Raw genomic sequence first — 57,671 nt, forward strand, 5'->3', positions numbered from 1 at the left:
ATTGCTTCTACAATTACTTCTAATGCTTCACGGTTAGAACCTAAGTTAGGAGCGAAACCACCTTCGTCACCTACAGCTGTGTTTAAGCCTTTAGCAGATAAAACAGATTTTAACGCGTGGAATACTTCAGCACCCATACGGATTGCTTCTTTAAATGTAGGAGCTCCTACAGGTAAGATCATGAATTCTTGGAAGTCAACGTTGTTATCAGCATGAGAACCACCGTTGATGATGTTCATCATTGGAGTTGGTAATTGCTTAGCGTTGAATCCACCAAGGTAACGGTATAATGGAAGACCTACGAAATCAGCTGCTGCGTGAGCTACTGCCATAGATACACCAAGAATAGCGTTGGCACCTAATTTACCTTTGTTTTCAGTACCGTCTAACTCGATCATAAGGCGGTCGATACCGATTTGATCAGTTACGTCCATACCTACTAATTCAGGAGCGATAATTTCGTTTACGTTTTCTACTGCTTTTAATACACCTTTACCTAGGTAGCGAGATTTGTCACCATCGCGTAATTCTACTGCTTCGTATTCACCAGTAGAAGCACCACTTGGTACTAAAGCGCGTCCGAAAGCGCCTGATTCAGTATATACTTCAACTTCAACTGTTGGGTTACCGCGAGAATCTAATACTTCGCGTGCATAAATGTCAAGAATTGCTGGCATTTTAAAACTCTCCTTTATAATTAATTATTTAATTAATGTTTTACCTGTCATTTCTTTTGGCTGTGCTACGTCTAGAAGAGTAAGCATCGTAGGAGCTAGATCTCCTAGAATACCGTCTTCACGAAGCTCTAAGCCTTGTTTGGTTACGATTACTGGAACAGGATTCGTTGTATGAGCCGTCATTGGATTACCTTCAAGCGTAATCACTTCATCAGCATTACCATGGTCTGCTGTGATGATTGCTGTACCGCCTTTAGCTAAAATTGCATCTACAATTTTGCCTAAGCACTCATCTACTGTTTCAATCGCTTTTACAGTTGGTTCTAACATACCTGAATGGCCTACCATATCAGGATTTGCAAAGTTTAATAAAATAGCGTCTTGCTTATCGCCTTCGATTTCTGCAAGCAACGCGTCCGTCACTTCATAAGCACTCATCTCAGGTTTCAAGTCATATGTTGCTACTTTTGGTGAATCGATTAAGATACGTGTTTCACCAGGAAACTCTGCTTCACGTCCACCGCTCATAAAGAACGTTACGTGAGGATATTTTTCTGTCTCGGCAATACGAAGCTGCTTTAAGTTATTTTGAGATAATACTTCACCAAGCGTGTTATCCAAGTTAATTGGCTTAAAGGCTACATATCCGTCAACTGTTTCGCTGAAGTGAGTTAAACATACAAAATGTAAGTGTTTTGGATGTTTTTCACCGCGATCAAATGAACGGAAATCTTCGTTTGCGAACGTATTTGAAATTTGAATTGCGCGATCCGGACGGAAGTTGTAGAAAATAACTGCATCTTCGTCTTGAATTGTCGCAACTGGCGATCCGTCTTCTTTTGTAATAACAGAAGGTAAAACGAATTCGTCATAGATTCCATTGTCATACGAATCTTTTACGCACTCTTCAGCGCTTGTATATGATGGACCTTCGCCGTACACCATTGCGCGATATGATTTCTCTACGCGCTCCCAGCGTTTGTCGCGGTCCATTGAGTAGTAACGTCCTGAAAGTGTTGCAATTTCACCAACGCCGTACTCTTCAATTTTTTCATTAAGTTCTTTTAAATACGTTTCAGCAGATTGAGGTGCTACGTCACGACCATCTAAGAAGCCATGAATGTAGACTTTTTCTAAGCCTTCACTCTTAGCTAGACGCAATAATGCATATAGATGTTCGATATGACTGTGTACACCGCCATCAGATAAAAGCCCGAAAAGATGAAGGTTTGTACCCTTTTCTTTTGCGTGCTTTACAGCTGCTAGAAGCGTTTCGTTTTGTTCAAACTCGCCTTCACGAATTGCTACGTTTACACGAGTTAAGCTTTGGTACACAATTCGGCCTGCGCCGATGTTTAAGTGACCTACTTCAGAGTTACCCATTTGGCCTTCTGGTAAGCCTACAGCTTCTCCAGACGCCTGAAGTGTAGCATGAGGATACTCGTTCCAGAAACGGTCGAAGTTTGGTTTTTTTGCATGTGTTACCGCATTACCTTTATCTTCATCGCGTAATGCAAAACCATCTAAGATGATTAATGCTACTGGCTTTTTACTCATTACTTACCAGCCTCCAAAAGCTGTAAGAAAGAATCTGCTTCTAAGCTTGCTCCACCTACTAAAGCTCCGTCAATGTCTGATTGAGACATATATTCTTTAATATTAGCAGGTTTTACGCTACCTCCGTATTGAATACGTACAGCATCTGCAACATCTTGAGAGAATTGTTCTGCAACAACGCTACGGATGTATGCACAAACTTCGTTTGCACCTTCAGCAGTTGAAGATTTACCTGTACCGATTGCCCAGATTGGCTCATATGCGATAACCGTTTGTTTTACTTGCTCATCAGTTAGACCAGCTAATGCTTTTTGTACTTGATTAGCTACAACTGTTTTTGTTTGATCTTCTTCGTACTCTTCGTTTGTTTCACCGCAGCAAACGATTGGTGTTAAACCGTGTTTGAATGCAGCAATTGTTTTTTGGTTTACTGTTTCGTCCGTTTCAGCAAACATTTCACGACGCTCAGAGTGTCCTAAAATGACATAGTTCACACCTAAGTCTGCTAAAGCAACAGGGCTCACTTCTCCAGTGAACGCACCGTTTTCTTCAAAGTGCATGTTTTGTGCACCAATTTTTAAGTCTGTGCCTTTAGTCGCTTCTACTAAACGATCTAAAAATAGTGCAGGTGCACATACTACTGATTCTACGCTTTCAGGAGATGGTACTGCTCCTTTTACTTCTTCAACAAAGCTAGTTGCTTCAGAAAGTACTTTGTTCATTTTCCAGTTTCCTGCAATAATTGGTTTACGCATGTATAACACCGTCCTTTGTTTATTGTGGGTTTTCCCTTCACGCGTTGGATGTCCATGAGGGTGCTGTTAAAAGTGATTCGGTCCCTTTTATCTCTTGGTCATCCATCTTCGCTGCTTGATAATTTTTTATATTATCAGTCGTCAGGTCGGTCCTCCGTCTTACTGAAACATAAACTTACTTATCGTTTAATGCAACTACGCCTGGAAGTTCTTTACCTTCCATAAACTCTAGTGACGCACCGCCACCTGTAGAAATATGGCTCATTTTATCAGCTAAGTTGAATTTTTCAACAGCTGCTGCAGAGTCTCCTCCGCCGATTACTGAATATGTGTCAGTTGCTTCTGCTAAAGCTTCTGCTACTGCTTTTGTTCCGTTAGCAAATGCATCTAACTCAAATACACCCATTGGTCCATTCCAAATAACTAACTTAGAGTTTTTGATTACGTCAGCATAGATTTCACGCGTTTTCGGTCCTGCGTCTAAGCCTTCCCAATCACTTGGAATATCTTCAATTGATACAACTTGAATATTAGCATCATTTGAGAAGTCATCTGCTACTACCACGTCCACTGGCATGTAGAAGTTTACTCCGTTTTTCTTAGCTTTTTCCATGAAAGATTTTGCAAGTTCAATCTTGTCTTCTTCAAGAAGTGATTTACCTACTTCATGGCCTAGTGCCTTAATAAATGTGTAAGAAAGTCCTCCACCGATGATTAAGTTATCTACTTTATCAAGCAAGTGGTCAATTACACCGATTTTGTCTTTAACTTTTGCTCCACCAACGATTGCAGTAAATGGACGTTCTGGGTTTGATAATGCTTTTGAAAGCACATCAAGCTCTTTTTCCATTAAGAAACCTGCTACTGCTGGAATATGTTGTGCAATTCCTTCTGTTGAAGCATGCGCACGGTGAGCTGCACCGAATGCATCGTTTACGTACACGTCTGCTAATTCAGCAAATGCTTTTGCTAATTCAGGATCGTTTTTCTCTTCACCTGGGTAAAAACGTACGTTTTCAAGTACTAAAACATCGCCTTCGCTCATACCGTCGATTGTTTTCTTTACTTCTTCGCCAAAAGCTTCGTCAGCTTTTGCAACGTCTTTACCAAGAAGAGCTTGTAAACGTTCTGCAACAGCATTTAGACGTAACTCTTCAACAACTTCGCCTTTTGGACGTCCAAGATGGCTAGCTAAAATTACTTTTGCACCTTGTTCTACTAAATATTGAATAGTAGGAATAGCTGCACGAATACGAGTTTCGTCTGTTACTTTTCCGTCTTTCATTGGTACGTTAAAGTCTACGCGACAAAATACTCGCTTTCCTTTTACATCGATGTCTTTCAACGTTTTTTTGTTCATCGTTAAAAGGCCTCCTTAAGTATTTATGGTACTAAGCAAGTAGGCTTCTATGTAATCATCAATCCACAAACCACCGTACATTTCATTTTATATATTGGCGCCTTTCTATATAAAGTGAAACTCCAGTTAGCTGCTTATGATGCTTTTTCATGTAGAAGCCAATACATAAATCAAGGAAGAGGGGGTATGCCCCTCTCTTCCTTAGCAAGTCTTATTATAGTCGTTCTATTTTCAGATATCCAATAAAAAAGGAAAGTCTAGTCGATTTCTGTCTTATTGAATCAAATAGAAGCGAATTTTAAGTTATTCTTATAGTCCTTTAGCAGCGATGTATTGAGCAAGGTCTACTACACGGTTAGAATATCCGCTCTCGTTATCGTACCAAGAGATAACTTTAACCATGTTACCTTCCATTACCATTGTAGATAATGCATCGATTGTAGAAGAGTTGATGTTACCATTGTAGTCACCAGATACTAGTGGCTCTTCGCTGTAACCAAGGATGCCTTTAAGATCGCCTTCAGCAGCTTCTTTAAGAGCGTTGTTTACATCTTCAACAGTTACTTCTTTGTCAAGTTCAGCAACTAAGTCTACTAAAGAAACGTTTGGAGTTGGAACACGCATAGCTCCACCGTTTAATTTACCTTTTAATTCAGGTAATACTAGAGATACAGCTTTAGCAGCACCAGTTGAAGTTGGGATGATGTTTTCAGCAGCTGCACGAGCACGACGGTAATCTTTATGTGGTAAGTCTAAGATTTGTTGGTCGTTTGTGTAAGAGTGAACTGTTGTCATCATTCCGCGTTTAAGACCGAACTTGTCATTTAACACTTTAGCAAATGGCGCTAAGCAGTTAGTTGTACAAGAAGCGTTTGAAATTACGTTGTGGTTAGCCGCATCGTATTTGTCTTCGTTAACACCCATTACGATTGTGATATCTTCGTCAGATGCTGGAGCAGAGATGATTACTTTTTTAGCTCCTGCTTCTAAGTGTTTCGCAGCGTCAGCGCGTTTTGTGAAGAATCCAGTAGATTCAACAACGATTTCTACGCCTTGTTTGCCCCAAGATAATTGAGCTGGGTCACGTTCAGCAGAGATTTCGATTGTTTTACCGTTTACTACTAAGTTGCTACCATCTACTACTACTTCTGCATCTAATTTTCCGTGTACAGAATCATATTTTAAAAGGTGAGCAAGCATGTTAGCATCTGTTAAGTCGTTGATTGCTACTACTTCAACGTTATCATTTTTTAAAGCTGCGCGGAATACATTACGGCCGATACGACCAAATCCGTTAATACCAATTTTTACTGCCATGGGTATTTCCTCCTTGAATGTAAAAAGTATTTTTTATATGAGGGATTAATTAAAATCCCTTACTAACTCTTTTGCGGCGCCTTCATCTGTAATGAGAATCGAATCATGCGCTTGTTGCATAAACGCTTTAATTGCCTTTGCTTTTGATGAACCTCCTGCAACAGCAATAACACATTTATTGTTCTTTAAATCATCGAGTTGTATGCCAACTGTTTTAACTTTATGAACAACTTCGCCTTGATGATTAAAATAGTATCCAAATGCCTCACCTACAGCATGTCCATTTTTCACTTTTTCTAAGTCAGCCTGTGGTGTTTTACGGCGTTCTGCCATTGTCATAGCGTCTCCTATTCCGTGAACAACCATACCAGCGGACTTGATTAAATGAAGCATGTCTTTAATAGATGGCTCACCGATAATGGATCGGTATGCTTCATCACTAAGCTGATCTGGAACATGAAGCAAGCGATAGTGACTCATGGACTTTTCAGCCATCTTAGCACAAATCGTGTTTGCTTGGTTTTGTACATTTTCACCTAGCCCTCCGCGAGCAGGTACAAAAAGTATATCAGGGTGTTTTGAATCAGGTGTCATCATTTCGGCAACGGCGGCAAGCGTTGTACCACCTGTAACAGCAACGGTATTTTTTTCACCAACAAGGCGCTCCTTGATACACGAAACAGATGCTCGACCCATTTCATTTTTGACCCAAGGAGACTGATCACTATCTCCAGATACAACAACAACTTCTGATAAAGAAAACGCCTCTTTTAATGTTGTTTCCAATAATCGAAGTCCTGAAACTTCCTTCATTACTTCTTCTAATTCAGCTAGAAGTAGTTCTCCCTCGTTTGTAAGCGTCATCCCACTAGGGTAAATGTCAATCAAATCTTGTTCTTTTAAGAATGTTACTTCGCTTCGTAACACACGTTCTGTTAGCCCAAGGCTTACAGCTAAGTTTCTGCGGCCAATCGGCTGCATTAAACGTATGTATTGCAAGATTTGATAGCGCTTTTGCATAACTGAGAGAAGTTCAGGTAATAATTTTCGTTGTACTTCTATTAAAGAACGCATGTTAAAATCCCCTTAAGGCATAAACTCGCTGGACATATTTTGTCCCGTATAGACATATTATGTCCCACCTTGCGCAAAAAAAATTCACCCTGCTACAAAATCTATTCTAACAGGAGTGAATCCTTTATTCAACTCATGTGTTGCCTATTTTTAAAAGTAAGCGTTTTCTTAATGGAATACCTGTTATTTTTCCATATTCCACTTCTTCTCCATCCATTTCTACTACAGGAATCGCAAGGTGATACTTTTCCAGCCACTCATCGTTTTTGTAAATATCTCGTTCAATAAGCTGCAAGGGAAACTCAGACTGCATCTCTGCAAGCAGCTTCTTTGCATCATCGCATAAATGACAGCCATTTTTGGTATACAGTACGACTTCCACATTCTCACTCCTTTACTGCGTCACAAAAAGTTTTCGTTGACTGGATGGTAGAACGTTTAATTGGTCTCGATATTTGGCTACCGTTCTTCTTGAAATAGTAACGTTATAATTGCTTTGCAAGACGTTAGCCAACTGCTGATCTGAAAGCGGACGCTGTTTGTTTTCTTCTGCTACTAGCTTTTTAAGCAGTTCTTTTACGTGAGTTGTAGAAGTCGCTTCGTTGTTGCCCAGTTGAATACTAGTTGAGAAAAAAGATTTCATTGAAAAGGTGCCAAAAGGCGTTTGAATATATTTGTGCCGAGTAGCACGGCTAATCGTTGATTCATGCACAGACGTTTGTTCCGCTACTTCCTTCATTGTTAACGGCTTCAAATACGAAGGACCCTTTTTAAAAAATGCTTCTTGTTCAACGAGTAAGGTATTCATTAATGCGTTTAATGTATCTTTGCGTGTGTGTAAACTTTTCATAATCCATTGGAATTCACGATATTTCTCTTGCAAATAAGAAAACATTTCTTGGTTCTGCCTATTTTTCAGCTGAAGTTTGTATTGTTCATTCACTGAAAGTCGAGGTTCCAAATCCTCATTTGCATAAGCAACGACATTTCCATCTTCAATTTTCACAATAAAATCCGGTACAATGAATCGTTCATTGGACTTCATATAAAACGATCCAGGACGAGGATTTAATTTCTTAATCTGTTCATGTAATTGTTGAAGAGCTTCAAGTGAGATTTGACATAACTTTGAGATTTTCATCCATTTTTTATACGCAAATTCCTCAAAGTGATGTGTCAAAATTTGCTCTATTTTTTCTGTCCATTGATTATTCCTTTTTAATTGAAGCATTAAGCACTCTTGTAAACTTCTTGCCCCTACTCCTGCCGGGTCCATCTGCTGCACAAGCTGGAGAGCCTTTTCAACCTGCTCTTGACCTTGGCCAAGCTGGTTAGCAAGTATGATTAACTCATCGTGCAAATAGCCAGCATCATCCAGACTATGAATGACAAACTCAACGGCTGCCTGCTCACATTCATCTAATTTTAACAATGCGGATTGATTCATTAAATGTTCGTACAGCGTTTCTTTAGGAGCTGGTATACTGCTCATATAATCTGTTGAATCAGAAGTTGCATGATTTTTTTGATTGTGAGATGTATAGACGGGCAGCTCTGAAAAATCTATAAGCGGATTTTGAAGCGCCTGCTCATGTAAAAACGCTACAATATCCATCGATGAATATTGTAAAAGAGAAATAGCTTGTGATAATTCTTTTGACATCGTCAGCTTTAACGACTGCTGCTGAAATAATCCAATCTCCATTATTTCTCCCCTCCCCTTCATCTATTTTACTATAAAAACGCTTTCAAAGAGCATGTAACTATTTTTTATATGTAATTTTTTCATCAAAAAATCTCCGTCAACCTTTGTTAACGAAGCAGTTCATCCTATTTTTAATTACTAACCATCAAAAAAGTAATAGAGTTATGCACCTTTATAACTTTTCATTATAATTCGCACCAACCACATGATCCGAGTAATAATCCGACATGACGTTTTCTTCGTCATGTCGAATTTTCTGCATGTGTATAATATATAGAAAAATTACTTATTGAATGGTTTGTGCCATTTGCATAAACTTGTCCAAGTTTTCTTCGTCATTTTTCGTGAAGATGGTTAGCTTCATTGGTTTCTTTCCTTTAACCAACACAGCGTTTACCGTATGATCGCCAGATGTGGCTTCATACCAAACAGAATCTTTGAAGATTCCAGTCTCTTCAAGATTCTTTTTCTCTGCTGCATTTTTATTAACTGCTGTTGCCGTTTGTTTAACAGATTGAGCAGCGTCGTCCATCGATGCTTTTGATGAAAGCATTTCGATACGCATAAATTGAGAATCATCTGAAGTTAATACTAACGCATCTTTTCCTGGTTCTTCACCCGTTAGTTTATAACCGTCCATTACTTGAATAGAATAATCTTGTTCTGGGCTTTTTGTTAGTTTTGTTTCTGAAGAAGACGTTGACTGTTCATCATCCGCTGTTTCGCTAGTTGATGATTGACTTCCTGAAGGTTTGGCTGAGACCTCGGAAGAATCCGCATCTTTTTTCGAATCTTCTTTTGCAGCGCCTGATGTTTGATCAGATTTAGAAGCTGTGTCCTGCTGAACATTTTCTGCTTGATCATTAGACTTCGGCTGAGCAGAATCTTCGTTCGTCCCGCATGCAGACAGCAATAGTGCTACCGATGCACTGACAATGAAAAGTTTGTTCATATATTTCATATTTATTCCTCCTCCGTGTTTCTTTTCCTTATATACTGTTTTATAGTATTCTGACAAATTCCGCAACCGGTACAATGGAATTAATTTCTTGCTTCCTTACGCGTATAAAGGTTTATAGGAGGAAAATAAATATTATTTTTTGAGAAGATGAGCCTTTTTACTCAAAATAAAAAACGTTGCGTAAAACGCAACGTTTTAAGACGCCCTCGACAGGATTCGAACCCACCCTAAGAGAACCGGAATCTCTTGTGCTATCCACTACACTACGAGGGCATATTTGTCACAACTTCCATTATAGGAGAGAAAACTTCTCTTTTCAATAGAATACTACGTTTATTTTTTTTAGAAGGGGGAAAAATTTTAATAATGTCAAAGAGGAATACATAGTCTTTTAAGCGAATATGTGTAGTAGAGGTTCTTTTGTTTGACCTTTATTGACCATACGTGTATTATAGGTACATAACAAATTATTCTTGTTAAGGAGGAATTTAATATGAACTTAATTCCTACAGTTATTGAACAAACAAACCGTGGTGAACGTGCTTATGACATTTATTCACGTTTATTAAAAGACCGCATTATTATTTTAGGTAGTGCTATTGACGATAATGTAGCTAACTCAATCGTTTCTCAGCTTCTATTCTTAGCTGCTGAAGACCCAGAAAAAGATATCTCACTTTATATCAACAGTCCAGGTGGCTCTATTACAGCTGGAATGGCTATCTACGATACGATGCAATTCATTAAGCCAAAAGTTTCTACAATTTGTATCGGTATGGCTGCATCAATGGGTGCTTTCTTACTGGCTGCTGGTGAAAAGGGCAAACGTTTTGCTCTTCCAAACAGCGAAGTAATGATTCATCAACCTCTTGGTGGTGCTCAAGGACAAGCTACTGAAATCGAAATTGCGGCAAAACGTATTCTATTCTTACGCGAAAAACTAAATTCAATTTTAGCTGAGCGTACAGGTCAACCGTTAGAAGTGCTACAACGTGATACAGATCGTGATAATTTCATGACTGCTGAACGCGCTTTAGAATACGGTCTAATTGACAAAGTATTAGAAAACGACCCTAAATAAGAAAAAAGCCTTTCCCACTTTGGGAAAGGCTTTTTTATGCATCGTTCTCTACGTAAGCTACTAACGCATCCATTGCTTCTTTTTCATCTACCCCTTCAACAATGAGCGTAATAAGAGACCCATTATTAATCGCTAAGCTCATTAACCCCATGATACTTTTAGCGTTGACTACTTTCTCATCTTTCTTCAAGTACACATCAGATGTAAAACGAGTTGCTTCTTGCACAAATAGTGCCGCAACACGAGCCTGTAATCCCGTTTTTAATTTTACTTCTACTTGTTTTTCCATGATAAAATCCTCCCCCTTGCAATTCCCCTTATGTGACTGGCTGACCGGCGCGAAGCTTGTCTGCTATTTGGTCAATTTTACGCAACCGATGGTTAATGCCCGATTTGCTAATTTGACCTCCAGATACCATCTCACCAAGCTCCTTTAACGTAACGTCTTGGTATTCCACACGCAAACGAGCAATTTCTCTTAGCTTTTCTGGTAAGATGTCTAATCCAGCTGTTTCATCAATATAACGAATGTTTTCCACTTGACGAATAGCCGCTCCGATCGTTTTATTTAAGTTAGCTGTTTCACAATTAACTAAGCGATTAACGGAATTTCGCATATCTCGGACGATTCTTACATCCTCAAACCGTAACAGAGCGTTATGGGCTCCAATGATATTTAGAAACTCCGTAATTTTTTCAGCTTCTTTCAAATAGTTAATATAGCCTTTTTTCCGTTCTAATGTTTTACTATTCAATTGAAATTCGTTCATTAAATTGCATAAAGCTTCGTTGTGCTCTTCATACAATGAAAAGATTTCAAGATGGTACGATGATGTCTCTGGGTTATTAATAGAACCGCCGGCTAAAAATGCGCCTCTTAAGTAGGATCGCTTACAGCATTTTTTTTGTACTAGCTCTGCTGAAATACGATGTGTAAACGTGAATCCTTCTTCTACAATTTTTAAGTCTTCCAAAAGCATTCTCGTTTTCTCTACTAATCGAACAATATACACATTGTTTTTTTTCAACCGCATTTTCTTACGCACAAGCAGTTCTACTGAAACATCATAATTTTTCTTAAGCAGGACATAAATGCGCCGAGCAATCGCTGCGTTTTCTGTTTGAACATCAACCGTGAATTTTTTATTCGAAAAAGAAAGTGAACCATTCATTCGAATTAATGCAGAAAGCTCTGCTTTTGCACAGCAATCTTTGACTTCTAAATTCGTTAACTCTTTTTTTGTTTCTGATGCAAATGACATAACTTCACCTCCAATCTACATACGGAAATAGTGTTAAACACCCGTATTCGTTTTACCTTGCAGCGATGTCAGCATAGAATACACAAGCTTTGCTACTTTTTTTGTATCATGCCTAATTACGCTGCCGTCATACTGAATAATTTGATCTTCAATCACTTCTAACCCTAATTTTAGCAATACTTCACGATCATATTCTACAGGCTGAGCCTGCTCTACTTGGTATTTCTTTTTCAAAGGTGCTGGAATAGGTGCATTATTGACGATAATCGCATCTAAAAATGCACAAGGCATATGATTGTAAAGCGCTTTAATATGATCACTTGCCTTAAAGCCCAATGTCTCACCCGGCTGCGTCATCACGTTGCATACGTACACTTTCTTTGCTTTTGTCGAACAAAGCTCGTTACAAATATCCTGCACCAGTAAATTCGGCAAAATACTTGTATAAAGACTTCCGGGCCCCAACACAATTAAATCAGCTCGTCGAATCGCTTTTATTGTCTCGACAAGCGGTTTCACATCGGCGGGCGATAAAAATACTTTATTAATTTTTTTATTAACTTCTGGAATTTTAGATTCACCTGTTACGATGGATCCATCTTGCATCTCCGCATGCAGCACAACACTTTGATTAGCTGCTGGAAGTACTTTCCCTCTGACGTTTAGTACTTTGCTCATTTCTCGTATAGCATGCACAAAATCGCCAGTAATAGACGTCATAGCTGCAAGCAACAAATTGCCAAGAGAATGGCCTGTAAGCTCATTTCCTGTATCAAATCGATGCTGAAAAAGCTCTTCAACTAGTGGCTCTACATCAGATAAAGCAACTAGCACATTTCGAATATCACCAGGAGCAGGGATTTCAAGTTCATCGCGCAATCGGCCAGAACTTCCCCCGTCGTCTGCTACGGTTACGATGGCTGTAAGATCAAGAGGGTATTCCTTCAACCCTCTTAACAGCACTGGTAAACCCGTTCCTCCCCCAATGACGACAACTTTTGGAAGCTGTTCACTGCTCATCTATGATTTTCCTTTCTCCTCTCAATGTCACGATGAGAAATATGAGTTTTGTATTCATTCTGGAAATGGTGACCTAAATATTCAGCTAATGTGACGGAGCGATGCTGTCCGCCTGTGCATCCTATAGCAATGACCAGCTGGCTTTTACCTTCTCGCTTGTACTGTGGAAGCATAAACGAAAGTAAGTCTACTACTTTTTCAATGAACTTTTGAGTTTCCGTCCATTTTAATACGTAAGAAGAAACCTCTTCTTCAAGCCCTGTTTTAGGACGCATATGGTCAATGTAGTGAGGGTTTGGCAAAAAGCGCACATCAAAGACTAAATCAGCGTCAATAGGTACACCATATTTAAAACCAAACGACATCACATTAACAGTAAAAACCTGTGAAGCGTGCGACGAAAACTGAGTTAAAATCTTTTCTCTAAGCTCTCTTGGTTTTAACTCTGACGTCTCATAAATAAGCTGAGCTCTTCCCTTTAACTCCTCAAGAAGCTCACGTTCCATACCAATTCCTTCTAAAGGTAAACCCGAAGGAGCTAGCGGATGTGAACGTCTCGTTTCTTTATAGCGCGTCACCAATACAGAATCTTTTGCATCTAAAAATAAAATTTGTGGCGTGACCCACGTTGTTTCACTCATGTTATCTAATGCTTCAAACAGGCTTTCAAAAAACTCTCTGCCTCGCAAGTCCATAACAAGAGCAACTTTATTCATTTTATTCCCTGACTCTTTCATGAGTTCTAAAAATTTCGGTAGCAATGTAGGGGGTAAATTATCTACACAAAAGAACCCTAAATCTTCAAAACTCTGAATTGCTACTGTTTTTCCTGCACCTGACATTCCAGTAATAATCACTAATTGAATATCGCTTACAGACCCAGTACTCATTTTCCATCCCCCTCAATCTATGCATACATGTCTATTTATCATTAACAAGGATCAATTCGATAAGATAATAACTCGAAATCCGTTGTATACGTAAAGTTGCCATAAATAACACCCGACCCTTTTGCTACATAATCGATAATGTGATGATCTCCCGGTGCCATCGGCAATTCACTTACTTCACTCAAATTATGCCAACCGAGTTTGCCTTCTTCTGATTCTAGCACATTTGTCCCATCAAAATCTGTAGCAAAAAAAGTAAACATCATCCATTCAGATGAAATTTGATCGTTTTCTTTCATCGTAAAAGTAAAGATACCTTTTACAGTGGGATTTTTCAAATAAATTCCCGTTTCTTCACGAAATTCTCTCACAACAGAGTCTTTTACAGATTCTCCTTGCTCCATTTTCCCACCCGGGGCCACCCACCAGTTTCTTCGTGGCTTTTGAAGCAACAATACTTTATCGTCTTTCATTAATACACAATTTGTGACCCTTTGCATGTTTTCCACCTCATCATATGTATACTGACATTTTCTTTTATTATACTACGAAACAAACTTCTCTCACAACGGAGATGAACTAACTATTACTAAATTTTCTGAAAATAATCTATTGCTGTTATATACGGAAATTCAATCTGTTATAGTCACAAAAAAGAGGCATAGGAACACGTCCTATGCCCGACATACATATATTTTATAAAAGGGGGTCAATTACTATCTATATAGTACCCCATCAATGTTTCACAGGTGTTACAGAACAGTTAAAACCGAATTACGTTTTGTAAAAGATTGATTTCAGCCTTATTGCTGAATAGCTTTTAACTTTTCTTTTAACTCTTCTACATAGTGCTGAGCCGCTTGAGCAGCAATGCTGCCATCACCTGTAGCTGTTACAATTTGACGAAGAGCCTTTTCACGAACGTCTCCAGCTGCGAACACACCTGGTACTTTTGTTTCCATTTGCTCGTTCGTTTCAATATATCCTTCTTTATTCGTGATGTTTAGGCTTTCGAATGGTTTTGTTAGTGGAACCATTCCAACATAAATGAATACGCCGTCCGCACCGAACTCGCGCTCTTCACCTGTTTTTGTGTCTACTAACGTTACGCTGCCTACTTTACCGTCTTTTTCATTTACTTCTTTGACCGTTGTATTCCAAATAAAATCAACTTTTTCGTTGTCAAATGCACGCTGCTGTAGGATTTTCTGCGCGCGAAGCTCATCGCGTCGGTGAATAATTGTTACTTTTGTTGCGAAGCGTGTTAAATATACGCCTTCTTCAACCGCAGAGTCTCCACCGCCTACAACGACTAGCTCTTTACCTTTAAAAAATGCGCCGTCACATACAGCACAATAAGATACGCCGCGGCCGCCTAGTTCTTTTTCTCCTGGCGCGCCTAATTTTTTATATTCTGCACCAGTAGCAACGATTACTGAACGTGTTTTATATTCTTTGCTGCCTGCACGAACTGTCTTGTATTCTTCTCCGTCGATGATTTCTTTAATATCACCGTACGCATATTCCGCACCGAATTTTTTTGCATGCTCAAACATTTTGTTAGAAAGGTCAGGGCCAAGGATATGATCATAACCTGGATAGTTTTCTACATCTTCTGTATTAGCCATTTGACCGCCTGGAATTCCGCGTTCAATCATTAGTGTTGATAAATCTGCACGAGATGTATATACAGCAGCAGTCATACCTGCTGGACCTGCCCCAATAATAATGACATCATAAATTTTTTCTTCTGTCATTGCTTTACACTCCTTTTAGGAAATTCCTTCGTAGTTGATTCCAAATTTATGGATAATTATTTCGTTACCACTATCCTAATATGTTCTTCCTATTACCGTCTATTTTTTTGCTCAATTTAATAACGTATTCACAATTTTACTGTACTTTCTAACTGTTGCAACGGAAATGGAATATTGTTTTGCCGCATCGGCTTGAGTAATAGCCTGCCTTTTTTCTTTCGCCCATATATATGTGACGGCTGCGGCCCATGCATTTACGTTCACATGCTGAAAATCATAGGATTGTTTATATACCTGTACATATACATAAAACCAAAAGCTTAAAAGATCCTGGGTATCACTTTCATTCTGCGATTCCATCTCCAGTTCAATAACATCTGCCACCTCAAAAATCACATGTTGTTTATCCTGCCATACATACGTATATACTTCATCCAAAAGTGTACTCATATGTATGGACGACTTGATTTCTTCTAAAAGAAGCAGACGCTGCTGTTCAGGAAGCTTTTTTGCCATATACAAGCTGTAAAGCTGATCGTGAACATTTTTTGTTGCACACTTCTTTTTCGCTGTAACATCCACTTTCGATTGAAAAACCTTCGCAGCTTTTTGACTGATGCGCCAAGGCTCCTCTCCTTCTTTATCAGGAACGTCTTCCAATGCCAGCTTCCACATTTCTTTAGCGAACGCTTCACGTCCGGTATAGTAAGAGGCATATGAGAGCCAATAATGAAATGAGTTGTCTCCTTGAAATCCTTGTGTATAAAGCTTTTTTAACCATCTGTATGATAGTTTGTATTGACCAATCAATGCAAATGTTGCTCCAAGCTTATAGCGGTGTTCAAATGACATTGGATAAACGCGGCTAAGCCCGTCTGTAAGCTCCTCAACTTCTTTATGCTTATGGCAATAATAATAGAAAATCAGCTGATTGCATAACGCATGAAGATTTCCAGGGTTTTTCTCCAATACTTCATTCAGCAAATCCATTGCCTCATCAATTTTATTTAAATAAAAATAAGCTAACGCTAAATTATTATATGCAGACCAGAATTCTGGATACTCATCAATTATTTCAGTTAACAAATCCACTGCTTCTTCAAAATTCGTTGCTTCAAGCAGTCGTTTTGCTTGTTCTTGTTTTATAATCAGCATGTCGCCTAGCTGATTTTTAGGCTCTTCATCTTCTTCATCCACATCAATTGATAGTAAATCTAACAGATCTGTAGCCGATCGAAAGAGGTCACCATTTGGAAAATGCTCAATGTAATACATCGCGTATTTTTTTGATTCTTCAAACAGTCCAAGATGCGCATAGCTGTTGGCTATATAGTAGTAACAGCTTCCTAATTTATCGTCCATATGATGAATCACATGGAGAAAAAGCTCGTTGGCATCTTGATAATCTCCCTGCTCCGTTAAAGCTACTCCAACGTTTGTAAGAAGCTGTGGATTACGGGCATTCTCTTTGTTTGCACGCGTTAAATACTTGAGCGCTTTATCCGACTCCTCTTCTTCAAACGCCTGCAGCGCTTTTTCGAAATAGAAGTCACCCGTTTGCGAAAATGGAATTACTTGTGCCATTTTTTGAATTACTTTTGAGTGTTTTTCCATTAAGCCCTCCAAATAAGTTGATAATTTCGACGTTCGTAGTATATCACATTTGCCAAGAAGTTTAATACCTCTATTCAAAAAAGGAGCCTGTAAGCAGTCGTTTCTTGACACAAATAAGAGAAGGTTTTGCCTCTTTTATCTAAAATGAGACAACTCCTTCTCTCCTTTCACTATGTAGCTATTAGCTAGAGTGACGCTCTTTTAATACTGATAGGACATCGTCTAAAGGCAGCTTTTGCTCACGAAGTAAAACAAGTACGTGGTACAATAAATCCGCAACTTCCCACTTCAGCTCATCATGGTCACGATTTTTTGCTGCAATAATCACTTCACCAGCTTCTTCTCCTACTTTTTTGAGGATTTTATCTACGCCTTTATCGAATAAGTACGTCGTATAAGCTCCTTCTGGCATTTCAGCTTCACGCTTAGCGATTACTTCTTCTAGCTCATTAATAATAGCAAACCGATTATCGTTTTGTTTATTTTCGCCAAGAATTGTTTCATTAAAGCAGCTGTAAGCGCCCGTATGACAAGCAGGACCTTGAGGCTCCACTTTTACAACAAGAGAATCGGCATCACAGTCATATGCCATGCTCACAATTTTTTGTGTGTTTCCAGAGGTTGCGCCCTTGTGCCACAACTCTTGTCGAGAACGGCTGTAAAACCATGTTTCACGTGTATCAATTGATTTTTGAAGTGATTCTTCGTTCATATAAGCCAATGTTAAAACTTCTTTGCTCACAGCATCTTGTACAATAGCTGGCACAAGTCCATCACTGTTGAATTTAATGTTTTCAATCGTCATCGAATGCTCACTCCTTGTTGTTTTGCATAGCTTTTAATTTCTTTTACAGATGTTTCTTTATAGTGAAAGATCGAAGCCGCCAAAGCCGCGTCAGCTTCCCCTTTTTCAAACGCATCGACAAAATCTTGACCATTTCCTGCGCCGCCAGAAGCAATAACAGGAACGCTCACCGCTTGGCTGACTGCTTTGGTTAATGCTAAATCAAACCCTGACTTTTCACCGTCTTTATCCATACTCGTTAACAAGATCTCACCCGCACCGCGCTTCACTGCTTCTCTTGCCCAGTCGATTACTTCCCAGTTCGTTGCGTTGCGGCCTCCGTGTGTATAGACTCGCCATGATTGTAAGCTTTCATCGTACTTAGCATCGATGGCTACTACAATACACTGAGCTCCAAAAAAATCGGACCCTTCTGTAATCAGTGTTGGATTGAGTACGGCCGCTGTATTTAATGACACTTTGTCTGCACCAGCACGAAGCATTCTTTTCATATCTTCTAATGCATTAATTCCTCCGCCCACCGTAAAAGGAATCGCTAGCTGAGATGCTACTTCTTCTACAACATGTACCATCGTTTTGCGTCCTTCATGAGAAGCAGAAATGTCTAAAAAGACTAATTCGTCTGCGCCTTCTTCATCGTAAAATTTCGCCAACTCTACAGGATCTCCTGCATCTCGAAGTTCCACAAACTGAACTCCTTTTACCACACGGCCGTCCTTTACATCTAAACAAGGAATGATTCGTTTTGTAATCATTACGCTTTCACCTCTTGAAGTGCTTCAGCTACTGTAAACTTATTTGTATAAAGTGCTTTCCCTACAATCGCACCAATAACGCCGTCAGCTTCATATTTCTTTAGTGCATCTAGATCAGCAAGTTTACTAACTCCCCCTGATGCAATCACACCTTTTCCAGTAGCCTTAGCCATTTCAACAATTCCTTCCACATTAGGACCAGACAGCATACCATCAGTAGAAATATCCGTGAAAATAAATGTTTCCGCACCAGCATTAGCCAATTCTTTTCCTAGTTCTGTCGCTTTGATTGTAGATGTTTCCACCCAGCCTTCCGTTGCAACATAGCCATCACGTGCATCAATACCAATAGCAATACGCGCACCATATTCCTTCAGCATTTTTTTCACAAATTCAGGATTAGAAATAGCTGCACTTCCTAAAATAACGCGGTCAATTCCGTTTTCTAAATAGTAAGCAACGTCAGCTTCTGAGCGAATGCCTCCTCCAATTTGCACACGTACATCTAATTTCTTTTTCACGCCTAGCACAAATTCATCATTCACACGCTTGGCCGCTTTTGCACCGTCCAGATCAACCATGTGAATCCACTGAGCGCCTTCACTTGCGAATTGTGTGGCCATATCTACCGGAGAATCTCCGTACACTGTTTCTTTTGTGTAATCTCCTTGAAGCAAACGGACGCACTTTCCTCCGCGCATATCAATGGCTGGATATATTTCAAATTTGCTCATACGATGGGCTCCTTTTCTCTAAGAAGTTTGCATAATTTTGCAGCATTTGCATTCCGATTGCACTGCTTTTTTCAGGGTGGAATTGAGTGCCAAATACGTGTTCTTTTCCAACAACTGCTGGAACTTCAACATCGTAAGGACTTGTTGCTAAAAGCACGTCTTGATCATTTGTTTTTACGTAATAAGAGTGAACAAAGTACACGTGACCTTCACTGATTCCATCAAGCAGAGCAGACTGCTGATGAAAATCTAAAGAGTTCCAGCCCATATGCGGAACTTTATATGTCTGTCCTTCGGCAGTAATGCCGGGAATACGCTCCACTCTCCCTTTTAACAGTTCCAGTCCTTTTGTTACGCCGTTCTCATCGCTTTCCTCAAATAAAAGCTGCATACCTAAACAAATTCCAAGCAAAGGCATTCCTTTTGCTACTTCCTCTTTAATAAAGTCCGTCAGCTTTGTTTGATTCAGCTGTTCCATCGCATCTTTGAATGCTCCAACTCCAGGAAGAATCAGCCCTTTTGCCTTTCTTAGTTCTGCAGGATCTGCGGAGATAATATAGTCATAGTTTAATCGTTCAAGAGCTTTACTTACGCTGTATAAGTTGCCCATCCCATAGTCGATAATGCCAATCATTTACAACATCCCTTTCGTCGAAGGCACACCTTTGACACGCGGATCAATCGTTGTCGCTTCGTCCAAAGCACGTGCTAATGCCTTAAATACCGCTTCAATAATGTGGTGTGTATTTTTACCGTAGTGTACAATTACATGTACATTCATGCGAGATTCTAATGCAAATTTCCATAAAAATTCATACACAAGCTCTGTATCAAATGTACCGACGCGCGACGCGGGAATGTCACCTTTAAATTCAAAATGAGGACGATTGCTTAAATCCACTACGACTTGAGCCAAAGCGTCATCCATTGGTACAAAAGCATTTCCATAGCGTTTAATTCCTTTTTTATCACCGAGCGCTTCTTTGAACGTTTGACCAAGGCAAATACCGATATCTTCCGTTGTATGGTGATCATCAATCTCCGTGTCTCCATCTGCTTTTACATCAAGGTTAAACTGTCCGTGTTTTGTAAATAAATCGAGCATATGATTTAAAAAAGGAACGCCTGTATCAATGTTCGCTTTTCCTTCTCCATCGATTCCAATGGCTAATGCAATATCCGTTTCGTTTGTTGTACGTTTAATACTTGACTCTCTCATTGTGAAACTCCTTTCAACTGTGCATGTAATAAGTAAAGAAAAGAACATTTCTACTCTTTTCTTTTAATCTCCACCTTATTTTTTAAAGCGTTCTTCAACCGCCCTTGCATGAGCTTCTAGCCCTTCTAAACGAGCAAACGCTGCGATTTTCGAGACATTTTTCTGCAGAGCTTGTTGGCTGTATGAAATGATACTAGACTTTTTCACAAATGAATCAACTGATAAAGGACTTGAGAATTTTGCTGTCCCATTTGTTGGAAGAACATGGTTTGGTCCCGCGAAATAATCGCCAACAGGTTCTGAGCTGTATCTTCCTAGAAAAATAGCACCGGCATGACGAATGGAACCTAAAAGTTCAAGCGGACTTTCAGTCATAATTTCTAAATGCTCAGGAGCTAATTGATTAACAGCTTCAATCGCTTCTTCTAATGACCCAGTCACATAAATAGCGCCATGGTTATCAATAGAAGGTTTTGCAATTTCTTTACGAGGTAAAGATTCCACTTGTCTTTCCACTTCTTCTTTAACAGCTTCGGCTAATTTCATAGAAGGTGTAACTAAAATGCTTGAAGCTAATTTGTCATGTTCTGCTTGAGACAATAAATCAGCGGCCACTTCGTTCGGCTTGGCCGTATCATCTGCTAGTACGACAATTTCACTAGGTCCAGCAATTGAGTCAATGTCTACTAAGCCATATACTTCTCTTTTCGCTAATGCAACAAAGATATTACCTGGCCCTACAATTTTATCGACGGATTGAATTGTTTCTGTTCCATAGGCAAGTGCTCCTACTGCCTGAGCTCCCCCTACTTTATAAATCTCTTTGACCCCAAGCTCACTCGCTGCTACCACTACTCCAGCAGGAAGCGCGCCGTCTTTTCCTGGAGGTGAAACCATCACGATACGTTTTACACCTGCCACTTGAGCAGGAATGACATTCATTAAAACGGAAGAAGGATAAGCCGCAAGGCCTCCCGGTACATAAACACCTACTGCATCTAAAGGCGTTACTTTCTGCCCTAAAATGGTGCCGTCTTCTTTTGTTGTCATCCAAGACTGCTCGACCATTCTTTCGTGGTAATCACGAATGTTGTCAGCAGCTTCACGAATGGTTGACAGCATATCTGCATCAACCAGCTCATAAGCACGCTTCTTTTCTTGTTCTGTCACAAGCAAAGAAGAAAGCTCAACGCCGTCAAATTGGGCTGTATACCGTTTTAAAGCTTCGTCTTTTTGCTCTTGCACCTGCTTTAAAATATTTACGACAATTTCTCTTTGAGCACTTGTCCCTTGATCAATCGTACGCTTTAAGCTCACTTGTTCTGTTACACGTGTAATTTTCAATGTATGTCACCTCTTTTATACAGGTTGAACCACTTGGGCTAAACGATTCACTAAATCATCAATTCGTTCGTCTTTTAAACGATAGCTCACAGGGTTCACAATCAAACGCGATGTAATATCTTCAATGTGCTCCAATTCAACAAGTCCGTTCTCTTTTAGTGTTTGTCCCGTTGATACAATATCAACAATCCGATCAGCCAGGCCGATTAAAGGCGCTAATTCAATCGAACCATTCAATTTTATAATTTCTACTTGCTCTCCTTGCTCCCTGAAATAAGTAGATGCTACATTTGGATATTTAGTTGCCACTTTTTGAGCAATTTCTGATTTTTTAGCATTAGGCAAACCGGCAACGGCCAGATGACATTTACTAATATTTAAATCCAACAGCTCATAGACATCTCGTTCTTCTTCTAACATTACGTCTTTACCTGCAATACCAAGATCCGCTACTCCGTATTCTACATAAGTAGTAACATCCATTGGTTTTGCTAAAATAAAGCGCATGTTCTCTTCAGGAATATCTACAATCAGCTTGCGCGAATCGTCAAATTCTGGCGGCAATTGAAAGTCTGCTTGACGCAAAAGTTCAGCTGCTTCTTCAAAAATACGTCCTTTTGGCATTGCAATTGTTAATAGTTCACTCATTATTGTCCCCCCTTGCCTCGTTTTCCAATTAGAAACGTGACTTCTTCAAACTGTGCAGTAAATACATCAACATCATCAACGCCTGCAATTTCCTGAGTCACTACCCGGTATCCTTGCTTGCGCTGTTCAGCAGCTAAAGCTAATGCCTCATCCAAACGCTCCTGGCTATATAATATGCCGTATACTGCTGAAGGCTCATATACTTCTTCGCCCAGCGCTTCAATTAAGCGGTCCAGCTGAATTCCAAATCCTGTAGCTGGTGTTTTAGACGCAAATTTTTCAAGAAGCTGGTCATAACGTCCTCCATTACCGATATGGAAACCAACGTTTTCAGCAAAGACTTCAAATAAAATACCTGTGTAATAGCTCATATGACTGACTAAGTTAAAATCAATTTTAATTTCATCCGTTACACCGTATGCATCAAGCATATTCCATAGCTTTTTCAAATCGCCGGCTGCTTTTTTACCAGCTTCGTTTTCAACTAGTTCAACCGCTTCTTCAATCTTCTTTTCATCTCCGCGCAGGTTAAGCAGCTGAAGGAGACGCTGTTTATCAATAGAAGATAGATTCAAATCTTTTACATGATTACGATAGCCCACGTAATTTTTCTCATATAAAAAGCGGCGAAGCACGTTAGCACGTTCTTCATTTCCGACAATTTCTAAAAAAAGCGAATTAACAAACCCGATGTGGCCAATTGCCACTTTAAATGATTTAAGTCCCGCTCTTTTTAATGCGCCGATCATGAGAGCAATCACTTCAGCATCGCTGCTCATCGTAGCGTCTCCAATTAGCTCAACGCCTATTTGTTCAAACTCCGCCGGGCGGCCGCCCTCACGCTGCTGAGCTCGGAATACATTTGCTTCATAAGCTAAGCGCAAAGGAGAATTATTTAAAAGTTTTGAAGCGGCCACACGTGCAAATGGTGTTGTTACATCCGGTCGCAGCACAAGCGTATGCCCTTCTTTATCTAAAAGTTTAAACAATTGTTGATCTAAAATAGCTGATGCGCTTCCTACCGTCTCGTAGTATTCCACAGTAGGCGTTGCCATATATTGATAGCCCCAGCTGCCGATTTCATCTGCCAGCTGATTGCGAACTTGTTTTTTTCTTTCAAAAAGAGCTGGCAGGGTATCCCTCATTCCAAGAGGTTTTTCAAACATAAATAACTTTGACATTCCGACACGTCCTTTAAGCTTGATTTTATCTATTAAGGAACCATTGATAGGTTGATTTTACTTTATTACGCTAATATATTAGCGTAATAACAAATTAAAGTTATTGATAGTTTACACCCGATAAAGTCAGCCGTCAACCGCCAGCTGTTCAAATTTACAAAAAAAACCACAGCTTAGTTCTTGCTAAGTTGTGGCTTTAGGTTCTGCTTCCCTGCGCTTTTCCATTTCTTCTTTTGTATAGATGACACGCATAGGGTTACCTCCAACAAAGAAACCGGGTGCTACATCTTTATGAACCACCGTTCCAGCCGCTACAACCGCTTCGTTGCCGATTGTTACGCCTGGAAGGATGGTGCTATTTGCTCCAATCATCACTTCATCCCCAATGATGACATCTCCAAGACGATATTCCGTTATCAGATATTCATGAGCGAGAATAGTTGTATTGTATCCGATAACCGTATTGCGTCCTACTTGTATTTTTTCAGGAAACATAATATCGAGCATCACCATAAGGGCAAAGGATGTTTGAGGTCCTACTTTCATCCCTAAGCACGCTTTGTACAGCCAGTTTTTCATCGAAAGAAAAGGCGTATAGCGAGCGCATTGAATGATTAGGAAGTTGCGCACTACTTTCCAAAAAGGCACGGTCTTATAGACATGCCAAAGGGAATTAGCTCCTTTAACCGGATAGCGCGTCGTTTTTCTCACTGACGTTCTCCTTTTAATATATCAATTAAATCCGTCATATTTTCTAAAATAATATCAGGATTATAAGAAGCGATATGATCTCTTCCTTTTGCACTCCAAGCAACTCCAGCTGTTTTCGTATAAGCTCTTTGGCCAGAAACGATGTCATGATGGTTATCTCCCACCATCAGCGCTTCTTCAGGTTTAGCATTAAGCAGCTTCAGTGCTTTTTCTACTGGCTCAGGATGCGGCTTTGCATTTGTCACGTCTTCAATTGCGACAATCGTATCAAAGAACTGATCTAACTTTGTTAACTTAAGCCCCATCATGACCGTATTTCTTTGCTTTGTTGTGACAATACCTAATTTATAATCCTGCTCGTGCAGCCATTTAACTGTTTCAAGTACGCCTTCAAATTCTTTAACAAGCAAATCGTGATTGGCTAGATTATGCGTGCGATACATCTCAATCATTTCGTTTACTTTCGTTTTATCCATTTCTACAAACGTGTCGTATAAAGGAGGTCCCATAAACTGTAAAATATCTTCACGAGTATATTGTTCAGGATAATAGTGATTAAGCGTATGAGTAAAAGAGGCAATAATTAATTCATTTGTATCAATTAGCGTACCGTCTAAATCAAACAAAACCGTATTAATCGTCATTATTCATTTCCTTCCCTTGCGTCAAATCAAGTTTGTGTAAACCTTGTAGCTTTTCTTCATTTACGCCTTAGATTGTTCTTCTTCATTCTCTAAGTATTTCTGTTTACTCATTCCCGTCACGCGGCGGATAATAATTAAAATAATGGCTATTACAATCAGTGCAAGTGAAACAACTTGAGCGATTCTGAGTGTATGCGTCAGCATTAAGCTATCCGTGCGAAGCCCTTCTACAAAGAAGCGTCCAACTGAGTACCAGATTAAATAAGATAAGAAAATTTCTCCTTTTCGCAGACTGGTGCGGCGAAGTACCATCAACAGGATAAATCCAGCAAAATCCCATAATGATTCGTATAAAAACGTAGGATGATAATATGTACCGTTAATATACATTTGGTTAATAATGAAATTTGGAAGGTGTAACCCTTCTAAAAAAGCACGGGTAACCGGCCCCCCATGTGCCTCTTGATTCATAAAGTTGCCCCAGCGCCCAATGGCTTGGCCAAGGATTAAACTAGGCGCAGCAATATCAGCCAACTTCCAAAATGAAATCTTTTTTACTTTCGAATACACAATGGCAGTTAATACGCCTCCGATTAAGCCTCCATGAATGGCAATCCCACCTTGCCAAACCTGAGGTATTTCATTTAAATGCTTTGAATAGTATCCCCATTCAAAGGATACATAATAAATTCGCGCACAAATAATAGCTATTGGCACAGCAAATAAGATAAGATCAACAAATGTATCTTTTGATAAGCCTCTTCTTACGCTTTCTCTTGTCGCAATATAAAGACCTAATAGAACACCTGCACCGATAATTACGCCGTACCAGTAGACCGTTAGAGGGCCAATTTCAAGGAAAACGCGATCTAACGGCTGAATAGTTGCTTCCACAAGTTAACACCCTTTCTTATAAATCTTCACGATCTCCTTCTTCAATTACATCTGTTAGGCGTGCAGAAAATTGTTCTGCTGCGTTAATACCCATACGCTTTAAGCGGAAGTTCATTGCTGCCACTTCAATGATAACAGCTAAGTTTCGTCCCGGACGTACTGGCAATGTAATTTTTGTAACGTCTGTATCAATGATTTTCATTTTATCTTCTTCTAAACCAAGGCGATCATAATGTTTCTGCTGATCCCATGTCTCTAACTGAATAACAAGTGAAATTCGCTTATAGCTTCGTACAGCTCCTGCGCCGAATAGCGTCATCACATTGATGATCCCTAGTCCTCGAATTTCAAGCAAATGCTCGATTAAACCAGGCGCATTTCCTACAAGCGTGTCTTGGTCTTCTTGACGGATTTCCACACAGTCATCGGCTACTAGGCGATGTCCCCTCTTAACAAGCTCTAGAGCTGTTTCACTTTTACCAACGCCGCTTTTTCCCATGATTAATACACCAATTCCGTATATATCAACTAATACGCCGTGCAGGGCAGTAGTAGGTGCTAGCCGGCTTTCAAGAAAATTCGTTAAATGGCTGGAAAGTCGCGTTGTTTTAAAGCTTGAACGCAGCACAGGAACTGACTCACGCTCTGAAGCTTCAATAAGTTCTTTCGGTACATCCATTTCACGCGAAACGATGATAGCCGGCGTGATATCTGTACACATCTTTTCCATTCGAACTTTTTTTTGTTCATCATCTAACTGTTTAAAAAATGATAGTTCTGTTTTACCTAACAGCTGGATACGTTCCGCTGGGTAATATGTAAAATAACCTGCCATTTCAATACCTGGACGTGAAATATCACTCGTTGAAATAGGACGGTCGATTCCTTCTTCTCCGCTAATAAGCTCTAATTTAAATTTCTCAATGATGTCTTTTGTACGTACTTTAACCACCGTGCATCCTCCTTTTATGAACAGTCATATACCTGTTCATGTCTACAGTATATCCAACTCTCGCTTTTATGTCGCGTTTGGTTCTACTAGCCACTTTATTTTATCATTAATACGGAAAGAAAAGAAAAAAAGATGGCATAGGCTGCATCGCCTTACCATCTTTTTTAGAAAATTAAATATTGCAAGAAAGTTATCTTCTATTTTGAAGCGGTTCAACAATCACTCGTTGAATAAGCGCATTTAAAAGCGACATGATTACCGAGGCTAAAAGCGCTGTACCAAACCCGTCAATATTAAAAGAATCTCCCATAACACTTTGTGTAATCATCAGCGTAATGGCATTAATAACGAATAAGAATAGGCCAAGCGTAAGAAATGTCACCGGCAGGGTAAGTAAAATTAAAATCGGCTTAACAAACACATTCAAAATCGATAGAATCAAGCTCGCGATAATAGCTGCACTGACTGATTCCAAGTGAAAGGTGTCAATATAACCTGCGATTACGATTAATACGAGGGCATTGATTAAAATACTAATGATTCCACGCAATAACATTTTTAGAAATCTCCTTCTTCATTTGGAACTAAAAACACAAAAATCATATATAAAATGACCGGGGTACCTACTGTAAAAAATAAACTGATGATAAACAATACGCGCAGTAGTGAAGCATCTATTCCGATATACTGAGAAATACCGCCGATAACACCCGCAAGCTTGCGATTTGTTCGCGAACGATACAACTTTCGCACGTTAATCATCTCCTTTGCTTTTTTACTAAACCAAGCGTTTTCTATTTTATAACAATTGAGCCCGTTTTGGATTCAGCTAACAATTTATAGCCTTTAGGCGAAGCGATATTGGCTTTGAAACGAAGTTGTTTCATCACCGTTTCTTTTTTCTCATCTACTATTTCCATCTCAGGAAGTGTACATGTAAAATTCCCAAAGTTAGATTTCAAATCTCCATCAACGGAGAGGTGGGGCGGCGTATAGAGCGTAATGCTCCCCGTAGTCGTTTTGAAAAATGCTTTTTCAATGCGCTCTCCTTTTAAATACGTATCAATATCTCCGTTAAATGTTTGAACGTCAATTTTCTTTGTGTCCCCATCAAATTTAACCGTTCCATTGATTGTTTCAAGCTCACATTTTGAAGCGAGTATTCGAGAAAGTTCCATATGCCCATTTGATGTCTCCATTTCAAGAGAATGGCTATTCACATCGTAAAAGCGGATGGTACCATTAGCTGTTTTGGCTTTCAGGTCTCGTACGCTTAGTCTTTCCCCATCGATTGAACCATTAAACATACGGAGCTTGACGCGTTCATATTCCATTTCTGGAATATAAATAATCGCCTTCACCTTCATTTGTTTTTGCTGAATTGCAAAGCGCAATTTGCCATTTTCAATGGAAAATGCCGTATGCTGCAAGAAAGTGCGGCGCGCTTCATCCGAATTCTCTACTTTGTAGATAGCAGCTTCACATTCTATTCGTACTTCTGTACTTCCCCAAGGGCGGAGTTGGACGCTTCCATTTGCTAAATCTACGTCAATCTCTTGAATATATGCTTCTGATTGTTGAAAGATGTGCTGAACGTCAATCGAAGGCCCAAAGTTAAAATCTAAATCTCCTTCTTTTACTTTTTTTACCGTTTGATCTACAAATGTAAATAATTTTTCCTTTAAAGAGCTTTGAGATGATTTAGAAGCGTACGTTTTTTTCTGTTTTCCTCCTACATAAGGGGATAGCTCAGCTTTATCAGGCGTAGCATAGGAAGAATCATTAGCTGAGTCTTTTTCCAGTGAATTTAGCAAAGTTAAAGCCTCATCCACGCTAAGTTTCCCTTCTTCTACCATCTGTAAAATTTGTTTGCGCTTTTCACTCATACGTTCCATCTCCTCTTTACGTTTTAGTCATTTAACTTTCTATCTGCTTAATATTTGTATCCCTTTTACAATATTCCATACAAACACAACAACATTAACTAAAGAAACAACAACTAAAGCTACAATTAAAAGAATAAATACCGTTCCACTAGAGCCAGTAAGAGCAGGAAGCAAGAAAAATAAGAATAAGATCGCTGTAGCGATAGGTAATAAATGTGACAAAAATGCAGTTTTTGCATGTTTCTTTACTTCTATGTTATGAACAACAAAATAAATAATAATAGGTAATAAAAATGGTGCAAAGAAAACGCTAAAATAATTTAAGGAAGATAGTATGCGATTTCCTTCCATAATAATCAGCTCCTTATATCATGTATTACGGTTTAATGAGTTAAAAAGTTTCATTCTTTATAAAAAAGACACCAATGCTGGTGTCTTTTAACGAGTTAATGCCTCTGCTTTTTCAACTTTTTTCTCCATACGCTTACGGTCACGTTCTAAAATTGGCTTCAAATAATGACCCGTATAGGATTCTTTTACTTTTGACACTTCTTCTGGCGTACCCGCAGCCACAATTTGTCCGCCTTTATCTCCACCTTCAGGCCCTAAATCAAGCAGGTAATCAGCAGCTTTGATGACGTCTAAATTATGTTCGATCACTAGAACCGTATCTCCATTTTCAACTAAACGCTGGAGCACTTTTAATAATCGTGCAATATCATCGACATGAAGACCGGTAGTCGGTTCGTCTAAAATGTACAGCGTTCTTCCTGTTGAGCGGCGGTGAAGCTCTGAAGCTAACTTTACACGCTGTGCCTCTCCACCAGATAAAGTAGTAGCCGGCTGTCCAAGCGTGATATAGCCAAGTCCTACATCGTAAATTGTCTGCAGCTTGCGCTTAATCTTTGGAATGTTTTCAAAGAAGTGAAGCGCGTCTTCAACGGTCATATCCAATACATCTGAAATGTTTTGATCTTTGTATTTCACTTCTAAAGTTTCACGGTTGTATCGTTTGCCGTGGCAGACTTCACAAGGGACGTATACATCTGGCAAGAAATGCATTTCAATTTTAATAATACCGTCTCCTCGACAAGCTTCACAGCGGCCGCCTTTCACGTTAAAGCTAAAACGACCTTTTTTATATCCACGCACTTTTGCTTCGTTTGTTTGGGCAAATACATCTCGGATGTCATCGAATACACCTGTATACGTTGCAGGGTTCGAACGAGGCGTACGGCCTATGGGAGACTGATCAATATCAATGACTTTATCTAAGTGTTCAATGCCTTTGATTTCTTTATGTTCTCCTGCTTTACTTTTTGCTTTATGCAGCTTTTGCGCCAATGATTTATGAAGGATATCATTTACCAGCGTACTCTTACCTGATCCAGATACACCTGTAACAGCCGTGAACATACCTAACGGAAGCTTTGCTTTTACATTTTTTAAATTGTTTTCTTTTGCTCCTATAATTTCAATCATTCGATCTTTATCTATTGACCGTCTTTCCGCTGGAAGAGGAATAAACTTCTCTCCTGATAGATATTGACCCGTTAAAGAGTTTTCATCCTCCATCACTTCCTGAGGCGTACCTTGAGAAACAACAGCACCCCCGTGTACGCCAGCTCCTGGTCCGATATCAATTAAATAATCAGCTGCCATCATCGTATCTTCGTCATGTTCTACAACAATCAAGGTATTTCCAATATCGCGCATATCTTGCATCGTGCGAATTAAGCGATCATTGTCACGTTGATGAAGACCGATAGAAGGTTCATCTAAAATATAAAGAACCCCCGTCAAACGAGAACCAATTTGAGTAGCTAAACGAATCCGCTGTGCTTCTCCTCCTGAGAGAGTTCCAGCAGAGCGGTTTAATGTTAAGTAATCAAGTCCCACGTTAATGAGAAAGCTTAGACGCTCACGAATTTCACGCAGTATCATATCCGCAATCTTCATGTCTTTTTCAGATAGGCTGAGACTTTCAAAAAAATCATATGCTTCTTTTACCGAGAAGCGGGTTGTATCTCCTATATGCTTTTCGTCAATAAGCACCGCTAAGCTTTCACGTTTTAAGCGATTTCCTTTACATTTTGGACAAGCTTGCTGAGCCATGTACTTTTCCATTTGCTCACGGATATAATCTGAACTTGTTTCATGATAACGGCGCTCTACGTTCCGAAGCACGCCTTCAAATTCGATATAATTTTCTCTTACTTGGCCAAAATCATTTTCATAGCGAAAGTAAATTTTTTCTTTACCGCTGCCATATAATACTTTATCAAATAAATGTTCCGGGATATCTCGCACCGGCACGTCCATATCGATGCCGTAATGTGTACATACGGCTTCAAGCAGCTGCGGATAGTATTGAGAACTTGTTGGCTCCCAAGGTGCAATTGCGTGCTGACGAAGCGTTAAGTCATAGTTAGGAATAACTAAATCTTTATCCACTTCCAATTTCGTTCCTAACCCGTCACACGTTGGACACGCCCCGTACGGACTATTAAATGAAAACATGCGGGGCTCAAGTTCTCCAATGGAGAAACCACATTTTGGACAAGCATGATGCTCACTAAAAAGCAGTTCTTCTTCACCTATCACATCAATAATTACTTTTCCTTCTCCAAGGCGAAGAGCTGATTCCAAAGAGTCCGACAAACGAGCGGCTACACCTTCTTTTACAACAACGCGATCAATCACTACTTCAATGGAGTGCTTTTTGTTTTTTTCCAGTTCAATTTCTTCTGTTATTTCACGCATTTCTCCGTCTACTCGAATGCGAACGTACCCTTCCTTTTTAATATCTTCTAACACTTTTACATGGGTACCTTTTCGTCCAGATACCACAGGTGCCAGTACTTGAAGTTTTGTGCGTTCAGGGTATTCTAAAATTCTATCTACCATTTGCTCAATCGTTTGAGATGTAATTTCAATTCCATGATTAGGACAAATCGGCTTTCCTACACGAGCAAACAAAAGGCGTAAATAGTCATAGATTTCCGTCACAGTTCCGACGGTTGAACGAGGGTTTCGGCTCGTTGTTTTTTGATCGATTGAAATAGCAGGGGACAATCCTTCGATCGAATCTACATCTGGCTTATCCATTTGACCTAAAAACTGTCTTGCATATGCCGAAAGCGACTCGACATAACGTCTTTGTCCTTCTGCATAGATTGTATCGAAAGCCAAAGAAGATTTACCAGAACCTGATAACCCTGTTAACACCACTAATTTGTCTCGTGGGATTTCAATATCGATATTTTTCAAATTGTGGGCTCGTGCACCTTTTACCACGATTTTTTCCATCGCCATGTTTTGTCACCCTTCCGCTTTTAATTCTAGAATCAAGTCACGAAGCTCAGCTGCGCGTTCAAAGTTAAGCGCTTTGGCTGCTTCTTTCATTTCTTGTTCCATTTCTTCTACGAGCTTTGCTTTTTCTTTTTTGTTGAGCTTATCAAATGCCGGTGCTTCTTCATACGTTTCTGTATCTTCTGCTACTACTGTTGCACGAATTGAGCCTCGAACTTCTTTTTGAATCGTTGTTGGTGTAATACCATGCTCTTCATTGTAAGCTTCTTGAATACTTCTACGACGCTTGGTCTCATTGATAGCAATGTCCATGGAGTTTGTGATGCGATCTGCATACATAATGACATGTCCATTAGCATTTCGCGCAGCACGTCCGATGGTTTGAATAAGCGATCGTTCTGAACGCAAGAATCCTTCTTTATCCGCGTCTAATATGGTTACTAACGAAACTTCCGGAATATCTAAACCTTCACGAAGTAAGTTAATTCCTACAAGCACATCGTACTTTCCAAGCCGCAGCTCTCGGATAATTTCAATACGCTCGAGCGTCTTCACTTCAGAGTGAAGATATTGAACTTTAATGCCGATTTCTTTTAAGTAGTTCGTTAAATCCTCAGACATTTTCTTTGTTAACGTCGTAACGAGTACTCGTTCATTTCGCTTAATCCGGTCATGAATTTCTCCAATTAAATCATCAATCTGCCCTTCAATTGGTCGAACTTCAATATTTGGATCCAATAATCCCGTTGGACGGATAATTTGTTCAATCACATCAGGTGCCTTCTCAAGTTCATAAGGACCTGGTGTTGCGGAAACATGAACAATTTGGTTAATATGCTGTTCAAATTCATCAAATTTAAGCGGGCGGTTATCTAATGCGGACGGCAAGCGGAAACCATGGTCCACTAACACTTGTTTACGCGCTTGGTCTCCATTGTACATTCCTCTAACTTGAGGAATCGTAACGTGTGATTCATCCACAACAAGAAGGAAATCTTCCGGGAAGAAGTCCAGCAATGTATAAGGTGTAGAACCAGCGGGACGAAGCGTTAAATGACGAGAGTAGTTCTCGATTCCCGAACAAAAGCCCATTTCTCTCATCATTTCTAGGTCGTAGCGCGTGCGCTGCTCCAAGCGCTGCGCTTCTAAAAGCTTGCCTGCTTCTTTTAGCTTCTCTAGCTGTTCTTCTAGTTCTTTTTCAATATTTTGAATGGCAACACGCATTTTTTCTTCTCTCGTGACAAAGTGAGATGCCGGGAAGATAGCTACATGTTCACGATCACCAATGATTTCTCCTGTTAGAGCGTCAACTTCTCGGATGCGGTCAATTTCATCGCCGAAAAACTCGACGCGAATACAGTGTTCATCTCGAGACACAGGGAAAATCTCCACAACATCACCGCGAACGCGAAACGTTCCGCGCTTAAAGTCAATATCATTTCTTTCGTACTGTACATCTACTAGCGTACGAAGCAGCTGATTGCGCTCTTTTTCCATTCCTACTCGAAGAGATACGACCATTTCTTTGTATTCTTCCGGAGACCCTAAGCCATAAATACAGGATACGCTGGCAATAATAATGACATCTTTTCGTTCAAAAAGAGAAGAAGTTGCCGAGTGACGAAGTTTATCAATTTCATCATTAATGCTCGCATCTTTTTCAATAAATGTATCTGTTTGAGGTACATAGGCTTCAGGCTGATAGTAATCGTAGTAACTGACAAAGTATTCGACTGCATTATTAGGAAAAAACTCTTTAAACTCACTGTACAATTGACCAGCAAGCGTTTTGTTATGAGCCATAATTAGTGTCGGCTTATTTATTTCCTTAATAACATTAGACATGGTAAAGGTTTTTCCCGTTCCTGTAGCACCTAACAAAACTTGATGCTGCTTACCTTCTTTAATTCCTTTCACGATCTTTTCAATTGCCTTTGGCTGATCACCTTGCGGTTGATATGGGGATACTAATTCAAACTGATCTTTCAAATGAAGGCCTCCGTTTCTATTTTCTTGTTTTATCTATTTTTATTACGATATGTAAAAACCGAAAACACGAACTGATATTCGTATTTTATCACTTTATAATCATAAATGAAACTAATGAGTATTAATCTTATATAGTGTTTGTTTGTTTTTATTTTTTACCCTGTTACTTTATTACCCACTAAATTCTTATACTACCCTTTTCGAAGGGAATACAACTCTTTAGATGAAAGCAACAAAAGAAAGTAAGCTGCGTTATTGTTTGAAAAAGATAGGCTTTTGCGCCAATTTCTAAATTATGATACAGTATAAAAAATATGTACTGAGAGGGGTTTAGTATGGCAAGCGTTGATCAAGTTCTTATAAATAACTCCTTTACAACAGTTGAAGAATCAACTTCTTTAGCTAAAGTGAAATCTGAACTTTCAAACTATGACTTCGTTGTAGTCACAGCAAGTACCTTTTATGTAATACACAAAGATGAACGATACCTTTTAACAGGTCATGACAGGGCATCTTCCATAAAGAAAGTAATAGCGGATACAAATTGGCCTTCATCTTCTACTTCTACGTTAGCCAATTTACAAGCCAACACAAACTGGAACAGACCAGTCCTCATTCAAGCAGAAAACCAAGAAACCACAATAGGACTTGTAACACCTTCACAGTGGATTACACATTTGCATAGCCAAAATGAGATATTAGCTTCCTATTTTGATACATTGGCAGAAACCATTAATGATGCAGTGACAGCGGTCGATAATGAAGGAAATGTAATCTTGTGGAATACTGCTGCGGAACATACGTATAAGATTCAGAGAGATGATATTATTGGTAGAAAAATCGGAGAGCATTTCAAAGATGAATCCATCATTCTACATACGATTCTAAATGAAGGGCGCCCTGTTCGCGGAACGTATCATCGTCCTAATGAACAAACTCATGTGCTCATCAATGCATCTCCTATTATAAGAAACAATCGAGTCATAGGTGGAGTCGCAACTGAACATGACATTACCAATATTGTAAGATTAAATGAAGAAATTGATGTGTCTCTTCTCATTCCGAAAGATAATCCATTTTCTTCTTTCGCGGGTATCAGTCCTGAAATTAAGCAAGCCGTTGACATTGCCAAAAAAGTGGCATCTACAGATATGCCTATTTTATTAACAGGAGAACCTGGTTCTGGGAAAGAAATGCTGGCTCAGGCCATCCACTACGGGGGATCCAAACATAAAGAACCTTTTTTATCTTTAAATTGCGCCACTATTCCATCGGGACTCCTGGAAATTGAGCTCTTTGGTCATCAAAAAGATGTCTTTTCAGAAGATCCAACGACCATTGCGGGAAAACTGGAGCAGGCTCATAACGGGACGTTATTTATTGAAGAAATTGATAAAATGCCTCTTGAAATTCAAGTGAAGTTTCTCCGTTACTTGGAAGAACGATCCTTTTATCACGTTGGAGGCACGGAAGAAATTCAAGTCCAAACCCGAATTGTAGCCTCTACCACGACGCCTTTGGAAGAGTTGCTAAAAGCCGGTGAATTCCATGAAAATCTTTACTATTTGCTGACCGTCATCAACATTATTATTCCGCCGCTTCGAGACCATAAAGAAGACATTGAAGCATTGACTCAGCAATTTGTACAGGAATTTAGTAAAAAGTATAAAAAGAAGGCTCCTTTCATCAGCTCTGAAGTTCTCGAAGCCTTTATGCAATACGACTGGCCAGGCAATATTCGCGAGCTGAGAAATACGATTGAACGAATGATTTTTCTAAGTGATCAGTCATTGATTACCCTTACGCACCTTCCTGACAACCTGAAGGATGCAAGTTCTTTCACAGAAGTTCAAAAAGAGGAAGATTCTCTTCAAGAAGCTAGGCTAATAGAAGAGACTCTTCAAAAAACCTATGGAAACAAAAGTGCAGCAGCAGATCTGCTTGGCATTTCACGCGGCACCCTTTATAACAAAATCAAAGAATATGGATTAAACTAATCAAAAAATTCGACACAAGCATCTTTAGCTTCGTGTCGAATTTTTTGATTTCCTTTAGACTGAACTTATTTCTGTTTTCTCGCTGTCATCTTCCCTTGTGTAAATAATAGAAGATAATCATCCCCTCCGGCTTTCGAGTCCGTTCCGGACATATTAAAACCTCCAAAAGGATGAACGCCAACTAATGCTCCTGTACATTTTTTGTTAATATATAAGTTACCGCAGTGCATAGTAGCTAACGCCCTTTGAATTCTCTCTTCGTTTTCAGAGAAAAAAGCTCCCGTCAAACCGTAGTCAGTTTCATTGTAAATCTCAATGGCTTCTTCCCAGTTAGCTACTTTTGTCAACGCAAGGACTGGTCCAAAAATCTCTTCTTGCATAATTCGTGCTTTTGAATCCACATCTTTGAATACTGTAGGCTCTATATAGTAGCCATTTCCAGGAGCTTTAGCTCCCCCGGCAATAAGCTTTCCTTCCTCTTTGCCAATTTCAATGTAGGCTAATACTTTTTCATACGCTTTTTGATCAATAACAGGCCCCATAGAAGGATTGTCTTCAGGCAGTCCGACGGTTAATTCTTTTGTTAATGCGGTTACCTTTTGGGCAATCTCTTCATAAACAGATTCTACAACAATCGCTCGAGAGCCAGCAGAACACTTTTGTCCTTGAAATCCAAACGCAGATACTACGATCGCTTGCGCTGCTGCATCTAAATCTGCCGTTTCATCTACCACAACGCCATCTTTTCCTCCCATTTCAGCAATGACGCGTTTCAGCCAAATTTGTCCAGACTGTACTTTTGAGGCACGTTCATAAATGCGACATCCTACTTCTCTTGATCCCGTAAAAGAAATAAAACGAGTTTGAGGATGTTCGACTAAATATTCTCCAACTTCTATGCCATCTCCAGGGATAAAATTCAGAACACCAGACGGAAGACCGACTTCTTCCATTAATTGAACAAATTTCGCAGCAATAACCGGTGCAGAATCAGCTGGCTTTAAAATAACCGCATTTCCAGATACAATTCCCGCTACAGTCGTTCCAGCCATAATGGCAAGCGGAAAATTAAAAGGTGAAATGACTACTCCTACGCCTAAAGGAATATACGTCATCTCTGTTGTTTCACCTTCTACCGGCGTTAAAGGTTGATGCTGATTCGTTTCACTTAAACGAATCATTTCTCGCGCATAAAATTCCATAAAGTCAATAGCTTCCGCGGTATCCGCATCAGCTTCTGCCCAGTTTTTCCCCACTTCATAAACGAGCATGGCAGAAAATTCATACTTTCTTTCTCTCATCAGCTCTGCTGCTTTGAATAAATAATCAGCACGTTCAGCAGGCGGGACGTTCTTCCATAATTGAAATGCTGCTAACGCTTCTTGCATTGCCTGCTCAGCATAAGCTTTAGTGCCACGGCTTACTCTACCAATCCCTTCATCTACCTTTCCCGGGTTCGTAGAGACAATCACTTCTTCTGTTGAGATTTTATCTTTTCCAATCGTGAGAGGATACGTTTGTCCCAGTTCTTTTTTCACTTTCACTAACGCCGCTTGCATCGCTTGTTTATTCTCTTCTAATAAAAAATCAGTAAACGGTTCATTTTTAAAAACTGAGTTTTTTGTACTTACTGTCATTTCAACCAGTCTCCTTTAATTAGAAATTTATTTCGCGAAGTTTTTCAGCACAAACCATACGTTGGCGGGACGTTCGGCTAGGCGTCTCATGAAATACCCAAACCAATCAATGCCGTAAGGAACATAAACCCTGACTTTATATCCTTCTTTTACTAGACGGTCCTGCAGCTCTACACAAATTCCATAAAGCATTTGGAACTCAAATTGGTCATTTGAAATACCATTTTCTCTTACTAATCGTTTTGTGTACTGAATCATTTCTTCATCATGACTTGCTACAGCTGTATAGTGCCCATTTAATAAATGCATTTTAATGATTTTTTTATAGTTTTCATCTACGTCTTTCTTTTCCGGAAATGATACTTCTGGTGATTCTTTATAAGCTCCTTTTACTAGACGTAAATTGGCTTGATATTGATGTAAGTCATTCATATCTTGTTCTGTACGATAAAGATACGCTTGAATCACAATTCCAACATTATCGAATTCTTTGCGTAATTCTTTATACATATCAAGGGAGATTTGGCAGTGCAAGTAGTCTTCCATATCAATTCGAACAAAAATATTATTCATCCTGGCCGTGTGTAGAATTCTGCGCATATTTTCCATACAAAGCTCTTTGCTAATATCCAATCCTAAAGAAGTCATCTTTAATGATAAATTTGATTGAACGCCCGATTCTGCAATGGCTTCTAGTGTCTGAATGCACATGGCATTAGACAACCTGGCCTCCTCTTCTGTAAAAACAAATTCTCCTAAATGATCGAGTGTAACAACTTTCCCACTATTGTTAAGCTCCTTGGATGTTTGAATTGCTGATTCGGTTGAGTCTCCAGCAACAAAACGAGCTGCCCCCATCCTCAATCCATACTTTTTAGCTAATTTGTTCATTGAATGATTTTTGCCAAGCGACTGAAACATCGTTCTCATTAATACTTCCATCAATCCTAAACCTCCTTTTATTTTTAAAAATCAAAAATAAACTAAATTTTCAGATTAATAATTTTATTTTTCTATACCCTTCTCACATTTCTGTACACTTATTTAAATAGATTTATACACAAGTGTTTAAAATATTTTATACATAAACATATTTGTCTAATTAATTTGATTATACTCGTTCATAAAATGAACCGAAACAATATTGTTATAAGTTCTAACTCATTTTTTTACATAAAAAAGCTCTCCACGTTGTGTAGAGAGCTTTTTTGTACAGTTTAATAATAAGCGATTAACTTATCACCAAAGCAACAATCTTTATTTTCCAGCAGCTAACATGCTTTTTGCATATATAAAACCGATGGCTGCTGAAAGTAAATCTATTAAAATAATAAGCGGATAATCTGCGTACCCTTTATATACAGAAACAGCTATCAACAAAAGCGTTAGCGCTGTGGCAACATATAAGTTATATGTTACTCTAGCAAACAGAACAAGCAATATGGCGGGTAGAAAAACTGCGGCAATCGTTTTGACTTCCACAAACATTTCTCCTTTTTATCCGTCTTTTAACCAGCTTGTGAATCACGTTTTGTATAATTGTGTACAAACAAAATACCTAGTTCATGATGTTCGTTGTCATACAATGCTCGCTGAGTAAAGCGAACTTCTCCATTTTCGTCAATAACTTCTAGCTTACAAAAAGCACGGTTATTAACTTGTAATGCTTCATAAAATTTATGGACCTCAGATACAGCGATTCCATTTACCTTAATAATCACTTCTCCTACTTTCAAACCCATTTTCTCTGCCGGAGAATGAGGGATGATTCCTAATACAACCAAACCTTGTGTACGCTTAGTAAACAGTGCGGGCGCCTTTTCATCGCTTCGACGCTGCTGCAAACGAATCCACTCTCTTCCTATGATCGCTAGAATAACAACAGCTACAGCGGCAAGAGGATAAAAAATAGCAGCAATCGTAATGATCGTTAATCCCACGCCTAATGCTAATACACGCTTACCGGTAAATTCAATAGATTTAAACGGCACCATACTTTGAATTCGCTGATAAAAACCGATAGCAAAAGGAACAAAAAACAGGCTAAATGATGTTCCGTCAATAGATAACACAGGCCACCATGGAAACACAGACGTAATGGCGCTGCCTGGAATTAAGACAAAAAGCGGGACAACCCATAATTTTTGAGAGTAATGAGCCCCAATTTCCTGCCCTCTTTTACTTTTCACAATGGCTGGAGACGTACCTTTTGCTCCAAATTTCCAAATTAAATATCCTTCTGCTAATACAAGCAGAGACATTAAAATAGTCAGAGAAGGTAAATCTGCGTTATGAGCTTGCACAGACCACGTTTGAATAAATCCTTCACCGAAACCAGATGCCGGAATAACCAAGGTTGCAAGCACAGCCAGTCCTACGGTGTAAGAAGGAGAAAGCCATTTAAACGTCCAAGGGCCGCTTATGATAAAAGTTAAAACAGCTACAAGCACAATCATTCCTATAGATACATAGACACCTAGCAACACGGTAACAACGGATAAAATCAACCCAATAATGATACCTGGAAAAAATAAATATTTTGCTTCTAAAATAAAATCAAACACGCGAACATGAAAATTCTGACGCTCTCTCTTGACGCGAGAAAGACCTACAAAAAACGAGACGAGCAGAAATAGATACGTTAACGGATGCAAAAACAAACGCCCGATACCTTTTAAGAGCTCTAATGCAAAATCCATTTTTTCACCACCTGTATTTTTCACATTTTTATTACAACATTTACGATTGATTGTTATGTATCATAGGCTTCTTTATTTTATCAAAATGCATCACTAACCGACAATGTTGTTTTTACTAAAAAAGTTCCGTGCTTTGGAAAAGCACGGAACTTTTTCTACTTCTTATTGACTAGCTAGCTTTAAAGCCGTTTGAAGCTGACGATCTTCATCTTTTGATTTAATTTTTTCTAGAAGTTTTGTTTGTAAAAGCGCTGCTGTATCTTCATCGATTTCACCTGTAGCTTTTTGCTTATTGGCTTTTTGGAATGCAGTTACAGCTGTTTCTGTCTCTTTACTAAAATATCCGTCTGTACGTCCAGGTTCAAAGCCAAGGCCTTTTAGCATCACTTGAGCATTCTTCACTTGGTCACCTGTCATATCACGTGTTAATGGCTTTTTATCAACTTGAATTGGATTTGCATAATAATAATCCGGCTGTTTGACTTCTACCGTTGGTTTTATACCTTTTTCGTTAATCCAGTTTCCATCAGGCGTTAGCCATTTATAGAACGTTAGTTTTAAATTACTGCCGTCTTCCATTGGAACAGCTTGTTGAACCGTTCCTTTTCCATAGGATTTTTCACCGACTAGCTTGTATCCTCCTGCTTCTTTTAATGCCCCGGCAAGAATTTCAGAAGCGGATGCACTTCCTCCATCAATCAAGGCCACAATTGGATAATCCTTTTGCTTTTTCATTGAAGAAACCACTTTTTGACGTTCACCGTTACGATCTTCAATTTGGATATATGGCTTTTTATTCGTTACTAATTTATCGAGCATTTTTTCAACGCTCGTTAAATAGCCACCAGGATTTCCCCGAACGTCTAGAACTAAGCCATCAATATTTTTATTTTCAAGTTTTTTCAACTGTTTCGTAAATTCGTCTCCCGTTGACTCAGAGAATGACGTAATTTCCATGTAGCCAATTTTTTTATTGTTTACATTTTTAACAGAAGAATAGACGGTTTCAATTGGAATCTCATCTCTTACAACTTTTACTTTCATCGTTTCTTTCACGCCTGGTCGTTGAACATCTAATGTCACGGTAGAGCCTTTTTTACCGCGAATTTTTAATACTGCTTCGTTCAATTCCAGACCCGCGATACTTTTACCATCGATCTTTAAAATCTGATCATTTGGTTTTAATCCTGCTTTTTCCGCAGGAGATTGTTTAAACGGAGCTACGATTGTTACTTTTCCATCTACCATGCTTACTTCAGCACCAATTCCCTCAAACGATGAATCAAGAGACTGCGTGAATTGCTGTGCCGTTTTCTTATCCATGTAAGATGAGTGAGGGTCTCCTAAGGTTTGTACCATTCCTTGGATTGCGCCATCTAATAATTTTTTGTCATCTACATCTTTGTAATATTTTGAAGATATCAGTTCATAAGCTTGCTTGATTTTGTCTAGCTCTTCCTTTTCCACTTTACTATCATTTGAAGAAGTTGTAAGGGGGGTACTGACCGTTCCAGCATTTGCATACTGAATGCCAAAATATGTACCTGCTGCTCCAACAACTAAGGAGAGTGCCATTAATAGTGCAACGATTTTCCGATTCAAGTTCTTTCATCCTCCTCAACCTTAAGCCATCTCTTCTTATTATAATAGATACAACCAAAACTATGTAATAAAAAGGATGCATGTGTTATTTGTAGCAAAAGGCACCACACAAATCAAGTGCGATGCCTTTTTGTTAAACTATATGTTGAGCTTGTACCACGTATGCTAGGAACTTAAAATTTAATATAACTTTCAGGGTTTACAGCGGAACTTTTGCCTTTCCAATCGCCTTTATGCAATTCAAAATGCAGGTGAGCACCAAACGAACGTCCTGTGTTCCCTATATAACCTAATTGTTGACCTTTATTGATAGATTGACCGCTTGAGACGCTGTAGCTCTCTAAATGAGCATAAACTGTAACCCACGTCTGACCTTCTACATTGTGACGAATAAATACAGCATTACCAAAAGAAGAAGAATGATATGCTCTAATTACCTTTCCTCTTGCTGCGGCTACAACTGGCACACTTTCTCCTCGCTTTCCAATATCAATACCGTAGTGTCCTCTTCCAAACGTTTCTCGATACCCAAAATGAGATGTTACCGGGCCCTTTGCCGGCCTCATAAACGACCCGCTTGTAACAGGGGGTGCCTCCTCTGTTGCCCCGGCTTTTTCAATTTCTTGCTGTTGAGCTTGTGCTGCATTTTTTTGATCAGCTAAAATAGAAGCTTTCTCTTCTAATCCAACGGCTTCTTCATTAAATTCTTTTTCCTGATCTTTGAGCGTTTGCATGAGCTGATTCTTTTCATCCACTTGTTTTTGCAACTGCGCACGAAGATTTTTAAGTTCTTCAAGCGCTTGATTTACTTCCGTTAGCTTGTTTTGAACTTTTGTTTCTTTCTCTTCTTTTGCCTTTTTATCAGCTTCATGCTGCATTAACAAATCGCGGTCAGCCCCTACAATTGTCGAAACCGCACTCACTCTGCTAATAAAGTCTCCGAAGCTTTCAGAGCCTAGCAGTACATCTATGTAATCCACAGACCCGCCATTTTCCTGTAAAGCACGAGCACGTTTTTTTAATAGCTCATTTCGTTTGTCAATTCGTTTTTTTACAACGTCAATCTCGCTTTTCACCTTTTCGATGTCTTGCTTTGCTTTTTCTACTTCAGATTCACGGCTGCGGATATCTGCATTCGTTTGTCCGACTTCTGAATCCAAGCGCGCGATCTCAGCTTCTTCGTTTTTTTGCTTTTCTTGAACCTCTTTTAATTTCTCTTTATTTTGATTAATATTTTGGTTCACATCATCACTTTTTTTCTCTAAATTACTGAGTTTAGTAGTGCTGGCACTTTGTGCATAAGCAATTTTTTCATTACCTATCCAAGCCGCACTTAGTCCAACTAAAACTGCTGCTGTCATTACTAATGTCTTACGTGTCATGTGTTTCTCCCCATCTGCACATATTTCCCCGTATAAACGGGCATTAGCAAGACCCCCATTAGCACTTTTTTCTATTTTTATGTGTAATTACACAACAACCTCACATTTGATAAGCATCAAATGTGAGGTTGTTGTAATCTATTATGTTAAAAATCTATTCTTATTTTCGCAAGAACTTACGGATGGATAATGTACTTCCCCACATCCCAATTAGACCGCCGATCACTAGTAATAATAGCGACACTTGAAGCACGAATGGAAAGGCAGGTAAAAGTTCGAAGAATCCATCAAACTTAGGTTGAACTTCATTATATAAAACGCTGTACACACCGATAATAACTGCAATTGGCACAATAGAACCAAGCACTCCTAAAAACAGACCTTCAATAAAGAACGGCCAGCGAATAAAGGAGTTTGTGGCTCCAACTAAGCGCATAATTTCAATCTCTTCACGGCGAGCTACAATCGTAATTTTAATTGTATTTGAAATTAGAAACATTGCTGTAAATAGAAGCCCTAAAATCAGCACTACTCCGATATTACGAGCTACTTTCAGCACTTTAAATAACTTTTCAACTTGATCTTGTCCGTATTGAACTTTTGCTGCATACGGATATTTCTCAATTTGTTTAGCTACTTTTGCGACATCAGTCGGCTCTTTTGTTTTAACAACAAATACATCATTTAATGGGTTTTGCTGTTCAAACGGTTCAAAAGCTTGTCCTTCATCACCCATACTATTAATTAAATCTTTTAACTCTTTATCTTTAGAAGAAAACGTCACCGTATCAACTTGCTTAATTGCATCTAGCTTTTCTTTCATTGCTTTTCGATCATCTGCTGTCGCTGCAGCATCAACGTGAACGCGAATTTCCACATCATTTTCAATCAATTTAGCAATGTGGTTTAAATTCATCATCAACATAAAAAATACGCCTACAAGCAAGAGCGTCACGGTAACAGCACTTGCAGATGCGAATGTCATCCAACCGTTTCTTCCTAAACTTTTAGATCCTTCACGTAAGTGGCGACCGAATGTCCTAGCCTTCATATCCGTATTCACCTCTTACTTCATCGCGCACAACATTTCCATTTTCAATCGCAATTACGCGCTTTCGAATTGCATTTACAATTTCACGGTTATGCGTTGCCATTAAAATAGTCGTACCGCGTTTATTAATCTCCTCAAAGATATCCATGATTTCCCACGAAGTCTCCGGATCAAGATTCCCTGTCGGTTCGTCGGCGATGACAACCTTAGGACTATTCACAATTGAACGCGCAATAGACACACGCTGCTGCTCTCCTCCAGATAGTTCATCAGGGAAAGAATCCATTTTACCCTTTAACTTAACAAGCTCTAGCACCTCTAGCACTCGCTTTTTAATTTCTTCGGGACTTTGCTCAATTACTTCTAGTGCAAAAGCAATGTTTTCATAGACCGTTAATTTTGGAAGCAGCTTGAAATCCTGAAAGACTACACCAATATGACGTCTAAAGATAGGAACTTTGCTATCTTTTATTTTTGCTACATTTGCACCGTTTACAATGATATTTCCTGAAGAAGGCTTTTCTTCACGATACATCATTTTAATAAAAGTGGATTTTCCTGCTCCACTTGGTCCTACGATATAAGCAAACTCACCTTGATTAATCTTGATGCTAATGCCATTGATTGCTTTTACACCGTTCGGATACGTTTTATATACATTTTGCATTTCAATCATAAGTAATCACCTAATCAAGTGTGTTATTTTAATACTATGTAAAACTTGTCAAAATACGACAAAACTCTACAATTCAAACCAAAAATTCGACTCTTCTCACGCGCTTTCTCATTATAACATCACTCTTCGTGAAAATAAGCCCCAAAAATATTACATTTTTATTTCAAATATGACATAAGTAGGATATTTTTAGTAAGGTATGAGAATTTATCCTTATTTTTAATTTTGTTATTTTTTACTGTTTATTTGCTTCTTATGAATATCGTTAGGCAGAGCACATTTATGTCTACTTTTGTACAAACAAGGTATGATAAATAAGAAAAAAGATGAGGAGAGATAGCATGATCACCATTTATGGAAGTTCACGAGAAAATGGAAATACGGAAGAATTGGCTAAAGCAGTCTTAAGTGGCATTGATACTGAAGAAGTTTACTTACGTCAGCATACCATTCACCCCATTACTGATATGCGTCACGATGAACTTGGGTTTACCAATCAACAAGATGATTATTATGATATAGCGAAAAAGATGGCAGCGCATGACACTATTTTATTTGTTACGCCTCTTTACTGGTACGGTATGAGCGGATTAATGAAGAACTTTGTGGATCGTTGGTCTGAAAGTCTTAGAGATTCGACAATCAACTTTAAAGAACAAATGAAAAATAAGCGCGTGTATGTATTAGTAGTAGGAGGCACAGGCGCATCTGTAAAGGCTCTTCCTCTTATTATGCAATTTCAATACATTGTCGATTTTATTGGCTCTTCTTTTAGCGGATACATCATTGGAGAAGCAAATGCACCTGGAGACATAGCGAAAGATGTCAAAGCTCAACAGCAAGCCGTTGTCTTAAACCAAAAATTAAAGCAGTTTTAACACAAAAATAAGACGGATATCCGTCTTATTTTTTCTTTGCCAGCCAAGCGGCAACTTTTTTTGCATCTTCTTCATTAATCAGTCCCTTTGGCATACCGCCTTGACCATTATTGATAATGTTTTCAATTTCAGCTTCTGAGTGCTTGCTGCCTACATGCTGCAAGCTCGGCCCATTTGCTCCTCCTAAATCTACACCGTGACAGCCTGTACAGTTTTTCTTCACAATATCTTCTGCACTCGCTGAAGATTCACCAGCAGATTCATTTTTAGAGCTTCCTCCGCCGCACGCGGACAAAACAAGCGCTAGACCGATTGTTAACGTCAGTAATACTTTTTTCAAGCCTTCTCCCCCTTGCTGTAGAGTTTTCACTCTATTATAACCTACTCCAGAATGTTTAAAACACTCTGTTTACAAGGACTTTGTTTCAATTTCATGAATTCTCTCATCACACTTATGTATACGATTAAGCAATTGATTCGTTTCCTAAACGTTTTTTGTATACTACGCGCGAAATTGTCACACTGAGCTCATATAAAAGCAGAAGTGGGACAATAACTAAAATATCTGAAATAAAATCAGGAGGAGTAATAAGTACGGATATCACAATTAAAACAAAATATGATAGCTTCCTTGCTCTTGCTAACCTTAATGGATTTAGAACCCCTAAGCGCGTTAAGAATAGAACAACTAAAGGCATTTCAAATAAAAAACCAAACGGTAAACAAAGATTAAGCATAAAACGAAAATAATGCTCAGCCGTAAACATCAGTGAAAACTGATCATTCGACAGGCCCGTTAAAAATGCTAAAACCATTGGAAATAAAATAAAATAACCGAACCCCAGCCCGCTTACAAACAAAATAAAAAAGAATGGAATGAAGGTAATCAGAACCTTATATTCTTCCTTTTTTAACCCAGGTGAAACAAACTGAAATACTTGATAAGCAGCTACTGGAAGTGTAAAAGCAAGCGCAAAAACAAATGCAATCACCATATAAATCCATACGATTTCACTTGGTCCAAGTACCGCAAGCTTGCCGTCCAAATCTTTCACTAGCCACTGATAAATATCTTGTACAAATACAAAACTGACAATAAGTAAAACTACAAATGCACAAAGTGTTTTAATAATACGAACACGCAATTCTTCAAGGTGCTCCATCAAACTCATTTCTCCCATTGTATTTCTCTCCTTTCTGACAAGTAGAAATAGACGAGTTTCCTCGTCTATTTCCTTACTTACAATGTGGATTCATTCTCTTTTTGTTCAGAAACGGTTGCAGTCTGCTTTTCTTTAACACTTTCATCATCTGATACGAGCCCTTTTGCTGCTCCTTTAAATTCAGTTAATGTTCGTCCAAACGCTCGTCCAACTTCCGGCAGCTTAGACGGTCCAAAAATTATTAAGGCAATGACTAAAATAATAACCAAACCAGGGATTCCAATATTAGAAAACATACTTGACCTCCTTTTCCTTACTCAGTTTACTGCTGGACTTTTTCTTTCTTTTTCAACTCTTGTTTTTCATGTGCTTTCCCGTGTGCCCGCATACGATCTTCCTCTACTTCCTTAGAAATCTTTAGTCCACGCGGTACGTTATTTACTTCAACTTCCTTCATACCTTTGCCATCTTTTTTATATTGAAAGGAAGCTCGAGTTGAAATTTCTGCACCAGGTTCTGTTACAAAAGGCACAACGCGATAATCGGCTTGCCATACATCAGGAGTCACCGTACACCTTACATATCCTCTGTAATCATTAAAAAATGTGAGGTGTGGATTTTGACTTAAAATTTTATCCGTATCAGCTCGTTTATCTGCTCCGTCCCCTCCGGAAGTGATGGAGGTGCCGATGAACTCTGCACCAATAATTCTTGAATTAAGGTTAGCAAAATCCGCGTATAAGTTAGAAGCCCAGTTAGCGTGTACATCTCCAGTTAGTACAATGACGTTGTCCAACTTTTTCTTTTCAATAAAATCAATGACGCGCTGACGATTCGCCGTATACCCATCCCATGCATCCATGCTGTATGTAGGCTTAGCAGCCGTTCCAAATTTTCTTGGCGCAAAGAAAATTTGTTGAGCCAGTACGTTCCAATGACACGCTGACTTTTCAAGATTAGTAAACAGCCATTTTTCTTGTTCATTCCCCAATAGCGTACGTTTGGGATCAAGAGATTCTGGCGTTTGCGGCTTTGTTCCGTCTCCGTTTGCTTGATCGTCTCTGTATTGACGCGTATCCAACACTTGAAAAGAAGCTAGTTTTCCATATGAAAAGTCACGATATAATCTCATATCCGCTCCGTGGGGCAAAGATGTTTGACGCAAAGGCATGTGTTCGTAATAAGCTTGATAAGCTGCCGCGCGGCGTTGAATAAATGCTTCTACTGATTGGCCTTTTTCAGGAATTACATTTGCATAATTGTTTTCTACTTCATGATCATCCCACGTCACAATCCACGGAAAAACAGCGTGAGCAGACTTCAAATTGGCATCTGACCTGTACTGAGCATGCCTGTTTCGATAGTCTTGCAGCGTTTGAATTTCTGCGCTGCTGTGAGTACGAACGTTTCCGCTTGCAGCCACGTACTCGTTTGGTCCATATTCATAGATGTAATCACCCAAATGAACGACAAAATCTAATTGTTCTTTAACCATATGCTCATAGGCTGTAAAGTACCCATGTTCATATTGCTGACACGAAGCAAATGCAAACGTCATACTGGCTACTTCTGCATTTGCTGAAGGAAGTGTTTTTGTTTTTCCAACCGGGCTTAACTCATGGCCGCTTTTAAATCGATAATAATAAATATGACTCGACTTCAATCCTTTTACATCAACGTGAACCGAATGAGCAAGTTCAGGTCTAGCCACTTCTGTTCCTCGTTTGACAATTCGATGAAAGTCTTCATCTTCACTAAGCTCCCATTTTACTGGAATAGGTTGATTAGGCATTCCCCCGCCATTCAACGGGTCTGGTGCTAATCTTGTCCAAAGAACAATGCTATCTGCTAAAGGATCTCCTGATGCGACGCCTAGAGTGAACGGATAACTTGAAAATTTAGGCGCTGCAGCTGAAACTTCTACTGCATTTAAACCAATAGACTGAGCAATTGTTAAGCCAAGTGATACTCCCGCTACTTTTCCAGCTCCTTGCAAAAAACGCCGTCTATCAAACCCTTTACTCGAAGAAAAGCTATTCTGTTTCACTTGCTCTATTAATTCGTTTAACGATTTATTTTCCACTGCACATGCCCCTTCCTCATGATTTAACTCAAATTATAAATACTGTTTGTAAAAGGAATATAAAGGATTGTAAAGAAGCACTTACCGCAAAACAGGTATTTTTAACCATTTTGTTTCATTGACGAAATAAGCGAACTGACGACAGCAACCTTTAAATTTCTGCATTTTCTTAATTTTCTTTTTAACAATAGTTCTTTACGCTCGTTTTTCTTCATCCAAATTTCACAAAGTCCCAACAACTAAAAAAAGGCAGCATACCTAAGTATGCTGCCTTTTGATTAAATATGAGAACGTAAATACGCATCGATAAACGGATCTAGATCTCCATCCATTACGCTTTGCGTGTTTCCGACTTCCGTATTTGTGCGGTGATCTTTTACTAATGAATACGGATGGAATACGTACGAACGAATTTGACTTCCCCACCCAATATCTTTTTGTTCTCCGCGAATTTCAGCTAGCTGTTCTTGCTGCTTTTCAATTTCTAATTGATACAGCTTAGATTTTAACATTTTCATTGCTTGCTCACGGTTTTTAATTTGTGAACGTTCCGTCTGACAAGATACGACTACATTAGTTGGGAGGTGAGTAATACGAACAGCTGAATCTGTTGTATTGATATGCTGACCTCCGGCACCGCTTGCACGATACGTATCAACCTTCAAATCTTCCGTACGAATATCAATTGAAATTTCATCATTAAATTCCGGCATTATGTCGCACGATACGAATGATGTATGACGACGGCCTGATGAATCAAACGGAGAAATACGAACGAGACGATGAACGCCTTTTTCAGCTTTTAAATACCCATACGCATTATGACCTTTAATTAAAAGCGTTACACTTTTAATACCAGCTTCATCTCCAGGTAAGTAATCAAGCGTTTCTACTTTGAAACCTTTTTTCTCCGCCCAGCGCGTATACATACGTAGTAACATTGAACCCCAATCCTGTGATTCTGTTCCACCAGCACCTGGGTGCAGTTCTAAAATGGCATTATTTTTATCATACGGCTCGCTTAAAAGCAGCTGTAATTCAAAGTCATTCATGCCTGATATAAGCTCTTTTAATTCACTAACTAGTTCTTCTGCTAAATCTTCATCGTATTCTTCTTTTACAAGTTCATAAGACACTTGTAAATTTTCATATGTTTCATCCAAGTGGTTAAATTGATTTACTGCATCTTTCAAGCCATTGGCTTCATTAATAACAGTCTGAGCTGCCTGCTGGTCATTCCAAAAATTTGGATCAGCCATAGTCTCATCTAATTCATCGATACGAGCTTGTTTTGTATCGAGGTCAAAGAGACCCCCTAAAGTCCGCTAATCGCTTAGCTGTTTTGTCAAGTTCTTGCTTAATTTCTACTAAATCCATGAGTTGAACACCTCTATTTTATTTTTGACGCACAGGAAGGAAATGAGAAGACTCATTTCCTTCCTGTACTAATTCATTCTATACTAATTGACTCTTACTTTATGATTCTTTACCGCAGCAGTTTTTATACTTTTTGCCACTTCCGCAGATACAAGGATCATTTCGGCCAACTTCTATCGCATTTACTTTTGGCTTCTTCTTAGCCGGCGCGTCTCCTTCTTTTGGATGAACAGCCGCCTGACCTTGCGCTACCTCTTGACGCTCAAGGTTGTTGTTAATTTCTGCTTTCATGATATACTTCGTCACTTCTTCTTCAATGGTTGCAATCATGTTTTCAAACATCGCAAAACCTTCCATTTGGTATTCGCGAAGAGGATCTGTTTGACCGTACGCACGAAGGTGGATACCTTGGCGAAGCTGATCCATCGTATCAATATGATCCATCCATTTAGAATCAACCGCTCTAAGAACAACAACTTTTTCAAATTCACGCATTTGTTCTTCAGGGAGCTGCTCTTCTTTTTCATTATAACGAGCTTTTGCATGATCTACCAGCAGTTCTACCATTTCTTCAGGCTCTTTACGGCGAAGATCTTCTTCTGTGACTTCACCTTCCTCAAGAACATTAGCATTTACGTAATCAATAATCGCTTGTAAATTCCATTCTTCTTCTAATTCTTCACGCGGTGTGTTTACTTCAACCACACGCTGTAGCGTTGATTCAATCATACGTTCTACAATCGCACGCAGGTTGTCTGAATCAAGCACTTCAAAGCGCTGTTTGTAAATAACTTCACGCTGTTGACGAAGCACGTCATCATATTGAAGCAATTGTTTACGCGCATCGAAGTTATTACCTTCAACGCGTTTTTGAGCGGATTCAACAGCTCTTGTTACAATTTTACTTTGAATTGGCTGTGAGTCATCCATGCCAAGGCGATCCATCATTGCCATCATATTATCTGAACCAAATCGGCGCATTAATTCATCTTCCATGGATAGATAGAATTGAGATACCCCTGGATCCCCTTGACGTCCAGCACGTCCGCGAAGCTGATTATCAATACGGCGTGATTCATGACGCTCTGTACCAATTACAGCAAGACCTCCAGCTTCAACGACACCTTCACCTAGTTTGATATCCGTACCACGACCGGCCATATTTGTTGCGATTGTTACCGCACCTTTGTGACCCGCATTTTCAATAATATCCGCTTCACGCTCATGCTGTTTTGCATTTAACACGTGATGGCGAATTCCTTTTTTCTTTAATAAAGCTGATAAAACTTCAGATGTTTCGATCGCAACTGTACCAACAAGGACAGGCTGTCCTTTTGCGTGGCGCTCGGCAATATCTTCTACTACCGCATTAAACTTGCCTTCCATTGACTTATAAATTAAATCCGCTTTATCATCACGTGAAATTGGCTTGTTTGTCGGAATAACAACAACGTGCATGTTGTAGATATTACGGAATTCTTCTTCTTCCGTTTTAGCTGTACCCGTCATACCTGATAATTTTTCATACATACGGAAGTAGTTTTGGAATGTAATTGTAGCTAATGTCATGCTTTCATTTTGAATCTCAACGTTCTCTTTAGCTTCGATAGCTTGATGCAAGCCGTCGCTAAAACGTCTTCCTTTCATTAAACGACCAGTAAATTGGTCAACAATTACGACCTGATCTTCATCAATTACATAATCCACATCATTTTGCATCGTTACATGTGCTTTAAGCGCTTGGTTGATGTGATGATTTAGCGCTACGTGTGAAATATCAAATAAGTTTTCAATGCCAAATGCGCGCTCTGCTTTTGACATACCTTCTTCGGTTAGCTGAACGCTTTTTGTTTTGATATCAAAAGTAAAATCGGTTTCTTTATCAAGCGTGCGAACGAATGCATTAGCTTGAATATAAAGAGCAGTCGATTTCTGTGCGCTGCCGGATATAATAAGCGGCGTACGTGCTTCATCAATTAAGATAGAGTCAACTTCATCGATTACAGCAAAATGAAGCGGACGTTGAACCATTTGTTCTTTGTACAGCACCATGTTATCACGTAAATAGTCAAATCCAAGTTCATTATTTGTACTATACGTAATATCGGCTGCATATGCTTCTTGCTTTTCTTCACGCGTTAAATGGTTTAAGTTTAATCCTACTTTCAAGCCTAAGAATTCGTATAAACGACCCATTTCACTAGCATCACGGCTCGCTAAGTATTCATTGACTGTTACTACATGTACACCTTTTCCTGTAATAGCGTTTAAGTATACAGGCATAGTAGCTGTCAACGTTTTACCTTCACCCGTTTTCATTTCCGAGATATTCCCTTCATGCAGAGAAATCCCCCCCATTAGCTGAACTTTGTACGGATACATGCCTAACACACGTTTCGCTGCTTCACGTACAACCGCAAAAGCTTCATCTAATAAGTTATCGAGCGATTCGCCATTTTGGTAGCGTTGTTGAAATTCAGCTGTTTTTTCACGAAGCTGATCGTCCGTTAAAGACGCTATTTCAGGACCTAACGCATCAATTTGGTCCGCCATTTTTTCTAAACGGCCGATTTGGCGTTGATTGCCGTCAAACACTTTTTTAAATAATCCAAGCATATTAAAACGCTCCTCTATTTATAATCAGTACATTTTATACTATTTTCATTCATATCTGTATCTTTCATTATAAAACATTCTGAGTAAAATTGTAACATTGCAGCTAAACAAGTAGCAACTTGTACCCTTTTTCGTCTGTCTCTTTACGAGTACTACTCTCTTAACGAGTTATTTTCTATTGTGATTTCCCCTACCTCACTCTTACAATAAAAAAGGGGAATGTAGAATGAACGTTCAATCGATTACAAAAGAACAAGCTTGGGAAGTCAGACATACCGTCATGTGGCCTGATAAAGATTTCAGTTATATTCAGCTTAAAGATGATCCATCAGGCATTCACTATGGACTGTTTGAAGAAGGAGAGTTAAAATCAGTTGTTTCCTTATTTATAACAGGTGATGAAGCTCAATTTCGAAAATTTGCTACTCTCAAAAAAGAACAAGGAAAAGGATATGGCAGTCGTCTACTAGAGGAGGTTTTTCTCAAAGCCAAGAACCTTGGGGTACGAAAGGTCTGGTGTAATGCACGAGAAAATAAAGTCTCTTTTTATCAGGCGTTCAACATGAAAAAAACGGCGCGTGTATTCACCAAATCTTCTACACGCTATATAGTGATGGAACTATTTTTTTAAGCAGCTAAAAAGCAGCGTGCGGAGGCACGCTGCTTTTACTTTACTGCTCTTGTTTAAGAGAGCCTATAATCTTAGTTTGGTTCAATCAATCCATATCGTCCATCTTTTCTTCGATATACAACATTTGTAATATTGGTCTCAGCGTTTGTAAATACAAAGAAACTATGTCCTAACATATTCATTTGCAAAATAGCCTCTTCACTATCCATTGGCTTTAAGTTAAATCGTTTTGTACGAACTAGCTCTAATTCATCTTCTTCAGTTGCAACAGCTACGTTCGCTTCGCTTTCTAATGCTGCGAACAGATACTTCTCAGCGCCTTTTTCACGCATTTTTCGATTTACTTTTGTTTTGTGTTTACGAATTTGACGCTCTAATTTATCTAGGACAAGATCGACAGCTGCGTATAAATCACTGTGTGTCTCTTCAGCTCTCAATACGAGATCATTCATTGGGATTGTGACTTCTATTTTTTGATCGTTATTGTAGACTTTTAAGTTTACATTTACGTCAGCAGTTGGTGTTTCGTCGAAATAACGCTCTAACTTACCAAGCTTTTTCTCTACGTATTCCCTAATTGCTGGAGTCACCTCAATGTTTTCACCGCGAATGTTATACATCATGTTCGAACTCCTCCTTTAATCCATTGCTATACCTCTACAATTCTACAATACCCGACACAATCCCTTCCTAAACTATTAAAATTTTTTGAAAATTTAGTGAAAATTTATGGAACCTGAGAAAAGTTTATGAAAAAACCAAAAAAATAGACCTTCTTCATAAGAAGAAGGGTTGTATTTTTTTACGTAGAATTAATTTTTTTTATCGTAAAACATCCCATCAAACGTTTTTGTTTCGTAAGGGTTTACATAGCTGTTACTATGCTTTTTTTTCGCTTTTAACAAACGGAGATCTACCATAATTTGATGCCGAATTAAGATCAGCTTTTGATCAATTTCCTTATTCATTTCGACAATTTTTTTACCCATCGATTCATTACCCCTACTTTTTGGCGGCAGTTTCTCTATGAGGTCACGTCTTTTTAATAGAAGATACTCTAACTTTTGAATGCCTTCTTCTCGATTTTTGTCAGAAAATGTTTGAATAAGCCGATAAATCTCATCCGTTAGCTGATATAGGTCGTTAATCATATTTATGCTTGACCGCCGCTTCCATGGACTTGCTGGCGGTGAAGCTGCACAACTTGCTTCCATGTATCGCGGAATTCTGTTACATATTGTTCGGCTTCATCCAAGCTTGCTGTGTCATTTTTTGTATTTGCTTCAATTAAACGCTGGTTAATATAGTCATACATAGCCATCATAGACTTAGCAACTTGCACGTTTGTATCAAGGGTAATCATTAATTCTTGAATAATATTTTGTGCTTTTAACAGATTCGTATTTTTCAGCTCAATATTTTTTTCCTGTATGCCTGTTCGTGCAAGTTTGATAAATTTTAAACACCCGTTATACAGCATAAGCGTTAACTCTCCTGGAGAAGCAGTCTGAACAGCTCCTTGCTGATACGCTTGATATGGATTATTTGCTGCCATAAACGTTCACTCCTTCTTAACTAAAATATTGCGATAACTGCGCGCTTTGAGCATTTGCATTTTGAATGGCTTTTTCCATTGCTGTAAACTGACGATAATACCGGTCCTCTACTTGTGTGAGCCTGCTTTCAAAACTAGTGATTTGGCTATTTACGCTTTTTAAATTCCGCCCAAGCAAAAATTGTTCACTTGTCCATGTTGAACGGCCAGCGCGCTGCTCAACTTTGGATACGGTTTGAGTAATCGTATCTCGTAAACGTCGTACAATCCCTTTTTCACTTGTTGTACTTCCACTTTTCATAAATAAATCCATCACAGACTGCGGATCTTTTTCAATTGCTTCTTTTAATTTAGTTCCATCGCCTTCTATGACTAGCTTGCCTCGATCGCTATAGTTTGCGCTAGTTGAAATACCAATGTCGGTTAGCTGCGAAAATGCTCCACTCACTCCTGATACAGAGGCATACCAGTTAGAACGCATTTGGTTTAGCCCGCTTGATAAAATTGAGTCTCCTTTTAACAAACCGCTTTTCGCCTTTTCATCCCACTGCTCAGCTTGTTTATCCGTTAGTTTTTCTCTTTCTTCATCAGTCAAAGGCTGATAGTTCCGGTCTCTTTCTTCCGTAATCTTTCCATTAATTTTCTCAATCAGTTCATTGTATTTGGTCACAAAATCTTTAATGGTATCAAATACTTTCTGCGTATCATTGCTTACGTTAACGCGCACATCTCCTGTGAAATTGTTTTGAAGGGTATAGGTAACGCCTCCCGTTGTAAATGTATTGGACTTACGAGTTGTTTCTAGACCGTTTAGCGTGAATTTTGCGTCTGTTCCTTTGGCATCACCGGCGAGCTGTAAAAAGCCCGTCAAAAATCCTCCTGAAAAAACCATGTTTGAACCATCCGCACTATCAGCAGAAAATAAATTTCCTGTATCTTTACGAGTCATGACAACTTTATTTGTTCCTTCATCGAAAAAGGCTGAAATGCCTACTTTTGAATTGCTGATTTGTGTGAGAAGGGTGTTTAATGAGGTGGAACCGTCAAATTCAAATGGCGTACTTCCCCCATCTTGAATATTTCCTGTTGCTTTGCCTGTACTATCATAAGTTGTCACAGAAAAGTTCAGCACATTTTGCTGATACGAGAACGCTTCAATTGTACTGCCGCTTGTTAATGTTGTACCAAACGTCATTTCACCTGTGTCTTCGTTAATGAATACTTCATTAGAATTTATAATTCCCGCCGCTGTTCCTATTCTTACGGTATAGGCTTTACTTGTACCATCCGTGGTAACAGATATAGAGTTTAAAGTGCCTGTGTTCTGATTTACAGCAGAAACAGCACCTTTAGCTAATTTCACTGTACTAGTATCCGCACTTAATGTTATAGCAGCTTGTTCCACTGTTTTCTCAGTCCACACACTTGAATCCATCGACCCGCGTTGAGACCACAAGCTTTTCGTCGGATCCATACTAGAATCAATACTAGTGCTAATACTCTGAGCAGCAGTCGCCATTGTCACGTTTGAAAGAGTATAAGAGGCATTTGCTGCTGAGGAAGTAGCTGCTGCTTTTACTTTCGTTTCATCCGATGAAGATACCGTTTTGGATGAATACGAAGACTGCAAGGTCATATTAAAAGCGAGATTATTAAATTCTGATAACAGCAAGTTCATAGAGCGATAATCATCTCGCTGCCACTCTAACGTTTGCTTTTGTTTTTTCATTTTATCAATAGGCATACGTTCAGCCTTCATTAAATCACTGACGATTTGATCAATATCCATTCCGCTTGCTAACCCACTTACTCTTACCACTTACCATCACCACCGTTTTTTTATTCATCTATTCATCAACTGTTAGCCATGAAATATGAGTGTGTTTTTTCGAATCTTCTTATTCGTTCATAGGTTCAACACTTCTCTATTTTGTATCGGTAAAACAAACATTTTTTTCATAGGTCAAATGGTGCAAGATAGAAAAAGCTCACTTATTTTTCTACAATAAGTGAGCTTTTTATTATTGGCCAAGCAAGTTCAGTTTCTGGGATAAATTTCTTTGAATATCCTTAGGAATAAGGTATGGTGCTAGATTTATAATATCTCGTAACGAATCAATGGTTACAGAGGCAGATAAATTTATATATTCATCCGTTGTATCTGCTTGCTCAAACGAAATGGAATCTGGCAAATTATTGAGCAGAGTAATTTCATTCATT

The 57,671-nt window shown here is 39.0% G+C and carries 57 protein-coding genes and 1 tRNA gene (2 of these 58 running past the window's edge); 4 read left to right on the plus strand and 54 right to left on the minus strand.

The genetic code is table 11. The annotated features are described in order from the left end of the window. From eno to AC4NPH_RS21535, 10 genes are all read right to left on the minus strand, one after another. Positions 1-677: the 5' portion of a phosphopyruvate hydratase gene (eno, locus tag AC4NPH_RS21490; RefSeq protein ID WP_013059698.1), read on the minus strand. Its footprint begins 619 nt before the window's first position; 677 of the gene's 1,296 nt are visible here — the first part of the coding sequence; the start codon lies at positions 675-677; its stop codon lies off the left edge, out of view. A gap of 24 nt (positions 678-701) precedes the next feature. Next, positions 702-2,234: a 2,3-bisphosphoglycerate-independent phosphoglycerate mutase gene (gpmI, locus tag AC4NPH_RS21495; RefSeq protein WP_013059699.1), complete on the minus strand. Its 1,533-nt coding sequence runs from the start codon at positions 2,232-2,234 to the stop codon at positions 702-704. Further along, a complete protein-coding gene (gene tpiA, locus AC4NPH_RS21500) occupies positions 2,234-2,989 on the minus strand; it encodes a triose-phosphate isomerase (RefSeq protein WP_063670679.1) in 756 nt (251 codons plus the stop codon). The genes gpmI and tpiA overlap by 1 nt, the downstream gene beginning before the upstream one ends. Positions 2,990-3,164: 175 nt before the next feature. Further along, complete coding sequence (locus AC4NPH_RS21505) at positions 3,165-4,349, minus strand: phosphoglycerate kinase (RefSeq protein WP_013059701.1); 1,185 nt, start codon at positions 4,347-4,349, stop codon at positions 3,165-3,167. Positions 4,350-4,658: 309 nt separating this feature from the next. Further along, on the minus strand, positions 4,659-5,666 hold the full coding sequence (gene gap, locus AC4NPH_RS21510; RefSeq protein ID WP_013059702.1) for a type I glyceraldehyde-3-phosphate dehydrogenase: 1,008 nt from the start codon (positions 5,664-5,666) through the stop codon (positions 4,659-4,661). 45 nt (positions 5,667-5,711) lie between these two features. Beyond that, positions 5,712-6,740, minus strand: coding sequence for a sugar-binding transcriptional regulator (locus tag AC4NPH_RS21515; protein WP_013059703.1), 1,029 nt, complete (start codon positions 6,738-6,740; stop codon positions 5,712-5,714). Between the two features lie 133 nt (positions 6,741-6,873). Beyond that, entirely contained in the window at positions 6,874-7,122 is a 249-nt protein-coding gene (locus AC4NPH_RS21520; RefSeq protein WP_025601476.1) for a glutaredoxin family protein, read from the minus strand. A gap of 12 nt (positions 7,123-7,134) precedes the next feature. Next, the gene (rpoN, locus tag AC4NPH_RS21525; RefSeq protein ID WP_013059705.1) at positions 7,135-8,445 is read right to left on the minus strand and encodes an RNA polymerase factor sigma-54; all 1,311 of its coding nucleotides are present in this window, start codon (positions 8,443-8,445) and stop codon (positions 7,135-7,137) included. A gap of 286 nt (positions 8,446-8,731) precedes the next feature. Then, the gene (locus AC4NPH_RS21530) at positions 8,732-9,406 is read right to left on the minus strand and encodes a DUF8580 domain-containing lipoprotein (RefSeq protein ID WP_063670681.1); all 675 of its coding nucleotides are present in this window, start codon (positions 9,404-9,406) and stop codon (positions 8,732-8,734) included. A gap of 201 nt (positions 9,407-9,607) precedes the next feature. Further along, positions 9,608-9,679: transfer RNA gene (locus tag AC4NPH_RS21535), tRNA-Arg, on the minus strand. Between the two features lie 220 nt (positions 9,680-9,899). Between AC4NPH_RS21535 and clpP the strand changes: the two genes are divergently transcribed. Then, complete coding sequence (clpP, locus tag AC4NPH_RS21540; protein WP_013059707.1) at positions 9,900-10,487, plus strand: ATP-dependent Clp endopeptidase proteolytic subunit ClpP; 588 nt, start codon at positions 9,900-9,902, stop codon at positions 10,485-10,487. A gap of 34 nt (positions 10,488-10,521) precedes the next feature. On the opposite strand, the gene AC4NPH_RS21545 is transcribed toward clpP, so the two are convergent. From AC4NPH_RS21545 to uvrB, 25 genes are all read right to left on the minus strand, one after another. Then, positions 10,522-10,776 (minus strand): HPr family phosphocarrier protein, encoded by a 255-nt coding sequence (locus AC4NPH_RS21545; RefSeq protein ID WP_013059708.1) that lies wholly within the window; start codon positions 10,774-10,776, stop codon positions 10,522-10,524. A 28-nt stretch (positions 10,777-10,804) separates the two neighbouring features. Beyond that, a complete protein-coding gene (gene whiA / locus AC4NPH_RS21550) occupies positions 10,805-11,749 on the minus strand; it encodes a DNA-binding protein WhiA (RefSeq protein WP_013059709.1) in 945 nt (314 codons plus the stop codon). Between the two features lie 33 nt (positions 11,750-11,782). Then, positions 11,783-12,769 carry a gluconeogenesis factor YvcK family protein gene (locus tag AC4NPH_RS21555; RefSeq protein WP_013059710.1) on the minus strand — a complete coding sequence of 329 codons (987 nt, stop codon included), beginning with the start codon at positions 12,767-12,769 and terminating at the stop codon, positions 11,783-11,785. Then, a complete protein-coding gene (gene rapZ, locus AC4NPH_RS21560) occupies positions 12,766-13,659 on the minus strand; it encodes an RNase adapter RapZ (RefSeq protein ID WP_013059711.1) in 894 nt (297 codons plus the stop codon). The genes AC4NPH_RS21555 and rapZ overlap by 4 nt, the downstream gene beginning before the upstream one ends. A 41-nt stretch (positions 13,660-13,700) precedes the next feature. Then, positions 13,701-14,159 carry an 8-oxo-dGTP diphosphatase gene (locus AC4NPH_RS21565; RefSeq protein WP_013059712.1) on the minus strand — a complete coding sequence of 153 codons (459 nt, stop codon included), beginning with the start codon at positions 14,157-14,159 and terminating at the stop codon, positions 13,701-13,703. Between the two features lie 303 nt (positions 14,160-14,462). Further along, positions 14,463-15,416, minus strand: coding sequence for a thioredoxin-disulfide reductase (gene trxB / locus AC4NPH_RS21570; RefSeq protein ID WP_013059713.1), 954 nt, complete (start codon positions 15,414-15,416; stop codon positions 14,463-14,465). Between the two features lie 111 nt (positions 15,417-15,527). After that, a complete protein-coding gene (locus tag AC4NPH_RS21575; protein ID WP_053487808.1) occupies positions 15,528-17,030 on the minus strand; it encodes a tetratricopeptide repeat protein in 1,503 nt (500 codons plus the stop codon). Between the two features lie 181 nt (positions 17,031-17,211). Beyond that, complete coding sequence (gene hisIE, locus AC4NPH_RS21580; protein ID WP_013059715.1) at positions 17,212-17,835, minus strand: bifunctional phosphoribosyl-AMP cyclohydrolase/phosphoribosyl-ATP diphosphatase HisIE; 624 nt, start codon at positions 17,833-17,835, stop codon at positions 17,212-17,214. After that, positions 17,832-18,590, minus strand: a complete 759-nt coding sequence (gene hisF, locus AC4NPH_RS21585; protein ID WP_013059716.1) for an imidazole glycerol phosphate synthase subunit HisF — start codon at positions 18,588-18,590, stop codon at positions 17,832-17,834. Before hisF ends, hisIE begins: the two co-directional genes overlap by 4 nt. Beyond that, complete coding sequence (hisA, locus tag AC4NPH_RS21590; RefSeq protein WP_013059717.1) at positions 18,590-19,324, minus strand: 1-(5-phosphoribosyl)-5-[(5-phosphoribosylamino)methylideneamino]imidazole-4-carboxamide isomerase; 735 nt, start codon at positions 19,322-19,324, stop codon at positions 18,590-18,592. Before hisA ends, hisF begins: the two co-directional genes overlap by 1 nt. Continuing rightward, positions 19,311-19,958 carry an imidazole glycerol phosphate synthase subunit HisH gene (hisH, locus tag AC4NPH_RS21595; protein WP_013059718.1) on the minus strand — a complete coding sequence of 216 codons (648 nt, stop codon included), beginning with the start codon at positions 19,956-19,958 and terminating at the stop codon, positions 19,311-19,313. The genes hisA and hisH overlap by 14 nt, the downstream gene beginning before the upstream one ends. Then, positions 19,959-20,543 (minus strand): imidazoleglycerol-phosphate dehydratase HisB, encoded by a 585-nt coding sequence (hisB, locus tag AC4NPH_RS21600; protein ID WP_013059719.1) that lies wholly within the window; start codon positions 20,541-20,543, stop codon positions 19,959-19,961. Between the two features lie 75 nt (positions 20,544-20,618). Then, positions 20,619-21,887 (minus strand): histidinol dehydrogenase, encoded by a 1,269-nt coding sequence (gene hisD, locus AC4NPH_RS21605; protein ID WP_013059720.1) that lies wholly within the window; start codon positions 21,885-21,887, stop codon positions 20,619-20,621. A 15-nt stretch (positions 21,888-21,902) separates the two neighbouring features. Continuing rightward, on the minus strand, positions 21,903-22,535 hold the full coding sequence (hisG, locus tag AC4NPH_RS21610; protein WP_013059721.1) for an ATP phosphoribosyltransferase: 633 nt from the start codon (positions 22,533-22,535) through the stop codon (positions 21,903-21,905). Further along, on the minus strand, positions 22,535-23,716 hold the full coding sequence (locus AC4NPH_RS21615) for an ATP phosphoribosyltransferase regulatory subunit (protein WP_013059722.1): 1,182 nt from the start codon (positions 23,714-23,716) through the stop codon (positions 22,535-22,537). Before AC4NPH_RS21615 ends, hisG begins: the two co-directional genes overlap by 1 nt. A gap of 183 nt (positions 23,717-23,899) precedes the next feature. Further along, positions 23,900-24,427, minus strand: a complete 528-nt coding sequence (locus tag AC4NPH_RS21620) for an acyltransferase (protein WP_013059723.1) — start codon at positions 24,425-24,427, stop codon at positions 23,900-23,902. Continuing rightward, a complete protein-coding gene (gene ppaX, locus AC4NPH_RS21625; RefSeq protein WP_013059724.1) occupies positions 24,424-25,071 on the minus strand; it encodes a pyrophosphatase PpaX in 648 nt (215 codons plus the stop codon). The genes AC4NPH_RS21620 and ppaX overlap by 4 nt, the downstream gene beginning before the upstream one ends. A gap of 60 nt (positions 25,072-25,131) precedes the next feature. Then, a complete protein-coding gene (gene lgt, locus AC4NPH_RS21630; protein ID WP_013059725.1) occupies positions 25,132-25,965 on the minus strand; it encodes a prolipoprotein diacylglyceryl transferase in 834 nt (277 codons plus the stop codon). Positions 25,966-25,981: 16 nt separating this feature from the next. Further along, on the minus strand, positions 25,982-26,917 hold the full coding sequence (gene hprK, locus AC4NPH_RS21635) for an HPr(Ser) kinase/phosphatase (RefSeq protein WP_013059726.1): 936 nt from the start codon (positions 26,915-26,917) through the stop codon (positions 25,982-25,984). Between the two features lie 190 nt (positions 26,918-27,107). Further along, positions 27,108-27,473, minus strand: a complete 366-nt coding sequence (locus tag AC4NPH_RS21640) for a phage holin family protein (RefSeq protein WP_013059727.1) — start codon at positions 27,471-27,473, stop codon at positions 27,108-27,110. A gap of 2 nt (positions 27,474-27,475) precedes the next feature. Beyond that, positions 27,476-27,670 (minus strand): PspC domain-containing protein, encoded by a 195-nt coding sequence (locus AC4NPH_RS21645; RefSeq protein WP_013059728.1) that lies wholly within the window; start codon positions 27,668-27,670, stop codon positions 27,476-27,478. Positions 27,671-27,711: 41 nt separating this feature from the next. Then, a complete protein-coding gene (locus AC4NPH_RS21650) occupies positions 27,712-28,803 on the minus strand; it encodes a DUF4097 family beta strand repeat-containing protein (RefSeq protein ID WP_013059729.1) in 1,092 nt (363 codons plus the stop codon). Positions 28,804-28,842: 39 nt separating this feature from the next. Then, positions 28,843-29,154: a hypothetical protein gene (locus tag AC4NPH_RS21655; protein ID WP_013059730.1), complete on the minus strand. Its 312-nt coding sequence runs from the start codon at positions 29,152-29,154 to the stop codon at positions 28,843-28,845. Positions 29,155-29,241: 87 nt separating this feature from the next. Next, entirely contained in the window at positions 29,242-32,118 is a 2,877-nt protein-coding gene (gene uvrA, locus AC4NPH_RS21660; protein ID WP_098314876.1) for an excinuclease ABC subunit UvrA, read from the minus strand. Positions 32,119-32,124: 6 nt separating this feature from the next. Then, the gene (gene uvrB, locus AC4NPH_RS21665; protein ID WP_013059732.1) at positions 32,125-34,104 is read right to left on the minus strand and encodes an excinuclease ABC subunit UvrB; all 1,980 of its coding nucleotides are present in this window, start codon (positions 34,102-34,104) and stop codon (positions 32,125-32,127) included. A gap of 335 nt (positions 34,105-34,439) precedes the next feature. On the opposite strand from uvrB, the gene AC4NPH_RS21670 reads away from it, so the two are divergent. Continuing rightward, a complete protein-coding gene (locus tag AC4NPH_RS21670) occupies positions 34,440-36,101 on the plus strand; it encodes a sigma-54 interaction domain-containing protein (RefSeq protein WP_013059733.1) in 1,662 nt (553 codons plus the stop codon). 65 nt (positions 36,102-36,166) lie between these two features. Here AC4NPH_RS21670 and pruA read toward each other — a convergent pair whose 3' ends face one another. From pruA to ftsE, 8 genes are all read right to left on the minus strand, one after another. Further along, the gene (gene pruA / locus AC4NPH_RS21675) at positions 36,167-37,738 is read right to left on the minus strand and encodes an L-glutamate gamma-semialdehyde dehydrogenase (RefSeq protein WP_098314875.1); all 1,572 of its coding nucleotides are present in this window, start codon (positions 37,736-37,738) and stop codon (positions 36,167-36,169) included. Positions 37,739-37,765: 27 nt separating this feature from the next. Beyond that, entirely contained in the window at positions 37,766-38,680 is a 915-nt protein-coding gene (locus tag AC4NPH_RS21680) for a proline dehydrogenase family protein (protein WP_098314874.1), read from the minus strand. Between the two features lie 315 nt (positions 38,681-38,995). Next, entirely contained in the window at positions 38,996-39,220 is a 225-nt protein-coding gene (locus AC4NPH_RS21685; RefSeq protein ID WP_013059736.1) for a DUF2198 family protein, read from the minus strand. A 26-nt stretch (positions 39,221-39,246) separates the two neighbouring features. Continuing rightward, complete coding sequence (locus AC4NPH_RS21690) at positions 39,247-40,437, minus strand: PDZ domain-containing protein (RefSeq protein ID WP_013059737.1); 1,191 nt, start codon at positions 40,435-40,437, stop codon at positions 39,247-39,249. Between the two features lie 162 nt (positions 40,438-40,599). After that, a complete protein-coding gene (locus tag AC4NPH_RS21695; RefSeq protein WP_013059738.1) occupies positions 40,600-42,039 on the minus strand; it encodes a S41 family peptidase in 1,440 nt (479 codons plus the stop codon). A 173-nt stretch (positions 42,040-42,212) separates the two neighbouring features. Further along, the gene (locus AC4NPH_RS21700; RefSeq protein ID WP_055991620.1) at positions 42,213-43,421 is read right to left on the minus strand and encodes a murein hydrolase activator EnvC family protein; all 1,209 of its coding nucleotides are present in this window, start codon (positions 43,419-43,421) and stop codon (positions 42,213-42,215) included. A 160-nt stretch (positions 43,422-43,581) separates the two neighbouring features. After that, a complete protein-coding gene (gene ftsX, locus AC4NPH_RS21705) occupies positions 43,582-44,472 on the minus strand; it encodes a permease-like cell division protein FtsX (protein ID WP_014457813.1) in 891 nt (296 codons plus the stop codon). Next, complete coding sequence (gene ftsE, locus AC4NPH_RS21710) at positions 44,462-45,148, minus strand: cell division ATP-binding protein FtsE (RefSeq protein WP_013059741.1); 687 nt, start codon at positions 45,146-45,148, stop codon at positions 44,462-44,464. Before ftsE ends, ftsX begins: the two co-directional genes overlap by 11 nt. Positions 45,149-45,489: 341 nt before the next feature. On the opposite strand from ftsE, the gene AC4NPH_RS21715 reads away from it, so the two are divergent. Next, positions 45,490-46,026 carry a flavodoxin family protein gene (locus AC4NPH_RS21715; RefSeq protein ID WP_013059742.1) on the plus strand — a complete coding sequence of 179 codons (537 nt, stop codon included), beginning with the start codon at positions 45,490-45,492 and terminating at the stop codon, positions 46,024-46,026. A gap of 25 nt (positions 46,027-46,051) precedes the next feature. On the opposite strand, the gene cccB is transcribed toward AC4NPH_RS21715, so the two are convergent. The 6 genes from cccB to secA form a co-directional block, all read right to left on the minus strand. After that, positions 46,052-46,366, minus strand: coding sequence for a cytochrome c551 (cccB, locus tag AC4NPH_RS21720; RefSeq protein WP_013059743.1), 315 nt, complete (start codon positions 46,364-46,366; stop codon positions 46,052-46,054). A gap of 124 nt (positions 46,367-46,490) precedes the next feature. Continuing rightward, positions 46,491-47,207 (minus strand): twin-arginine translocase subunit TatC, encoded by a 717-nt coding sequence (tatC, locus tag AC4NPH_RS21725; RefSeq protein WP_055991611.1) that lies wholly within the window; start codon positions 47,205-47,207, stop codon positions 46,491-46,493. A 59-nt stretch (positions 47,208-47,266) separates the two neighbouring features. Further along, positions 47,267-47,485 carry a twin-arginine translocase TatA/TatE family subunit gene (locus AC4NPH_RS21730; protein ID WP_013059745.1) on the minus strand — a complete coding sequence of 73 codons (219 nt, stop codon included), beginning with the start codon at positions 47,483-47,485 and terminating at the stop codon, positions 47,267-47,269. A gap of 26 nt (positions 47,486-47,511) precedes the next feature. Beyond that, the gene (gene phoD, locus AC4NPH_RS21735) at positions 47,512-49,245 is read right to left on the minus strand and encodes an alkaline phosphatase PhoD (RefSeq protein WP_371399889.1); all 1,734 of its coding nucleotides are present in this window, start codon (positions 49,243-49,245) and stop codon (positions 47,512-47,514) included. Between the two features lie 305 nt (positions 49,246-49,550). Then, positions 49,551-50,649 (minus strand): peptide chain release factor 2 gene (gene prfB / locus AC4NPH_RS21740; RefSeq protein WP_115655064.1). Its coding sequence is split into 2 segments (ribosomal slippage): positions 49,551-50,585 and positions 50,587-50,649, totalling 1,098 coding nucleotides; the frame shifts between segments, so codons are not numbered across the junction. A gap of 99 nt (positions 50,650-50,748) precedes the next feature. Further along, on the minus strand, positions 50,749-53,265 hold the full coding sequence (secA, locus tag AC4NPH_RS21745; protein WP_013059748.1) for a preprotein translocase subunit SecA: 2,517 nt from the start codon (positions 53,263-53,265) through the stop codon (positions 50,749-50,751). 226 nt (positions 53,266-53,491) lie between these two features. On the opposite strand from secA, the gene AC4NPH_RS21750 reads away from it, so the two are divergent. Beyond that, complete coding sequence (locus AC4NPH_RS21750; RefSeq protein ID WP_013059749.1) at positions 53,492-53,896, plus strand: GNAT family N-acetyltransferase; 405 nt, start codon at positions 53,492-53,494, stop codon at positions 53,894-53,896. A 71-nt stretch (positions 53,897-53,967) separates the two neighbouring features. On the opposite strand, the gene hpf is transcribed toward AC4NPH_RS21750, so the two are convergent. From hpf to AC4NPH_RS21775, 5 genes are all read right to left on the minus strand, one after another. Then, positions 53,968-54,519, minus strand: coding sequence for a ribosome hibernation-promoting factor, HPF/YfiA family (hpf, locus tag AC4NPH_RS21755; RefSeq protein ID WP_013059750.1), 552 nt, complete (start codon positions 54,517-54,519; stop codon positions 53,968-53,970). 189 nt (positions 54,520-54,708) lie between these two features. Next, a complete protein-coding gene (gene fliT, locus AC4NPH_RS21760) occupies positions 54,709-55,047 on the minus strand; it encodes a flagellar protein FliT (RefSeq protein ID WP_013059751.1) in 339 nt (112 codons plus the stop codon). Positions 55,048-55,049: 2 nt separating this feature from the next. After that, positions 55,050-55,451, minus strand: a complete 402-nt coding sequence (gene fliS / locus AC4NPH_RS21765; protein ID WP_013059752.1) for a flagellar export chaperone FliS — start codon at positions 55,449-55,451, stop codon at positions 55,050-55,052. 16 nt (positions 55,452-55,467) lie between these two features. Continuing rightward, the gene (locus tag AC4NPH_RS21770; RefSeq protein WP_491938922.1) at positions 55,468-57,270 is read right to left on the minus strand and encodes a flagellar hook-associated protein 2; all 1,803 of its coding nucleotides are present in this window, start codon (positions 57,268-57,270) and stop codon (positions 55,468-55,470) included. 202 nt (positions 57,271-57,472) lie between these two features. After that, positions 57,473-57,671, minus strand: the 3' end of a protein-coding gene (locus tag AC4NPH_RS21775; protein ID WP_074896293.1) for a hypothetical protein. The gene runs 482 nt beyond the window's last position; 199 of the gene's 681 nt are visible here — the last part of the coding sequence; its start codon lies off the right edge, out of view; its stop codon occupies positions 57,473-57,475.

It is taken from the genome of Priestia sp. MDV22-iso46, assembly GCF_058629175.1.

Bases quoted from the DNA above. Each gene is read 5' to 3' on its own strand.
- AC4NPH_RS21505 (WP_013059701.1), bottom strand. From the start codon at position 4,349: ATGAACAAAAAAACGTTGAAAGACATCGATGTAAAAGGAAAGCGAGTA.
- AC4NPH_RS21575 (WP_053487808.1), bottom strand. From the start codon at position 17,030: ATGGAAAAACACTCAAAAGTAATTCAAAAAATGGCACAAGTAATTCCA.
- trxB (WP_013059713.1), bottom strand. From the start codon at position 15,416: ATGACAGAAGAAAAAATTTATGATGTCATTATTATTGGGGCAGGTCCA.
- whiA (WP_013059709.1), bottom strand. From the start codon at position 11,749: ATGTCATTTGCATCAGAAACAAAAAAAGAGTTAACGAATTTAGAAGTC.
- AC4NPH_RS21530 (WP_063670681.1), bottom strand. From the start codon at position 9,406: ATGAAATATATGAACAAACTTTTCATTGTCAGTGCATCGGTAGCACTA.
- AC4NPH_RS21700 (WP_055991620.1), bottom strand. From the start codon at position 43,421: ATGACACGTAAGACATTAGTAATGACAGCAGCAGTTTTAGTTGGACTA.
- AC4NPH_RS21690 (WP_013059737.1), bottom strand. From the start codon at position 40,437: ATGGATTTTGCATTAGAGCTCTTAAAAGGTATCGGGCGTTTGTTTTTG.
- AC4NPH_RS21650 (WP_013059729.1), bottom strand. From the start codon at position 28,803: ATGAGTGAAAAGCGCAAACAAATTTTACAGATGGTAGAAGAAGGGAAA.
- AC4NPH_RS21730 (WP_013059745.1), bottom strand. From the start codon at position 47,485: ATGTTTTCTAATATTGGAATCCCTGGTTTGGTTATTATTTTAGTCATT.
- AC4NPH_RS21680 (WP_098314874.1), bottom strand. From the start codon at position 38,680: ATGGAAGTATTAATGAGAACGATGTTTCAGTCGCTTGGCAAAAATCAT.
- hisIE (WP_013059715.1), bottom strand. From the start codon at position 17,835: ATGACGATTGAAAACATTAAATTCAACAGTGATGGACTTGTGCCAGCT.
- AC4NPH_RS21555 (WP_013059710.1), bottom strand. From the start codon at position 12,769: ATGAGCAGTGAACAGCTTCCAAAAGTTGTCGTCATTGGGGGAGGAACG.
- hisG (WP_013059721.1), bottom strand. From the start codon at position 22,535: ATGAGTGAACTATTAACAATTGCAATGCCAAAAGGACGTATTTTTGAA.
- ppaX (WP_013059724.1), bottom strand. From the start codon at position 25,071: ATGACGATTAATACGGTTTTGTTTGATTTAGACGGTACGCTAATTGAT.
- hpf (WP_013059750.1), bottom strand. From the start codon at position 54,519: ATGATGTATAACATTCGCGGTGAAAACATTGAGGTGACTCCAGCAATT.
- rpoN (WP_013059705.1), bottom strand. From the start codon at position 8,445: ATGGAGATTGGATTATTTCAGCAGCAGTCGTTAAAGCTGACGATGTCA.
- AC4NPH_RS21670 (WP_013059733.1), top strand. From the start codon at position 34,440: ATGGCAAGCGTTGATCAAGTTCTTATAAATAACTCCTTTACAACAGTT.
- secA (WP_013059748.1), bottom strand. From the start codon at position 53,265: ATGCTTGGATTATTTAAAAAAGTGTTTGACGGCAATCAACGCCAAATC.
- tatC (WP_055991611.1), bottom strand. From the start codon at position 47,207: ATGGGAGAAATGAGTTTGATGGAGCACCTTGAAGAATTGCGTGTTCGT.
- ftsE (WP_013059741.1), bottom strand. From the start codon at position 45,148: ATGATTGAAATGCAAAATGTATATAAAACGTATCCGAACGGTGTAAAA.
- uvrA (WP_098314876.1), bottom strand. From the start codon at position 32,118: ATGGCGATGGAAAAAATCGTGGTAAAAGGTGCACGAGCCCACAATTTG.
- pruA (WP_098314875.1), bottom strand. From the start codon at position 37,738: ATGACAGTAAGTACAAAAAACTCAGTTTTTAAAAATGAACCGTTTACT.
- rapZ (WP_013059711.1), bottom strand. From the start codon at position 13,659: ATGAGTACTGGGTCTGTAAGCGATATTCAATTAGTGATTATTACTGGA.
- ftsX (WP_014457813.1), bottom strand. From the start codon at position 44,472: ATGAAGGCTAGGACATTCGGTCGCCACTTACGTGAAGGATCTAAAAGT.
- AC4NPH_RS21615 (WP_013059722.1), bottom strand. From the start codon at position 23,716: ATGTCAAAGTTATTTATGTTTGAAAAACCTCTTGGAATGAGGGATACC.
- hisB (WP_013059719.1), bottom strand. From the start codon at position 20,543: ATGAGAGAGTCAAGTATTAAACGTACAACAAACGAAACGGATATTGCA.
- hisA (WP_013059717.1), bottom strand. From the start codon at position 19,324: ATGAGCAAATTTGAAATATATCCAGCCATTGATATGCGCGGAGGAAAG.
- clpP (WP_013059707.1), top strand. From the start codon at position 9,900: ATGAACTTAATTCCTACAGTTATTGAACAAACAAACCGTGGTGAACGT.
- AC4NPH_RS21565 (WP_013059712.1), bottom strand. From the start codon at position 14,159: ATGCAAAGGGTCACAAATTGTGTATTAATGAAAGACGATAAAGTATTG.
- AC4NPH_RS21640 (WP_013059727.1), bottom strand. From the start codon at position 27,473: ATGTTATTGCGTGGAATCATTAGTATTTTAATCAATGCCCTCGTATTA.
- fliS (WP_013059752.1), bottom strand. From the start codon at position 55,451: ATGGCAGCAAATAATCCATATCAAGCGTATCAGCAAGGAGCTGTTCAG.
- gap (WP_013059702.1), bottom strand. From the start codon at position 5,666: ATGGCAGTAAAAATTGGTATTAACGGATTTGGTCGTATCGGCCGTAAT.
- hisF (WP_013059716.1), bottom strand. From the start codon at position 18,590: ATGATTACAAAACGAATCATTCCTTGTTTAGATGTAAAGGACGGCCGT.
- gpmI (WP_013059699.1), bottom strand. From the start codon at position 2,234: ATGAGTAAAAAGCCAGTAGCATTAATCATCTTAGATGGTTTTGCATTA.
- tpiA (WP_063670679.1), bottom strand. From the start codon at position 2,989: ATGCGTAAACCAATTATTGCAGGAAACTGGAAAATGAACAAAGTACTT.
- fliT (WP_013059751.1), bottom strand. From the start codon at position 55,047: ATGATTAACGACCTATATCAGCTAACGGATGAGATTTATCGGCTTATT.
- AC4NPH_RS21545 (WP_013059708.1), bottom strand. From the start codon at position 10,776: ATGGAAAAACAAGTAGAAGTAAAATTAAAAACGGGATTACAGGCTCGT.
- AC4NPH_RS21655 (WP_013059730.1), bottom strand. From the start codon at position 29,154: ATGGAAGGAAATCGCATACTATCTTCCTTAAATTATTTTAGCGTTTTC.
- AC4NPH_RS21750 (WP_013059749.1), top strand. From the start codon at position 53,492: ATGAACGTTCAATCGATTACAAAAGAACAAGCTTGGGAAGTCAGACAT.
- hisH (WP_013059718.1), bottom strand. From the start codon at position 19,958: ATGATTGGCATTATCGACTATGGGATGGGCAACTTATACAGCGTAAGT.
- AC4NPH_RS21715 (WP_013059742.1), top strand. From the start codon at position 45,490: ATGATCACCATTTATGGAAGTTCACGAGAAAATGGAAATACGGAAGAA.
- AC4NPH_RS21515 (WP_013059703.1), bottom strand. From the start codon at position 6,740: ATGCGTTCTTTAATAGAAGTACAACGAAAATTATTACCTGAACTTCTC.